This window comes from Acinetobacter pragensis (assembly GCF_001605895.1).
Classification (GTDB): Bacteria; Pseudomonadota; Gammaproteobacteria; order Pseudomonadales; family Moraxellaceae; genus Acinetobacter; species Acinetobacter pragensis.
On the sequence record NZ_LUAW01000014.1, the window covers coordinates 115,343 to 173,013 of the forward strand.

General features: G+C 42.0%; 56 protein-coding genes and 3 pseudogenes (2 of these 59 running past the window's edge). 30 read left to right on the forward strand and 29 right to left on the reverse strand.

What is annotated here, in order from left to right:
- The 3 genes from AZH43_RS05960 to AZH43_RS05970 form a co-directional block, all read left to right on the forward strand.
- Positions 1-604 carry the 3' portion of a benzaldehyde dehydrogenase gene (locus tag AZH43_RS05960; protein WP_067667703.1) on the forward strand. It extends 851 nt beyond the left edge of the window, so 604 of the gene's 1,455 nt are visible here — the last part of the coding sequence; the start codon falls outside the window, past its left edge; the stop codon is at positions 602-604.
- Positions 605-637: 33 nt separating this feature from the next.
- On the forward strand, positions 638-1,753 hold the full coding sequence (locus AZH43_RS05965) for an NAD(P)-dependent alcohol dehydrogenase (protein ID WP_067667575.1): 1,116 nt from the start codon (positions 638-640) through the stop codon (positions 1,751-1,753).
- An 83-nt stretch (positions 1,754-1,836) separates the two neighbouring features.
- Positions 1,837-2,232, forward strand: a complete 396-nt coding sequence (locus tag AZH43_RS05970; RefSeq protein ID WP_067667576.1) for a cupin domain-containing protein — start codon at positions 1,837-1,839, stop codon at positions 2,230-2,232.
- Between the two features lie 235 nt (positions 2,233-2,467).
- Here the strand turns inward: AZH43_RS05970 and AZH43_RS05975 are convergent, their stop codons facing one another.
- Positions 2,468-3,355 carry an AraC family transcriptional regulator gene (locus AZH43_RS05975; RefSeq protein WP_067667577.1) on the reverse strand — a complete coding sequence of 296 codons (888 nt, stop codon included), beginning with the start codon at positions 3,353-3,355 and terminating at the stop codon, positions 2,468-2,470.
- Positions 3,356-3,560: 205 nt separating this feature from the next.
- Between AZH43_RS05975 and AZH43_RS05980 the strand changes: the two genes are divergently transcribed.
- From AZH43_RS05980 to AZH43_RS06000, 5 genes are all read left to right on the forward strand, one after another.
- Positions 3,561-4,058 (forward strand): (R)-mandelonitrile lyase, encoded by a 498-nt coding sequence (locus AZH43_RS05980; protein WP_067667578.1) that lies wholly within the window; start codon positions 3,561-3,563, stop codon positions 4,056-4,058.
- Between the two features lie 45 nt (positions 4,059-4,103).
- Positions 4,104-4,955: an aldo/keto reductase gene (locus AZH43_RS05985; protein WP_067667705.1), complete on the forward strand. Its 852-nt coding sequence runs from the start codon at positions 4,104-4,106 to the stop codon at positions 4,953-4,955.
- 161 nt (positions 4,956-5,116) lie between these two features.
- On the forward strand, positions 5,117-5,749 hold the full coding sequence (locus AZH43_RS05990) for a carboxymuconolactone decarboxylase family protein (RefSeq protein WP_067667707.1): 633 nt from the start codon (positions 5,117-5,119) through the stop codon (positions 5,747-5,749).
- A gap of 114 nt (positions 5,750-5,863) precedes the next feature.
- Positions 5,864-6,697, forward strand: a complete 834-nt coding sequence (locus AZH43_RS05995; RefSeq protein WP_067667709.1) for an SDR family oxidoreductase — start codon at positions 5,864-5,866, stop codon at positions 6,695-6,697.
- 113 nt (positions 6,698-6,810) lie between these two features.
- Positions 6,811-7,866: an NAD(P)-dependent alcohol dehydrogenase gene (locus AZH43_RS06000; protein ID WP_067667580.1), complete on the forward strand. Its 1,056-nt coding sequence runs from the start codon at positions 6,811-6,813 to the stop codon at positions 7,864-7,866.
- A 753-nt stretch (positions 7,867-8,619) separates the two neighbouring features.
- Here AZH43_RS06000 and AZH43_RS06005 read toward each other — a convergent pair.
- The 8 genes and pseudogenes from AZH43_RS06005 to AZH43_RS06040 all read right to left on the reverse strand — a co-directional run bounded on the left by AZH43_RS06005 (position 8,620) and on the right by AZH43_RS06040 (position 18,331).
- The gene (locus AZH43_RS06005) at positions 8,620-10,374 is read right to left on the reverse strand and encodes a tannase/feruloyl esterase family alpha/beta hydrolase (protein WP_067667582.1); all 1,755 of its coding nucleotides are present in this window, start codon (positions 10,372-10,374) and stop codon (positions 8,620-8,622) included.
- Positions 10,375-10,406: 32 nt separating this feature from the next.
- Positions 10,407-10,799, reverse strand: a complete 393-nt coding sequence (locus tag AZH43_RS06010) for a PaaI family thioesterase (protein WP_067667584.1) — start codon at positions 10,797-10,799, stop codon at positions 10,407-10,409.
- A gap of 54 nt (positions 10,800-10,853) precedes the next feature.
- A pseudogene (locus AZH43_RS06015) lies at positions 10,854-11,390 on the reverse strand (DUF3237 domain-containing protein).
- 52 nt (positions 11,391-11,442) lie between these two features.
- The gene (locus AZH43_RS06020; RefSeq protein WP_067667585.1) at positions 11,443-12,696 is read right to left on the reverse strand and encodes an OprD family porin; all 1,254 of its coding nucleotides are present in this window, start codon (positions 12,694-12,696) and stop codon (positions 11,443-11,445) included.
- A gap of 87 nt (positions 12,697-12,783) precedes the next feature.
- Positions 12,784-13,923: an acyl-CoA dehydrogenase family protein gene (locus AZH43_RS06025; protein ID WP_067667587.1), complete on the reverse strand. Its 1,140-nt coding sequence runs from the start codon at positions 13,921-13,923 to the stop codon at positions 12,784-12,786.
- 74 nt (positions 13,924-13,997) lie between these two features.
- Positions 13,998-15,884, reverse strand: coding sequence for a feruloyl-CoA synthase (locus AZH43_RS06030; protein ID WP_171254429.1), 1,887 nt, complete (start codon positions 15,882-15,884; stop codon positions 13,998-14,000).
- Between the two features lie 76 nt (positions 15,885-15,960).
- Complete coding sequence (locus tag AZH43_RS06035; RefSeq protein WP_106386922.1) at positions 15,961-17,412, reverse strand: aldehyde dehydrogenase; 1,452 nt, start codon at positions 17,410-17,412, stop codon at positions 15,961-15,963.
- 85 nt (positions 17,413-17,497) lie between these two features.
- Positions 17,498-18,331 (reverse strand): p-hydroxycinnamoyl CoA hydratase/lyase, encoded by an 834-nt coding sequence (locus AZH43_RS06040; protein WP_005330665.1) that lies wholly within the window; start codon positions 18,329-18,331, stop codon positions 17,498-17,500.
- Positions 18,332-18,586: 255 nt separating this feature from the next.
- On the opposite strand from AZH43_RS06040, the gene mhpT reads away from it, so the two are divergent.
- The 3 genes from mhpT to AZH43_RS06055 all read left to right on the forward strand — a co-directional run bounded on the left by mhpT (position 18,587) and on the right by AZH43_RS06055 (position 21,166).
- Positions 18,587-19,813 carry a 3-(3-hydroxy-phenyl)propionate transporter MhpT gene (mhpT, locus tag AZH43_RS06045; RefSeq protein WP_067667593.1) on the forward strand — a complete coding sequence of 409 codons (1,227 nt, stop codon included), beginning with the start codon at positions 18,587-18,589 and terminating at the stop codon, positions 19,811-19,813.
- A gap of 67 nt (positions 19,814-19,880) precedes the next feature.
- The gene (locus AZH43_RS06050; protein WP_067667597.1) at positions 19,881-20,357 is read left to right on the forward strand and encodes a MarR family winged helix-turn-helix transcriptional regulator; all 477 of its coding nucleotides are present in this window, start codon (positions 19,881-19,883) and stop codon (positions 20,355-20,357) included.
- 113 nt (positions 20,358-20,470) lie between these two features.
- Entirely contained in the window at positions 20,471-21,166 is a 696-nt protein-coding gene (locus tag AZH43_RS06055; protein ID WP_171254430.1) for a GntR family transcriptional regulator, read from the forward strand.
- Positions 21,167-21,214: 48 nt separating this feature from the next.
- Here the strand turns inward: AZH43_RS06055 and AZH43_RS06060 are convergent, their stop codons facing one another.
- Complete coding sequence (locus AZH43_RS06060; protein ID WP_067667601.1) at positions 21,215-22,159, reverse strand: PDR/VanB family oxidoreductase; 945 nt, start codon at positions 22,157-22,159, stop codon at positions 21,215-21,217.
- Between the two features lie 10 nt (positions 22,160-22,169).
- The gene (locus AZH43_RS06065) at positions 22,170-23,246 is read right to left on the reverse strand and encodes an aromatic ring-hydroxylating dioxygenase subunit alpha (protein WP_067667606.1); all 1,077 of its coding nucleotides are present in this window, start codon (positions 23,244-23,246) and stop codon (positions 22,170-22,172) included.
- A 285-nt stretch (positions 23,247-23,531) separates the two neighbouring features.
- Here AZH43_RS06065 and AZH43_RS06070 point away from each other — a divergent pair.
- The 4 genes and pseudogenes from AZH43_RS06070 to AZH43_RS06085 all read left to right on the forward strand — a co-directional run bounded on the left by AZH43_RS06070 (position 23,532) and on the right by AZH43_RS06085 (position 28,271).
- Positions 23,532-24,849: pseudogene (locus tag AZH43_RS06070) on the forward strand (MFS transporter).
- A 602-nt stretch (positions 24,850-25,451) separates the two neighbouring features.
- Complete coding sequence (locus AZH43_RS06075) at positions 25,452-26,768, forward strand: MFS transporter (protein WP_067667608.1); 1,317 nt, start codon at positions 25,452-25,454, stop codon at positions 26,766-26,768.
- Positions 26,768-27,973 (forward strand): acetyl-CoA C-acyltransferase, encoded by a 1,206-nt coding sequence (locus tag AZH43_RS06080; protein ID WP_067667711.1) that lies wholly within the window; start codon positions 26,768-26,770, stop codon positions 27,971-27,973. The genes AZH43_RS06075 and AZH43_RS06080 overlap by 1 nt, the downstream gene beginning before the upstream one ends.
- Positions 27,974-27,989: 16 nt before the next feature.
- Positions 27,990-28,271 (forward strand): muconolactone Delta-isomerase family protein, encoded by a 282-nt coding sequence (locus AZH43_RS06085; protein WP_067667610.1) that lies wholly within the window; start codon positions 27,990-27,992, stop codon positions 28,269-28,271.
- 57 nt (positions 28,272-28,328) lie between these two features.
- Here AZH43_RS06085 and AZH43_RS06090 read toward each other — a convergent pair whose 3' ends face one another.
- The gene (locus AZH43_RS06090) at positions 28,329-29,222 is read right to left on the reverse strand and encodes a LysR family transcriptional regulator (protein ID WP_067667612.1); all 894 of its coding nucleotides are present in this window, start codon (positions 29,220-29,222) and stop codon (positions 28,329-28,331) included.
- Between the two features lie 114 nt (positions 29,223-29,336).
- Here AZH43_RS06090 and pcaD point away from each other — a divergent pair, with 114 nt between their 5' ends.
- The 3 genes from pcaD to AZH43_RS06105 are packed head-to-tail and all read left to right on the forward strand — an operon-like array spanning position 29,337 to position 31,482.
- Positions 29,337-30,086, forward strand: a complete 750-nt coding sequence (gene pcaD / locus AZH43_RS06095) for a 3-oxoadipate enol-lactonase (RefSeq protein ID WP_161485907.1) — start codon at positions 29,337-29,339, stop codon at positions 30,084-30,086.
- Between the two features lie 57 nt (positions 30,087-30,143).
- Positions 30,144-30,812, forward strand: a complete 669-nt coding sequence (locus AZH43_RS06100) for a 3-oxoacid CoA-transferase subunit A (protein ID WP_067667614.1) — start codon at positions 30,144-30,146, stop codon at positions 30,810-30,812.
- Between the two features lie 10 nt (positions 30,813-30,822).
- Entirely contained in the window at positions 30,823-31,482 is a 660-nt protein-coding gene (locus AZH43_RS06105) for a 3-oxoacid CoA-transferase subunit B (RefSeq protein WP_067667615.1), read from the forward strand.
- Positions 31,483-31,543: 61 nt separating this feature from the next.
- Here AZH43_RS06105 and AZH43_RS06110 read toward each other — a convergent pair whose 3' ends face one another.
- The 15 genes from AZH43_RS06110 to AZH43_RS06180 form a co-directional block, all read right to left on the reverse strand.
- Positions 31,544-31,840: a YciI family protein gene (locus AZH43_RS06110; RefSeq protein WP_067667616.1), complete on the reverse strand. Its 297-nt coding sequence runs from the start codon at positions 31,838-31,840 to the stop codon at positions 31,544-31,546.
- A 25-nt stretch (positions 31,841-31,865) separates the two neighbouring features.
- Positions 31,866-33,209: an OprD family outer membrane porin gene (locus AZH43_RS06115; RefSeq protein WP_067667618.1), complete on the reverse strand. Its 1,344-nt coding sequence runs from the start codon at positions 33,207-33,209 to the stop codon at positions 31,866-31,868.
- Between the two features lie 55 nt (positions 33,210-33,264).
- Positions 33,265-34,167: an MBL fold metallo-hydrolase gene (locus AZH43_RS06120; protein WP_067667620.1), complete on the reverse strand. Its 903-nt coding sequence runs from the start codon at positions 34,165-34,167 to the stop codon at positions 33,265-33,267.
- A gap of 30 nt (positions 34,168-34,197) precedes the next feature.
- Positions 34,198-35,391 carry an acetyl-CoA C-acetyltransferase gene (locus AZH43_RS06125; RefSeq protein ID WP_067667622.1) on the reverse strand — a complete coding sequence of 398 codons (1,194 nt, stop codon included), beginning with the start codon at positions 35,389-35,391 and terminating at the stop codon, positions 34,198-34,200.
- A gap of 11 nt (positions 35,392-35,402) precedes the next feature.
- A complete protein-coding gene (locus AZH43_RS06130) occupies positions 35,403-36,665 on the reverse strand; it encodes an acetyl-CoA hydrolase/transferase family protein (RefSeq protein ID WP_067667624.1) in 1,263 nt (420 codons plus the stop codon).
- 33 nt (positions 36,666-36,698) lie between these two features.
- Positions 36,699-36,977 carry a muconolactone Delta-isomerase gene (gene catC / locus AZH43_RS06135; RefSeq protein WP_067667626.1) on the reverse strand — a complete coding sequence of 93 codons (279 nt, stop codon included), beginning with the start codon at positions 36,975-36,977 and terminating at the stop codon, positions 36,699-36,701.
- A gap of 32 nt (positions 36,978-37,009) precedes the next feature.
- Positions 37,010-37,333 carry an EthD domain-containing protein gene (locus AZH43_RS06140; protein WP_067667628.1) on the reverse strand — a complete coding sequence of 108 codons (324 nt, stop codon included), beginning with the start codon at positions 37,331-37,333 and terminating at the stop codon, positions 37,010-37,012.
- Between the two features lie 2 nt (positions 37,334-37,335).
- The gene (locus tag AZH43_RS06145; RefSeq protein ID WP_067667630.1) at positions 37,336-38,601 is read right to left on the reverse strand and encodes an MFS transporter; all 1,266 of its coding nucleotides are present in this window, start codon (positions 38,599-38,601) and stop codon (positions 37,336-37,338) included.
- Positions 38,602-38,633: 32 nt separating this feature from the next.
- Positions 38,634-39,278, reverse strand: coding sequence for a 3-oxoacid CoA-transferase subunit B (locus AZH43_RS06150; RefSeq protein ID WP_067667632.1), 645 nt, complete (start codon positions 39,276-39,278; stop codon positions 38,634-38,636).
- Between the two features lie 5 nt (positions 39,279-39,283).
- Positions 39,284-39,958 (reverse strand): 3-oxoacid CoA-transferase subunit A, encoded by a 675-nt coding sequence (locus AZH43_RS06155; protein WP_067667634.1) that lies wholly within the window; start codon positions 39,956-39,958, stop codon positions 39,284-39,286.
- Between the two features lie 133 nt (positions 39,959-40,091).
- Positions 40,092-40,985, reverse strand: coding sequence for a LysR family transcriptional regulator (locus AZH43_RS06160; RefSeq protein ID WP_067667638.1), 894 nt, complete (start codon positions 40,983-40,985; stop codon positions 40,092-40,094).
- A 306-nt stretch (positions 40,986-41,291) separates the two neighbouring features.
- Positions 41,292-42,482: a CaiB/BaiF CoA transferase family protein gene (locus tag AZH43_RS06165; protein ID WP_067667639.1), complete on the reverse strand. Its 1,191-nt coding sequence runs from the start codon at positions 42,480-42,482 to the stop codon at positions 41,292-41,294.
- Positions 42,483-42,487: 5 nt separating this feature from the next.
- On the reverse strand, positions 42,488-43,327 hold the full coding sequence (locus AZH43_RS06170; protein WP_067667640.1) for a MaoC/PaaZ C-terminal domain-containing protein: 840 nt from the start codon (positions 43,325-43,327) through the stop codon (positions 42,488-42,490).
- Positions 43,328-43,344: 17 nt separating this feature from the next.
- Positions 43,345-44,166, reverse strand: a complete 822-nt coding sequence (locus tag AZH43_RS06175) for an HpcH/HpaI aldolase/citrate lyase family protein (RefSeq protein ID WP_067667642.1) — start codon at positions 44,164-44,166, stop codon at positions 43,345-43,347.
- A gap of 14 nt (positions 44,167-44,180) precedes the next feature.
- Entirely contained in the window at positions 44,181-45,341 is a 1,161-nt protein-coding gene (locus tag AZH43_RS06180) for an acyl-CoA dehydrogenase family protein (protein WP_106386923.1), read from the reverse strand.
- A gap of 106 nt (positions 45,342-45,447) precedes the next feature.
- Here AZH43_RS06180 and AZH43_RS06185 point away from each other — a divergent pair, with 106 nt between their 5' ends.
- From AZH43_RS06185 to madM, 11 genes and pseudogenes are all read left to right on the forward strand, one after another.
- Entirely contained in the window at positions 45,448-46,386 is a 939-nt protein-coding gene (locus AZH43_RS06185; protein ID WP_067667647.1) for a LysR family transcriptional regulator, read from the forward strand.
- Between the two features lie 97 nt (positions 46,387-46,483).
- Positions 46,484-46,710: pseudogene (locus tag AZH43_RS18070) on the forward strand (IS3 family transposase); the annotation flags it as partial.
- A 370-nt stretch (positions 46,711-47,080) separates the two neighbouring features.
- Positions 47,081-48,760 (forward strand): malonate decarboxylase subunit alpha, encoded by a 1,680-nt coding sequence (gene mdcA, locus AZH43_RS06190; protein ID WP_067667649.1) that lies wholly within the window; start codon positions 47,081-47,083, stop codon positions 48,758-48,760.
- Complete coding sequence (locus AZH43_RS06195; protein ID WP_067667652.1) at positions 48,760-49,638, forward strand: triphosphoribosyl-dephospho-CoA synthase; 879 nt, start codon at positions 48,760-48,762, stop codon at positions 49,636-49,638. Before mdcA ends, AZH43_RS06195 begins: the two co-directional genes overlap by 1 nt.
- Complete coding sequence (locus AZH43_RS06200; RefSeq protein ID WP_067667659.1) at positions 49,638-49,937, forward strand: malonate decarboxylase subunit delta; 300 nt, start codon at positions 49,638-49,640, stop codon at positions 49,935-49,937. Before AZH43_RS06195 ends, AZH43_RS06200 begins: the two co-directional genes overlap by 1 nt.
- Complete coding sequence (locus AZH43_RS06205; protein WP_067667661.1) at positions 49,930-50,781, forward strand: biotin-independent malonate decarboxylase subunit beta; 852 nt, start codon at positions 49,930-49,932, stop codon at positions 50,779-50,781. Before AZH43_RS06200 ends, AZH43_RS06205 begins: the two co-directional genes overlap by 8 nt.
- Positions 50,778-51,602, forward strand: a complete 825-nt coding sequence (mdcE, locus tag AZH43_RS06210) for a biotin-independent malonate decarboxylase subunit gamma (protein ID WP_067667663.1) — start codon at positions 50,778-50,780, stop codon at positions 51,600-51,602. The genes AZH43_RS06205 and mdcE overlap by 4 nt, the downstream gene beginning before the upstream one ends.
- A gap of 2 nt (positions 51,603-51,604) precedes the next feature.
- Positions 51,605-52,207 carry a malonate decarboxylase holo-ACP synthase gene (locus AZH43_RS06215; protein ID WP_081406783.1) on the forward strand — a complete coding sequence of 201 codons (603 nt, stop codon included), beginning with the start codon at positions 51,605-51,607 and terminating at the stop codon, positions 52,205-52,207.
- Between the two features lie 9 nt (positions 52,208-52,216).
- Entirely contained in the window at positions 52,217-53,149 is a 933-nt protein-coding gene (gene mdcH / locus AZH43_RS06220) for a malonate decarboxylase subunit epsilon (RefSeq protein WP_067667666.1), read from the forward strand.
- Between the two features lie 49 nt (positions 53,150-53,198).
- A complete protein-coding gene (gene madL, locus AZH43_RS06225; protein WP_067667668.1) occupies positions 53,199-53,603 on the forward strand; it encodes a malonate transporter subunit MadL in 405 nt (134 codons plus the stop codon).
- A gap of 40 nt (positions 53,604-53,643) precedes the next feature.
- On the forward strand, positions 53,644-54,405 hold the full coding sequence (gene madM, locus AZH43_RS06230) for a malonate transporter subunit MadM (RefSeq protein WP_067667670.1): 762 nt from the start codon (positions 53,644-53,646) through the stop codon (positions 54,403-54,405).
- A gap of 55 nt (positions 54,406-54,460) precedes the next feature.
- On the opposite strand, the gene AZH43_RS06235 is transcribed toward madM, so the two are convergent.
- Positions 54,461-55,384, reverse strand: coding sequence for a LysR family transcriptional regulator (locus AZH43_RS06235; protein ID WP_067667672.1), 924 nt, complete (start codon positions 55,382-55,384; stop codon positions 54,461-54,463).
- A gap of 508 nt (positions 55,385-55,892) precedes the next feature.
- Between AZH43_RS06235 and AZH43_RS06240 the strand changes: the two genes are divergently transcribed.
- Positions 55,893-57,116 (forward strand): CaiB/BaiF CoA transferase family protein, encoded by a 1,224-nt coding sequence (locus tag AZH43_RS06240; protein WP_067667674.1) that lies wholly within the window; start codon positions 55,893-55,895, stop codon positions 57,114-57,116.
- Positions 57,117-57,161: 45 nt separating this feature from the next.
- Here the strand turns inward: AZH43_RS06240 and AZH43_RS06245 are convergent, their stop codons facing one another.
- On the reverse strand, positions 57,162-57,671 hold the 3' portion of the coding sequence (locus AZH43_RS06245) for a nitroreductase (RefSeq protein ID WP_067667676.1). It continues 189 nt past the right edge of the window; only the last 510 of its 699 coding nucleotides appear in the window; its start codon lies beyond the right edge, outside the window — the gene reads right to left on this strand; it ends in the stop codon at positions 57,162-57,164.

Consider the following 57,671-nt stretch of genomic DNA (forward strand, 5'->3'; position numbering starts at 1 on the left):
TTGCATGACTTCAGGCAAAATTTTGATTCATCAGAAAATTTATGCGCAAGTCAAAAAGCGCGTGATTGAAAAAGTGAAAAACTTTGTGGTGGGAAATCAGTGTGATAGCCATGTGACCATTGGCCCACTAATTAATGAAAAACAAGCGCAGCATGTAGAACAGCTGGTGAAGGCTGCAGTTGCTGAAGGAGCCAAACTAGAGGCGGGCGGTCATGCCAATGGGGTATTTTTTGAGCCGACCGTTCTTTCAGACGTGACTTCAAATAATTCGATTTTCAGTGAAGAAATTTTTGGGCCTGTTGCCGTGCTCATTCCATTTAGCGCAGATGAACAAGCGATTGAACTTGCTAATGATGGAGACTATGGGCTTTCAGCAGGCGTAATCAGTTCAAATGTTGGGCGCGCTATGCAGCTTGGCGCACAGCTCAAAGTCGGTTTACTTCACATCAACGACCAAACTGTGAATGATGAGACGGTCAATCCATTTGGCGGTTTTGGTGCATCAGGAAATGGAACGCGCATTGGTGGCCCCGCCAATGCAGATGAGTTTACCCAGTGGCAATGGATGACTGTACAGGCGCAAGCGCCGCATTATCCTTTTTAATCAGTTGAATCATTTATTACAGGACGTAATCGCATGAACGAAATGAAAGACATTGTTGCCGCAGTGACGGCATGTAAAGGTGCAGATTTTGAGCTGAAGCCGCTGAAAATCCGCCAACCGAAAGGGGATGAGGTATTGGTTAAAGTTGTGGCTACAGGCATGTGCCATACTGACTTAATTGTTCGTGATCAGTATTATCCCGTGCCTTTGCCAGCGGTGCTGGGACATGAGGGTTCAGGCATTATTGAAGCCATTGGACCAAATGTCACAGACCTTCAAGTGGGTGACCATGTGGTTTTAAGCTATGGCTACTGCGGCAAATGTACACAGTGCCATACAGGCAATCCTGCATATTGCGCAGAGTTCTTTGGACGCAATTTCAGCGGTGCAGATTCAGAAGGAAAAAGTGCAATTTGTACGCATGATCATGCGGTGGTTCACGATCATTTTTTTGCACATTCATCTTTTGCAACCTATGCTTTAAGCCGTGAAAACAATACAGTTAAAGTGACCAAAGATGTGCCGATCGAGTTGCTCGGACCTTTAGGCTGCGGTATTCAAACGGGTGCAGGGGCATGTATTAATGCACTTAAGGTGACGCCTGCCAGCAGCTTTGTGACCTGGGGTGCGGGTGCCGTTGGTTTAAGCGCTTTGCTTGCATCGAAAGTATGCGGCGCTTCAATCATTATCGCTGTGGACATTGTCGAGTCGCGTTTAGAGTTGGCCAAACGGCTGGGCGCAACACATGTGATTAACAGTAAAACGCAAGACCCTGTGGCAGCTATTAAGGAAATTACAGGCGGCGGAATTAATTTTGCTCTTGAGTCTACTGGGCGCCCTGAAATTTTAAAGCAGGGGATAGATGCATTGGGGATCTTAGGCAAAATAGCAGTTGTTGGGGCTCCACCTTTAGGTACGACGGCTCAGTTTGATGTGAATGACCTATTGCTGGGAGGGAAAACCATTTTGGGTGTGGTGGAGGGCAGCGGTTCACCGAAAAAATTTATTCCAGAGCTAGTCACATTATATCAACAAGGCAAATTTCCATTTGATCAATTGGTGAAGTTCTATGCTTTTGATGAAATTAATCAGGCGGCAATAGACAGTCAGAAAGGGATCACACTGAAGCCTATTATTAAAATCGGCTAATTTTTGATGGCCTGATCATATTGATGCGATCAGGTCACTTCATTTTAAAAAATATATAGCTCATAAATTCAGGGAACAGAAGAATGGCGGATAAGCCTTTTGTGGTAAACACCAATACTATACCGTGGGAATTTATCCCAATTCCTTTTTTAAATGATGCGCTGCCTGTCAAAACCTGTTTGCAGGATTCAGATACAGGCATGATGGTTTGGAAGCTGCGTTATCCTGCGGGATTTAGAACTGTGGAACATTGGCATAATTGTGCGCACGGAATGTATGTATTAGAGGGACATTTAGTCACCAGTGAGGGAGAGTTTGGACCCGGGAATTTTGTTTGGTTCCCTGAAGGTTCGGTAATGTTCCATGGTGCGCGCAGTGATAATGACGTCTTAATGCTTTTTATAACGAATAAGCCTTTTGATATTCACTTTACCGCAGAAGAAGGAATGCCTGAATATGGGGCTGAAAGTGAATGCTAGGCGGTGATTTATAAAAGAGTTGAATATTAAGTGATTTTCAAACAAGAAGCTTAATATTCAATTCGCCATTATTTATTTTGAAATCAGTGCATGAGGATTCATACCTAAGAATTTAGCGGCACTGCCATCTCCAAAAAATTGCTTTTATTTTTTACTGGCAAGCGCTGTGAATCACTAAAATATCTACGGATGGGTTGATCCTAAACCACAGGGGCATGCTTTATTTATGGCTGCTTTAATTTTTTCTTAAATCTTCAGACGGCGGCATACCAAAAAAGCGTTTATATTCGCGGGAAAACTGCGACAAGCTCTCATAACCAACTTGAATACTTGCAGAGGAGACATCTAAATCTTCGGTTATTAATAAACGCCGTGCTTCAGATAAACGCATTCTTTTTTGATATTGCAAAGGGCTCATTGAGGTAATGTCTCGAAAATGCTGATGAAAACTGGAAGAACTCATGCCCATAGAGTTTGCCAAGTCATCAATGCTCAAGGGTTTGGAAAAGTTATGTTTGAGCCATTCAATGGCTTTAACAATTCGATGCCCATTTGTTCCTGTGGCGGCGATTCTTTTGAGTCGATCACCTTGCGGGCTCATCAATAAGCGATACAGAATTTCTTTAATAATCAAAGGAGATAAAATCTGAATATCTTCAGGTGTTTGGATTAATTCGAGTAAACGAACAAAAGCATTGGTCAACTCATGTGTCAGCTCACCAACAGCAAGTCCCTTTTTATCTTCAGTCCTGTGCTTAAAAGGCACATGCGCTTCCAGCATAAGCTGTGCTAAAGCATAAGGATCTAATTTCAATAAGATGCCCAAATAAGGTTTTTCTGGTGAGGCATCTATAATTTGTGAAATGACAGGTAAATCAATTGCGGTAAATAAGAAATGTTCCGCATCATAAGTATAAATTTCTTCGCCCAAGATCACTTGCTTCTTACCTTGCGCAATCAAACACAAACTCGCATCCAGCATATTGCTCGAGGCTTGGGTCGGGGTATCCCAGCGACTTAGGATTAATCCTGCAATAGGAGTTTCAAACCGATTTTCAACAGAGGTATATTGATCAACCAATTGAATTAATCGGGTATGTGCGTTTCGTTCTTTTGTAACCATTCGGCTTATCTCAAAACTTTACTCATTTTATTGTAGAAGCTTCAGCAGATTTGAATAGAGACAACAATAAAAATTTGGAGGATTAGGCAAATATACAAGAGGAATAGAACAGCAAAGTATGGCTTCGATTTTTATACTGATAAAACAAGAGAGACTATCGTCAATCTAACAACCTATTCAATTTACAGCCAGTTTGGACATCACTATGAACATGAAATTCGGCGTCCTCATGGCCACATTGCTGATTTCAATTGGAGCACAAGCGATGAGTCAAGAAAAAGCTTCGGCATCTCAAACCATTAAAAAAGCCAATGAGCATCAAATCTTTGGAGGTTCAGACCAGAGCTTTACTGGCGTTGTTCATGTGGAACTTTTGACAGACGATACAGAAGGCATTAATGCATCCAGTGCCTATGTCAGCTTTCAAGCCAATGCTCGGTCATTTTGGCATACCCATCCTAAAGGGCAATACCTTGTAGTGACGCAAGGTGAAGGGGTCGTACAAGAATGGGGGAAAGCTGCAGAAAAAGTTACCGCCGGCGATGTTATTTACTGTCCGCCAGGTGTGAAGCATTGGCATGGCGCCAGCGGTCATTCTGCTATGACTCATCTAGCCCTCACGGGTGCTGATGAAAATGGACGCAACGTGGATTGGCTCGAACCTGTCAGTGAGCAGGAGTATCAGCTTGCTGATCAAGATTAATGGCAGATATTGTTTTTAAAAGCAAACGTTGAATGCGGGGCAACCATGATATTTACGACCTTAAATAATGGCGTGAAAATGCCAATTTTAGGCTTTGGTGTATTCCAAATGTTGGATCAGCAGCAGTGTGAAGATGCGGTTTATCACGCTTTAATGACCGGCTATCGACATATTGATACCGCAGCGGCTTATGAGAATGAAGACGCCGTAGGACGTGCAATCCGACGCTGTGAAGTTCCGCGGGAAGAATTATTTATTACCAGTAAACTTTGGGTACAAGATGCAGGTTATGAAACAGCTCATACTGCTTTTCAGCGTTCACTGGAGCGCTTAGGTTTAGATTATCTTGATTTGTACTTAATTCATCAGCCTTATTCCGATGTTTATGGTTCTTGGCATGCGATGCAGGAACTTTATGACGCAGGAAAAATTAAAGCCATCGGTGTGAGTAACTTTTCGATTGACCGTATTGCCGATTTAATTGCGTTTAATCGAATTATCCCGGCGGTCAACCAAATTGAAACGCATCCTTTTACCCAGCAAATTGCAGCGCAGCGCTTCCTTAAAGCGCGTGGGATTCAACATGAGGCGTGGGCGCCGTTTGCAGAAGGTAAAAATGATATTTTCCAAAATGAAATCTTGAAAGAAATTGCAGATGTACATGGTAAAAGTGTTGCACAGGTGATTTTACGCTGGTTGATACAGCGAGAGATTGCGGTGATTCCAAAATCGGTGAATGCAAAACGCATTGAAGAAAATTTTGACGTGTTCTCTTTTGAATTAAGTGAGCAAGACATCCAGCGCATTCAAGCTTTGGATACAGGCGCGCATTTAATTGCGGATCATCGCAATCCTGAGCGGATAGAACAAATTGCCCGGATTCGGTTCAATACTTGATTCAAGTCAAAACAGGAGGCTCTGGAATGCGCGCTTTTTTATGGGCTTATAGATGGAAAGAGAACCTGATTTTGTTGTCGATTTTTCAGAGCTTGTCTATATCGAGCGCTGCAGAAATCAAACAGGTGCAACCGATATCAACTGAAAAGGAAGTACAGCGGATGAATCATGCCATTAAGCAAAAGCATCAAGCCATGATTCCTATTGCAGCGTTTTCGGCGGTCGGTAATCAACCGAAATTAGCCCAAGCACTGCGGCAGGGTTTAGATCAGGGCTTAACGATCAACCAAATTAAATCGCTTTTGGTGCAAAGCTATGCCTATGCAGGATTTCCACGCAGTTTGAATGCTTTGGCTACTTTTATGCAGGTACTCGAACAACGCAAAGCACAAGGCATTCACGACATTGACGGTGCTGCAAGTACACCATTGGCGCAGGATTATCAGGCTTTGGTGCAAGGCACACAGAACCAAAGTCAATTGGCAGGGCAGTCTGTGCAAGGTCCATTATTCGAATTTTCACCTGAAATTGATGAATATTTGAAAGCGCATCTCTTTGGCGATATTTTTTCTAAAGATGTACTGAATTGGGAGGAACGGGAAATAGCAACCGTCAGTATGCTGGCTGCGATGGATGGTGTGGAAAGTCAGCTTAGATCACATCTTATCCTTGCTCAAAAACAAGGAATTTCAATGAGGCAGCTGCAGGCGGTCGGCTTAATTTTGTCGGAACTGGTGAGTGTTGAAGCCGGTCAGAGGCTTGAGGCTGAATTGCCCCAACTATCCGCACAATAAATTTGAATTAATGAATTTCCCGCAGAGTGTCTATCTTGGTTCGCGGATTAATCATTCTAGATGAAGTTTCTGGAATGATTTTATTCCATGAATGAAAAAAGTGAGGAGCAAAATATGAAAAAAGTCATTGTTGTGATTGGCGCAGGCTCAATCGGACAAGCCATTGCACGGCGTGTGAGTGCAGGAAAGCATGTTCTGTTCGCGGATTTAAAACAAGAAAATGCCAATGCCGCGGCAAAAATATTAAGTGAAGCTGGCTTTGACGTGAGTGCCAGTCTTGTTGATGTGTCATCACGTGATTCGATTCACGCGCTTGTGCAGAGGGCTCGTGCATTAGGTGATATTGCAGGCGTGATTCATGCTGCAGGGGTATCGCCGTCACAAGCCACACCTGAGATTATTTTAAAAGTCGATTTATATGGCACCGCTGTTATTTTGGAAGAATTTGGTAATGTGATCAGTCCAGGCGGTTCTTGCATAGTGATTTCATCTCAATCTGGGCATCGCTTACCGGCTTTAACGCTTGAGCAAAACCATATTCTAGCAACCACGCCTGCCGATGAATTGCTTGCTCAGCCGATGCTGAAATCCGGTGCATTTCAGGATTCATTGCATGCTTATCAGCTTTCCAAGCGTGGCAATGTATTAAGAGTAATGGCCGAAGCCGTCCGTTGGAGTAAACGTGGGGCGAGGGTGAACAGTATCAGTCCAGGCATCATCATGACTCCATTAGCCAAAGATGAATTAATGGGTCCACGGGGAGAGAGCTATCGCAGTATGTTGGCGCGCTCCCCAGCCGGGCGTGCAGGCACGCCCGATGAAGTTGCCGCCGTTGCGGCATTGTTGATGGGACCAGAAGGGACATTTAGTACGGGCAGTGATTTCCTGATGGATGGTGGTGTGACCGCTTCATATTGGTATGGAGAGCTTGCGCCCGCAGCATCTTAAATTGAACAGTTTTTGCTTTATAGCAAATCACAAGACGTATTGAAGTGCGGTTTGAAATCAAGTGTCAGATGAAATTGTATTGATCAATATAAGCTAATCTTTTGGAGAAAGTTATGACGATACAGGTCTTAGGTTATGCAGCGCAGAATGAGTCAAGCACATTAGTTCCATTTAAGTTTGAACGCCGCGCTACTCGTGAAGATGATGTTGTTATTCAAGTCGAATATTGCGGGGTCTGTCATTCCGATTTGCATATGGCGCGAAATGATTGGGGCTTTACCCAATATCCTGTTGTGCCGGGCCATGAAATTGTAGGCCGAGTCACTTCAGTAGGGGGTAAAGTCAGCAAATACAAAGTCGGTGATTTAGTCGGTATCGGCTGTATGGTGGATTCTTGCCGCACATGTTCTGCCTGTCAAAAGGACTTGGAACAATACTGCGAAGGCGGGCATACTCTGACCTATGGCGGCATTGATAGAATTGACCAGAGAATGACCTATGGCGGATATTCACAAACGCTGGTTTGCAGTGAAGATTTTGTACTCAAAGTACCTGAAAATTTAGATACTAAAGCTGTTCCGCCAATTCTTTGCGCAGGCATTACCACGTGGTCACCGCTGCGTCATTGGAATGTCGGCAAAGGTAGCAAAGTGGCGGTTGTAGGCCTCGGAGGCTTAGGGCATATGGCCATTAAACTGGCAAATGCGCTGGGTGCAGAGGTTACTTTATTTACGCGCTCTGCCAATAAAGAACAGGATGCAAAATCATTGGGTGCACATTATGTGGTTTTATCGACGGATGAGCATCAAATGCAAGCCGCGGCAAACCAGTTTGACTTAATTGTAGATACTGTGCCTTATGATCATGATTTGAAACCTTATATTCCAACTTTGGCACTGAATGGAACAATTGTCTTAGTCGGTTATTTGGGTGATCTCAGCGCTAATTCAGTACCGATGATTATGGGACGTCGATCTATTGCCGGTTCAGTCATTGGCGGGATTAAAGAAACGCAGGAATTGCTCAACTTTTGTGGTGAACATAATATTGTGTCTGAAGTTGAAATGATTGATATGCAAAACATTAATGATGCTTATGAACGAATGCTGAAAAGTGATGTGAAATATCGTTTTGTTATTGATATGCAGTCTATGGATAAAGTTGTTTAAATATTCAAGATGTTCTTTCCTCTTTTATTGAACAGCCAGCATGATGAGATTGAGTTTATTAATGCCATCATGCTGTTTTATTAAGCCTGATATATTTGATTTATGGGCTGAATAATGCTGAATGCTGAATAATTGAAATTAAATAATTCTAATCTGATCTTCCTGTATCAAAATCACACCTAAGTAGCCTTTCTCGATTCTAATTAACATTTAAATTTGATGCGTAATCAACCGATCTTTAATGTGCTTTTCTTTTGGGAGTGTTGACTACCTGATGTAATCAAATCGCAGCTGAATAGGCTAAGCAACTTGATAGATGCCAATATTTGGAGAATCTTCAAAAAAGTGGCTGTAAAGAAGTCACAGTATCTTGAGTGAATAATTCACTGTTGAAATAGTGAAGAGGTTATTCTAAGGTTTCAAAACAATGTGACACTTGGACATCTTCTTCACGAATAAGAAACTGTTTAGACCCTGCACTTTAAATAAGTTTGTGCCCAGAAATGAAATGTGCTTCAATTTTAGCGTACTACATTGTTTATTGTGACGGATACCATACGCTTCCTAAATTGTTAGCATTTCGGGACTGATTAATTCAAGAAACAAGGTCTAAATACATATGAAAAGATTATTAAATTGGAAAATTAAATCTACAATAGTGTGTATTGGCAGAGTCCGACGAAGTACTCCTTGATTCAGAATAACCTACATTGTCAGCCTCTGAAACAAAGAGAATTAAAAAACTTTGTATTCTTATAATTTACAACTAAAATTATCGGCCAATTCCGAGTCACCTTGACCGTTATAACGCGCAATGTGCGGATATGGACAAAGTGGGCGTGTCCGGTTTGCCGACCAATCGGCAGGGAGTTCAGTATTTACTTGCCCACTGAGATTTGCTTCACCACGTGAACCCGCAACAATTCGGTCTGGAACTTGACCATATTCTACCCAATTGACCAAGACTGTTAGTGCATCAAATTGGTCGGTCGAGATACCACCACTAGAGTGGTTCATACCTGGGACCCGAAAAAAACGGACAAAACTTGGAGCATTGCCAGATGTATTATTTTGATATTTTTGTAGTAATTTATCGTACCAGTTTTGAGTATCATCTACAGAAAATACGCCATCAGCAGTACCTTGCACAACAATAATTTTGCCACCGCGTTGCTGTAACTGATCTAAATTTAATTCATCAGGTGGAAGCATGAACGACATGGCACTTTCTTGATACGTTTCATTCGTTGCCGATAATTTTGCATAATCCATGTCAAAATTAAAACTGAAGGCAAATTGTCGAGAGTTCAACATCATGCTTGGATCTGGTGGAATCTGAAAAATAATCCCAACAGCCACAGGGTCACGCGCTGTACCGACAGAGGAATCAAACTTCCAATTGGCCCAATTACTGCCCAGTAGTCCCGGGTCGAAAGGTTGTGTGGCATACAGTACTTCACCTGTTGCATTGACGGGGCCGCGATAAATATTTGCGAGTACATCTAGTTGTTCTGTGCTTAAGCAACTTCCATCACGCTCAACTGCACACACAAGCACATCACGATGAATATCAAAAGCAGTGCGACAAGCTTCTACATCTTGGACTAGGCCATCGTTAACACCATCTAAATCATCGCATTGATTTAAAATGGATTGTGCCAATAGTTTGCGTTCCGATAGCGTGAGTGCTGTACTCAAATCATTTTCATCCGTAGCCACGCGGCGCAATTGTTGCGCGGTATATAGTTGAGCTGCAGCAGCACGTGGTAGATGGAAACCCGGCGTACTGGCGAGTATGCCATCATACTGATCACTTAAACGTGTTGCTGCCATCATGGCATGCCGTCCACCGTTTGAGGTTCCACCTGCATAAGAACGGTCTGGCAATTTTCCATAAGCAGCTTGAATCAGATTTTTTGCCATGGGAGTGAGTTTGGTAATCGCACCGTAGCCATAGTCTATTCGAGCTTGCGGGTCTAATCCGAACAATGGATTTTGTGAAGCATTATGTCCAGCATCGGATGAAATGACAGCAAAGCCATCATGCAGTGCATTGCTGAGAGGACCGCCGCTGCCCACTTGACCCGTTGCTGTGGCAATATTGCCATCAGTTCCGCCATTACCTTGATAAAGAAAGCGACCATTCCAGTCCAGAGGTAAACGCATTTCAAAACCAATTTGATAGCTTTGCCCATCAACAGGGCTGATTCGCGGGTACATATAACCAGTAATGCGACAGTGTGCCGCAATGTCTTGACCTGCAACTTTTAAGCTGCCAGCTGTTTCTAAGTTTGCAGAAGTGATATGGGTGTGTGCATATTCAAATCCTTGTAAATCCCCGCATGCACCTTTTAAGTTGGTCCCAACGGCTGGAGAAAGTTGTGGAATTGTGGCTGTGGTTTGTGTCGTATTTGGGCTGTCATTATCGCTACAGGCCGAAAGGCCAACACATAAGGTCAATACACTTAACGGTATGAACCAATTTTTTTGTTTTAACTGCTTTTGCATGATTGAAGTTCCATATCAAACAATGTTGTAGGTTAGGGGCTAAGTACCATAAAATTTGCAGTACTTCTGGCAATAAGTTTCTGGTTTTGCCATGCTTCGCTTTCAATGTTGAGAATGACTTTACCTTGCTTGGTAAAGCGACATTTGGTGAGTACCGTACCTACCAAGCAAGGGCGTAAAAAATCCATCGTGAGATTAATCGTGGTGGCTGGTGTCTGCTGATTGGCCAAATAGGTAAATAACCCCATCACATCATCCAACATGGCGCAGACCATGCCACCTTCTACGGTACCTCTGGGGTTGGTAAAGCTGTCCAGCGCGACATAACTAATTTCTAGTTCAGTATGGTCTGCATTCCATTGAATATTATGACCTCCGAGATGATGGTGAATGGGAGGTAGGGGTTCTAAAGTTTTCAGCGTCATTTCGAAAGATCCTTGTTTCAAATGAAGAAAATAAAAATGAATGGGTTTGCCTGATCACTGAAGCGTATAAGCATCATAAATTACAGCTTTACCTAAACGCATAGCGCTCCCTACGGCTACCGTTTGGTTCAGCCAAGCATATTTTGGTGAGCTGGTTTCAAATTGCATGGTGATTTTGAAATAGTATTTGTTCGGATCGACCTATTGACCCTTTGCAAGTTGTTGCAAAACTTCGGCTGATCCATGTCGATAACCTTTGGTTTGAAGATAAATCAGTGCGCCATCTTCAGTTTCAAGTAGGTATCGAGTATCAATAATGGCGAGGCCTTTGCTATCGACAATTTGCCAATCTGCTCCGTTATTTAAAATACGGCCTTTGAGTTGTTTCCCTTGGAAGGTGCCACCTGTGATTGGAATAATGCGGCGTTTGCCACCATCACTGGTCATGCCAAGCTCCCAAACGGGTGCATTCAGATCGACGCTAAAAGTAGCCAGCGGTTTAAGATGAAGCGGTGGTGGTTGATTGTATGTTTCAGCTTGAGCGAAGCTGATAAAACTTAACCCAAACAACAGCACCAGAACTTTTTCCATTAATTTATCCTCAAAAATTGGAGGTTCTGATCAATGCAGAACCTCCATTTGCTTATTTAAACTTCCATGTGTAATCAATATTGATACGTGTTTCGTTGGATGGTTTGATGTTGGCGGTAGAGAGCATATTATTGTCATACATGGCATAGCGTGCGCGTAAGCCCAGATTTTTAAACATGCCTGTTTGCACCGTATAACCAATGTCAAAATCAGTTTCATGTTCTTTTAAATCGGTTCCACCCAAATTTGGCGCATAAATATTATCACCCGTGGTGTAACGGGTCATAAAGCGTAAACCTGGTACATAGTTTTTGAAGTCATATTCATAACGAAAGCTGTAAACACGCTCTTTGGGATTTAAAAATTCCGCTGGCCAAGTGTCGATCAGCAAGCCTGTTTCACCGCCTGTTAAGTAGGGAAATGCGGTGTCACCGCTATGATGAAAAGTCGCCAAAATAAACTTATGGTTTTGATGTTTATATTCAAAATAGGCATGAATCAGATCATTATCCACCAAACCTGCTTTGGCTTGACCTTCATCACGGCTGCGGTAGTAGCGCAATTGTGAACTTAAATTATTGTTCTCATTGAACTGATGATTGTAGGTAACCCCAAACATGGATTGGTCATATAAATCTTCAACATTCATATAAAAACTGGTGAGTTTAGTATTGGGGATGAGTTGGTAATGTCCTCCCAAATAATAAAGTCCATCTGTCTCTGCACTTTTAAAGCGCCCATTTACACCTGATATTTTAATGTTTTCGTAATTGCTTGAATCACGATGATTGACCTTGTCGATATAAGCCGATTGAAAATCAAGGTTTGGAATATCTTTCGATTCTAACGAAATCCCACGATAGGTTTGTGGCAATAAACGGGCAGGCGAGGCAACCAGTACAGGGTTCATTGGTCGAAGTGTTCCGACCTTTAACTCAGTTTTACTGATTTTAGATTTTCCTGTTACCCCAATTTCTCCATAACTTGATGCAGGTTCATTGGTCACAGTATCCCGCGGTAAGTTTCCCGTCCCAGCATAGTCTGCACTGGCATCCAGTTTAAACCCAGCCGTCGCTAATATATCTAGTCCAAAGCCAACAGTTCCTTCGGTATAACCTGAGTTGGCCTTTAAAATAAAACCTTGCGTCCAGTCTTTGGCGGCAGGATAAAAGGATTGTTCCTGATAATCGCGGTCAAAATAAAAGTTTCGGGTAGTTAAGTCGATACTGCTGTTGTCGATAAAATTACCGGCAAAAATTGGACTAGAGAGTAGAAGAGTGGAATACATCCATAGTTTAGTCTTCATTGCATTTCTTCCTGAAATATCATTGTTGTTTTTGCATTGAGGTAGCTGCATTGCACTGCCTGAGTTTGTTTCAGTTTTTTAATAGAGTTATCGTCCGAGTATTTCCCGCGCGACAATTTCTTTCATAATTTCATTGGTACCACCGTAAATTTTTTGCACACGTGCATCGACAAAAAAGCGCGAAATTGGGTATTCCTGCATGTAGCCATAACCGCCAAACAGTTGCAGTAATTGATCAATCACATCGCATTGGGTATCGGTAATAAAGCATTTTAAAGCAGCAACATGGCTGACACTCAAAGTATTTCGACTGTATTGTTCCGCACATTGATCAACAAAAGCCTGAGCCGCTTTGGCCTTAATTTGTGTGTTGGCCAATACAAAACGCGTGTTTTGCATATGACTTAAAGGTTGACCAAAGGCTTTACGTTGCTGGACATAATCACTTGTGATTTCAATCGAACCTAAAATCGAACCTAAAGCCATCATAGAAATACTTAAGCGTTCACGAGGTAACTCCTGCATCAGGTAGGCAAAACCTTGACCTTCTTCTCCCAATCGCTGGTTCTTAGGGACTTTGACCTGATCAAAAAATAACTCAGCAGTGTCTTGGGCATGGAGTCCAATTTTTTTTAAAGATCTGCCTTTTTCAACGCCATTTAAGCTAGCATCGACCAGTAACAAAGAGATACCTTTTGCTCGAGCTTCAGGATTAGTCTTTGCCACCAAGACAATCAGGTCAGCATGTATCCCATTGGAAATAAAGGTTTTTGAACCATCCACCAAATAATGGTCTTGATTCAGGATGGCTTGGGTGCGAATGGCTTGTAAGTCTGAGCCTGCATTGGCTTCGGTCATGGCAATGGCTGTCACGACTTCGCCTGTGACCATTTTTGGTAGCCAATATTGCTTTTGTTCTTCACTACCTAAGTTTTGAATATATGGAGAAACCAGTTCATTTTGTCCACCGATTGCAACAGCTAAGGAGGTAAAACCTGCTTGCGCAGTTTCCTGTACCAGCATCAGAGAATAATGTACAGGGGCGCCATAACCGCCATATTCTTCAGGTACATCGACACATAAAAAGCCGTTTTCACCTAACTGGTTCCATAATTGTCTTGGAATCAAACATTCTTCTTCCCACTGCTCATAATGCGGTGCGACATATTCTTTTAGAAAGCGGCGATAGTTATCGCGAAACAGTTCAAATTCAGTATCTTGTTGCATACTTAACCTTTTTTTGGCAAAAGTAAGGGTAAAGCCCAAAATAAATTGAGCTTTTTTACTGTTATTTCAGTGGCTTAGTTATTTAGGGTTGGAATTCGAATAATCAGTGAATTCTCAGTTTGTTTTTGATACAGCTCTTCAATTTTTTCGGCACGGCGCTTAATGATATTGCCTTGATTGAGATTGCCTTTATCCGTAACTTCACCGGCATCGAGCTGAGGTGGTTCAGTCATCAGATAGAGCATCGAGGCACGATTTGAACTGCCCGTTGCATCTTTATTAAAGGTCATCAGAAATTGGCGGAACCAAAGCTGTACTTTAGGATGTTTCAAGATTTGTTCGGCTGAGTTTTCTGTTAGCGAGAGTTCAGCGTATTCGGCACAGGCATCTAATTTAGGGAAAATCAAAAAGCCTATGGCATTTAGATTTGAACCAGTAATACAGACATCTTGAATCAGTCTGTTTCCTTGAATTAATACCTTATTGCGTAGGGTTCCGACATTTACAAACGTACCTGTATTGAGTTTAAAGTCTTCTGCAATACGGCCATCGTACATTAAGCCCTGAGTTGGATCATTGATATCGACCAAGCGAACCGCATCTCCAGTATGGAAAAAGCCTTCCTCATCAAAAACGATGCTTTGTTGGTCTGCATTTAAGCGCCAATAGCCTTTCATGACATGTTTGCCACGGACACAGAATTCAAGTTTGTCGCCATAAGGAACTAACTTGATTTCACAGCCTGGTGCAGGGTAACCAATAAAGCCTGCCATAACACGCGGGCCTGTGGTAAACGAACAAGAAGGTGCTGTTTCCGTCATGCCAAGCCCACTCATAATGCGAATTTTTTCGCCGCAATGTTGTTGTGCAATTCGGTCTAGTCGGTTCCAGCCTGCTTCTGATAAAGCTGCACCAGCAAAAAATAGAATTTTCACGTTGGCAAAAAAGCGATCACGCAGTTCAGCATCTTTTTCCAGCGCATCGGTGAGTTCTTCCCAACCTTTGGGTACGTTTAAATAAACTGTAGGTGAGATTTCTTTTAAATTTCGAATCGTCTCATCGAACTTACCCACGACAGGTTTACCATCATCAATATAGATAGATCCTCCATTATATAGGGCAATGCCGACATTGTGGCTGCCACCAAAGGTATGATGCCAAGACAACCAATCGAGCAAAACTGGCGGCGTTTCTTCAAACTCAGGAAATGTTTGCAATAACATTTGCTGATTGACGCTTAACATTAAATGCGTGGTTGGCACGGCTTTCGGTAGTTTAGTTGAGCCGGAAGTAAATAAAAATTTGGCAATTTGATGTTCATCTAAACTTTGATAATACTCTTGCACATTGGTGACGGGGGTATCTAGGAGTGATTGAAATGAAGTGCAGTTTTGCTCACCAAGAATCCCTTTATTGGTCACAACTTCAATCTCTGATTGAGCGCAACTTTGAATAGCTTTGGCAAAGGCTTGACCATCACTGGCATAGACCATACCGGGAGTGAGTACATCGAAAATATGTTTTAGTTTGCCAAAATCTTGGGAAATAAGAGAATAAGCAGGAGATATGGCCGAAAAGGGAACACCTGCTAACATTGATGCCATCGACAGCGTTAAATGCTCAAGATCATTGCCCGATAAAATAAGCAAAGGACGCTGTTCACTCAAATCTCGATTATGTAGGGCCTGAGCAATATGCCATGCGCGCTGTAAAGTGTCAGCATAATTTAGTTTTACCCACTTACCTTGAATATTCCGTTTTGCTGCGAAAATATGCTCTGGTCTAGTTTGGGCAAAATGAATCAGGCGATCAGTCAGTTTTTGTGGGTAATTTTTAAGTTGTTCTTTGGGATGAAGATACAAGACCTGATCTCGATAGACATAATCGATATCATGGCTCCCCAGTTTTACGAAGCGTTCACGATCTTGTGATTGAGTGGCATTCATTTGCATTGGTTTCACTCCATGGAAAGCGCATCACTGCGCTTTAACTTTTGCATCATGCATTTTTATTGAATATTAAGGTCGGATCCAATTGTTAAATTGGATAATGACGCGACTGTGTTTGTATGGTGATCCAACGCAATTCTGTAAATTCTGCAATCGAAGCCTTACTGCCGAAGCGCCCGTAGCCACTGGCTTTCGTTCCACCAAAAGGCATTTGCGCTTCATCGTGTACTGTTGCACCATTAATATGGCAAATACCCGAGTCAACTTGCTTCGCGACATCCAGTGCTTGAGCAATATTTTGACTAAACACAGCAGCAGATAAGCCAAACTCACTGTCATTGGCAAGTTTAATGCCTTCTTCAACACTGCTAAAACGTTGTACCGTGCAAACTGGGCCAAATGATTCTTCACGATACAGCAGCATCTCTGGTTGAATATTCAAAACTAAGGCCGGTTGCATGACAGTATCTTGTATATGAATGCCGAGCGGTAAATTTGCACCGTTGCTTTGCGCATCCTCTAGTAAATGTTGAATGCGATTTGCTGCGCGTTGGCTTTCCAATACGCCTAGTGCATTCCCCTTAAAGGTTGGATTTCCTGCATGAATAGTACGGGTCTTTTCAATCAGTTTTTCAATAAATTGATCGGCAATCCCATCTTGAACAAGTACGCGTTCGGTAGACATACAGATTTGCCCTTGGTTGAAGAAAGCACCAAATGAAACCGCATTTACAGCTTCATCAACATCAGCTTCATTGAGAACGATAACAGGGGCTTTACCGCCAAGTTCGAGTAGAACAGGTTTTAAGTATTTGGCAGCGGTTTCTGCAATAATTTTTCCCACTTTGGTGGATCCAGTAAAGTTAATTCGCTTTACTGCAGGGTGCGAGATTAAGCGCTCCACAATTTGAGGTGCATCTTCAGTAGCATGGGTAATGACATTTACCACACCATCACCAAGCCCTGCTTCATGCAACACTTGACCAATTAGACGCTGTGTTGCAGGACAAGCTTCGGACGCTTTGAGTACCACAGTATTACCGCAGGCCAGTGGCATTGCCAACGCACGGGTGGGTAAAATCACTGGTGCATTCCACGGGGCTATACCAACCACAACCCCACACGGAACACGAATTCCCATCGCCATATTTCCGGGCACATCGGATGGAATAAGGCTACCATCCATTTGTGTGGTCATGGCTGCTGCCTCACGTAACATGTTGGCAGCAAGGTGGACATTGAACCCATACCATGTCGCAGTTGAACCTGTTTCACGCATCCCAATTTGAATAAATTGATCCGTTTTAGCATCCATCAAATCCGCTGCTTTGAGTAAGCGTAAGCGGCGTTCAGTCGGTGAAAGTTTCGACCAAACAGGAAAAGCCCTTGCTGCAGACTCTATAGCCAAATCGACATCTGACATAGTTGCCGCAGCCGCAATACTGGCGACTTGACCATCAATAGGACTAATTCTTTCGAACGTTACCTGATTCGATGCATCGACAGATTGCCCGTGAATCAGCAATTGCACTTTATGAATGTTTGATGTGTCTACAGATTCATCTTGTTTTAACTGTACATTGTGCATGGGTTGTATCCTTACTTAACCATTTAAAAACCAGAAATTAGCCAGTACGCTTGTAGCTTTGTAAACCCGGTTTAATAGATTTTTCATCTAGAAATTGTTTCAGACCTTCTTGGCGTCCGCCTTCGGTATCGCGGTGGTTACATTGATCTAACTTGGCATATAAATAATCTTCATTTTGATCCCAAGTGAGTTCACGGCAGCGTTTAAAGCCATTTTTAGCAGTACGCAATACCACTGGGTTTTTCTCTAGCAAAATATTGGCAAGTTCTGTGACTTCGGCTTTAAGTTGAGCCAACGGTACACTTTTATTAACCAAGCCCATATTTTCCGCTTCTTTTCCACTAAAAGTCTTGCCCGTCATAATGTAATACAGCGAGGTACGGTGTCCAACGGTATCTGCCATTGCTTTACTTACCAAATTCCCCGGTGGAATTCCCCAGTTAATTTCAGATAGACCAAAGGTTGCTTCATCCGCTGCAATGGCCAGATCACACGCCACTAAAGGAGAGAAGCCGCCACCGAAACACCATCCATTAACCATGGCGATGGTTGGTTTTGAATACATCCGTAATAATTGCCATTGCCAACGGCAAGAATCACGACGGATGCGTTCTTGTACAATTTCGGGTTGACTATCTACTTCACGGAAATATTCTTTCAAATCCATGCCTGCTGTCCAAGAGTCCCCAGACCCTGTTAAAACCAACACACGAGCATCTTGATCAAGTTCTAAAGTTTCCAGGACATCAATCATTTCACGGTTCAATGTTGGACTCATGGCATTTTTCTTTTCTGGGCGGTTTAAAATAACCCATGCAATACCATTTTCAATTTGTACATCAACAGTTTCCCAACGGTTTTCATATGTCATGTGCTTTCTCCTTAAATGACAGTTTGGTTGTTCTTTATCTAACTTAATATCAGTTAAACTTACATTCAAGTGTTTTTTAAATTATTTTGCTTAATTTTTTTATACCATTGAAAAATATAATTAAAATTTTTTTTATAAAAAAAATATTAATTTTAGTATTGATTTTTAAATCAGTCTAACTGATATTTCATAAGTGTTCGATGAACAGCACAAAACAACAAGATGTCATGGAAATATCAAAAGAAGGATTTAGTTATGGATAAAGTGCATCATCCCTCGGGAAGGGCTAAACTCACTTTACTATTATGTTTTGCAATCGCAATTTTTGAAGGTTTCGATCTTCAATCTATGGGAGTTGCCGCCCCACGTATGCGTGCAGAATTTATGTTGGATAATGCCCAAATGGCTTGGGCTTTTAGTGCCGCGATTATCGGAACCTTACCAGGTGCGATCGTCGGTGGACGGCTTGCTGATATTGTTGGTCGCAAAAAAGTATTAATTTTCAGCATCTTGCTATTTGGAGTAATGTCGTTAGTGACTGCCTTTGCAGCAAACTATGAACTGCTTTTAGTGATTCGCTTTTTGACTGGACTCGGTATGGGTGGCGCCTTACCCATGATGATTACCTTGGCATCTGAGGCGGTATCATCTGACCGCAAAGGCACAGCAGTGAGTATTATGTACAGTGGTATTCCATGTGGTGGCTTACTCACTTCTGTAGTTGCGATGCTTTTAGCTGGCGATGCAGAGTGGCGTCATATCTTCTATGTGGGAGGGATTGCCCCAATTTTATTAATTCCATTGTTGATGAAATTCTTAACTGAATCAATGGATTATATAGACCGTAAAACCCAATCGGCAACGCCTTTTTTTGAAGTGCTATTTGCTAAAGAAAGAAGAATGTCGACTATTCAAATTTGGATTAGTTTCTTCTGTACGTTAGTGGTGTTGTATTTCTTGCTAAATTGGCTGCCTCTATTGATGGGTGCGCAAGGTCTGACCAAGCTGCAAGCCAATTATGTGCAAATGGGCTATAACATTGGTGGTATTTTTGGCTCAATTTTGATGGGCATGATGCTAGACAAAATCCGCATGAGTTTCGTGATTAAATTTATTTATCTCGGCATTTTGGTGTCTTTGTGCTGTCTGTCTTTTTCTCCAACCGTGGCGGTGCTGGCACTCTCTGCAGTGGGTTGTGGGTTATTTATTGTGGGTGGACAATCTGCATTATATGGACTTGCTGCCATTTATTATCCAACCGAAATGCGAGGCACAGGTGTTGGGGCAGCAGTTGCTGTTGGTCGTATAGGGTCTTTTGCTGGTCCATTGCTTGCCGGTTTTTTACTGTCATTGGGGCAAAGTGCTACGATTGTGATTGGTTCAAGTATTCCAGTAATTCTGATCGCAGCAATTTCTGCCTTGATGCTTGTCAGAAAGCCTAAACAGCCTGTACAGTTAATACAAAGTACGACAGCTCGTTAAATACAAAGAAGTATGAGAGGCGACTCTCATACTTCTTTTTTAGTTTTAGCTTTTATGATGAAAAATTATGATGCGTTCAAATACCGTTGATAAAAAAACAGAAGATGGCCCACGTTTAAGCTATACCATCGCACGTATAGATCGGGTAATTAGTAAATATTTAACAGAACATTTAACAGATTTAGACATCACTCTGCCTCAGTTCACGGCATTATCTGTTTTGGCCTCTAAAAATAATTTATCGAATGCCAAACTCGCAGAGCGTTCATTTATTAAGCCGCAATCGGCTAATAAAATTTTGCAAGATTTATTGCAGCAGCAATGGATTGATAAAACTCCAGATCCAACCCATGGTCGTCGTATTCTGCTTACAGTGACAGAAAGTGGTTTAGCTAAACTAGCCGAATGCAATGCCGTGGTAGAGGTGCTGGAAAGTAAAATGCTGCAAGGCGTCGATATGAACTTGGCTTATTTAATTCGCAATAATTTAGACATTATGGTCAATAACTTAAAACAATCTAAAGTTGAAGCAGCTTCAGAGTGAGTCAAGATGAGGCTCTAATATACTCATGTATAGATGTAGATGTTTTCTCTGTTAGAAATGTATTGTCACTTGATGATTGATCTTGCTAGCATGATTTTGAAATCTTTTAACAAGTGTGGCTAGGGATGTCTTCAGGGCAACAAGTATTAATTAAATTAAGAAAAATGATTATCGCGGGTGAGCTTGAAGGCGGCAGTCGCATTACTGAAATCCCAACAGCAGAGTTACTTGGGGTATCACGACAGCCCATTCGCATGGCCTTTCGTTTGCTGGAACAAGAAGGATTGTTGATCAAGAATCCAACCCGTGGTTATACGGTTCGTGAAATTTCAAACCAATTGGTCAATGATGCCTTAGAGGTTCGTGGAGTACTGGAAGGTTTAGCAGCCAAAACCTTAGCCGAGCAAGGTTTATCGGAAGTACAGCAACAAACTCTCAAAAACTGTATAGAACAAATAGAACAACTCTTTGCAGAACATACTGAATTTGGGGATGACGAATTAGAGCGTTATCATGAATTTAACGTGATTTTCCATGACACGATTATTCAAGGTGCTCAAAATATTGCACTTATTCAAGCCTTGGCAAAAAATAATCAACTGCCGATGGCTTCCGTTCAAGCCATTACCTATGACGAATCACGCGCTTTGTCTGAGTACCGCCGCTTACACTACGCGCATTTGCAGCATTGCTCTATTTATGAGGCTTTGCTTCAGCGCCAGTCCGGCCGTGCTGAAACTTTAATGCGAGAACATAGCAGTGTTGCATTATTAGGAGAGACAGTCAAAAACATATTGACCGAGGTGTAATGAAAAACTCCTGCTCAATGCATTTCAGCAGGAGTAAAACGAGTGTTCCTATAGCTCAATCACCAAATGTTTGGATTTAGCGCGAGAGCAGCAGGGGGTAAATTGGTTATTTAGAGCCCGTTCTTCATCCGTCATAAATACATCCCGATGATCTGGAATGCCTGAAACAACACGGGTGATACAGGTGCCACAAATGCCTTGTTCGCAGGATACAGGTACATCAAAACCATGTTCTAACAGGGCTTGAGTTACGGTCTGTTCTGGATGAATTTCAATTCGCTGTCCTGTGCCAGCAATTTCCAAAGTAAATGCTTCATCATTTTCCTGCTTGCTTTGTTGCGCCACAAAATGCTCCTGATGCAGTTGTTCGGCTTGCCAACCCGCTGTTTCAGCCGACTGCATTACAAATTGCATAAAGCCAGTTGGTCCACAGACATATAGATGTTTGTTTGGGGCGGGCAGTTGCATTACTTTTGCCATATCACATTCAGTATCAGCTTGGTTTTGGATATGAAAATGAATCTGTTCTGCAAAATGTTGGGTTAAATTGCCATAAAAAGCGAGCATTTCATGGCTACGTACAAAATAATGCAGTTCAAATGGAATGGCTTGTGCTTTTAAACGGTAGGCCATTGAAACAATAGGAGTAATCCCAATTCCACCCGCAAATAGCACTGCTTTTTTTGTCTGAGGGTGCAGTGTAAATAGGTTGCGTGGCAGACCGATACTTAATACATCACCTTCATTATAATCACTATGCATACATCTTGAGCCACCCAGTGACTGTTCATCGTGCAGTACGCCAATGACATAACGATTGTTTTCACTCGAACAGTTCGAGAGAGAATATTGCCGAGTAAGTCCATTTTTGAGATGAACATCAATATGCGACCCAGCCTCAAATGGCGGCAGGGCCGAACCTGATGTGGAAATAAGTTCAAAGGCGCGAATAGAGGGCGTAAGCTGATGAATCTTATCAATAATAACGTCCATGTTTTTATCCTTAAACCACATGAATATTTGGAAATTTAGCCACTTCAGATTTTACCGTAGCATGTCTTTCTTCAGTCAATAAACGCTCAATCACTTTGCGTGATTGCACACCGCCTGCGTCAATATTCAGCATCAGTAGCTTTCGCTGTGGATTGTTCAAAATATTTTGTTGTTGTTGCTCCAGCATTTCCAAGTCTTCCGTAAAGATTTTGCCTTGTCCTTTACGAATTTGATCGGTGAGTACTGTATTTTTAGGCTGGAAGTTACGTGCCATGCCCCAAAAATACCAATGCGAAGTCTCTGTTTCAGGCGTAATAAAATCCACCACGATCGAAGACACTTTCTTGTCCTTTGGTGCTTCATACCCTCCATGCCCTATATGTGCAACCCCAACTTCAATATGTACATTACTTGGGGCGAAGAAATGACAGCGCTGCCAACGGTCTACAGGTACATCATCTGCAAGCTTATTGCCACGAAGTGCCATTTGCCAAAAAGGGGGAGCTATCACATTATCCATATAGCGTTCAGTGATGACGTGATCACCCTCTACTTTTGTGATTGGCAGTGATTCATCAATCTCTTTTTGACCAATACTGCTAGAGTGCACATAGGTTTCATGGGTTAAATCCATGAGGTTATCAATCATCAGGCGATAATCACATTGAATATGAAATAAGCCTCCGCCATAGCTCCATTCAGGGTGATCAGCCCATTCTAAAACAGGCAGCAAAGTTTCATCTGCAAGATTTTTCTCACCTGGCCAGACCCAGATAAAGCCGAACTTTTCCATCACCGCATAAACTTTATTACAGGGGAAACCATAGACTCGCTGCGCAGGCATTGCAACGGTTTTTCCTTCACAGCCCATAACCAATCCGTGATAACCACAAACTAAATTGCCATCTTCAACATAGCCGAGTGAAAGTGGTACACCACGATGCGGACAGAAGTCTTCCACGGCGGCAACTTTATTTTCTTTGCCACGATAGAAAACAATTTTTTCGCCGCAAATCGTACGGCCTAATGGTTTATCTTGAAGTTCTTCAGGGCGGCATGCGACATACCAAGCATTTTTTATGAACATTGTGGTGACTCTGTGTTAATTATTGGATCCAATTTATGTTTATTAAAGGATTTTTTCAAATGTGACATGGGTGTTTTTTATGATTATTAACCTTGAAATAAGCATCTTAAACAGATTTTGTATTTTATAAGATTTAATCTATGGATCCATTTTGTTGTGAAAGATAGTGTATTAAGTAATTTAAAATGGATCCATAAGAGCAATTTGTATAAATTTAAAATGCTAACCGCCCTTTTTTTAAATATATGGTCGTGTGTATTTCCGTTCCTAATTGGGAGTTACCCAATGCAAAGAAATGTTTTAGGCGAAATTAACAATACTAAAATGAGCCATTATCAATGGTTCGTGATTCTGATTTGTCTATTTTTGAATGTGATTGATGGTTTTGATGTCATGGTGATGGTGTTCACAGTGCCTTCAGTATCGGCGGAATGAGCTTTGTCTGGTGCACAAATTGGAATACTACTCAGCACAGGTCTATTTGGCATGGCCGCCGGTTCCATTTTCTTGGCACCGTTAGCAGATAAAATTGGTCGCCGGTTCTTAATTCTGGTTTGTTTGATTATTGCGGGATTGAGTATATGCATGTGGGCTGTGCTATGGTTCATCACAGGTGTTGGCGTAGGAGGAATTCTGGTGAGTAGCACGTACTGGCAAGTGAATATCCAAATGCGCGTTGGAGAAGCCTAGCCGTAAGTTTAATGTCCACAGGATATGGTATTGGGGCAATTTTAGGTAATGTATTGACATTCTTCTTAATTGAACATCTAGGTTGGCGTTCAGTTTTTTAGCAGGCGGTATAACAACGCTGATCATGTTCATCTTTGCTTTGTGGTTATTACCTGAATCGCTTGATTATTTGTTGGCAAAAAAGCCTGTACGTGCGTTGGAAAATACGAATATGATTTTGCAATGTATGAAGTTGAAGCATTTACACGTGCTGCCAGAGTATGCGCAAGTTGAACAGCAAAAGGGCAGTGATGTAGCAAAACTGTTTCGTGGTCATCAAGGATTCCAAACCTTATGTTTATGGTTCGCCTTTTTCTTGGTGATGTTTGGTTTTTACTTTGTGATGAGTTGGACACCTAAAATTTTAATTGCGATAGGCATGTCGCCAGATCAAGGCGTCAGTACAGGAATTTTAATAAGTATTGGTGGTATTTTTGGTGTTGCGATTATTGGGCTTTTAGCTTCACGTATTAAAATTTTCTACGCGCTCAGCTTATTTTTAGGCTTAACAGCACTTTGTATATTCTTATTTGTTACCGTTTCATCACAAGTCAGCATTGCACTACTGGTGGGTTTATTATTGGGCACACTTATTAACGGCTTTGTTGCTGGACTTTTATTCAATCTTACCGACCATTTACGAGGCAGAGATTAGAAGTCGTGGTGTAGGTTATGCAATTGGGTTTGGGCGCATTGGAGCCATTTTATCCCCAACCATAGCAGGTCTATTTTTAGATCAAGGTATGAAGCCACAGCATTTTTATGTGTACTGCGGCATTGTATTTATCTTGGCAATTTTTTTGATTTTAGTCTTGGTCAAGCGGTGTATCGACATCAAAAAATTCAAAAATATTCACTCAATACATTCATCTAAATATCTGCTTAACAATTAAAAGCCGAGATAAAAATGACAAGGCATCTTTATGGATGGGGATCTGCTTGTACCCATTTTTTGCCAATAGGGCACATGCGCACTTCATTGCTGATAGTCTGGCCTAAATTATATTGCGAGACTTCTATTTTGACCGGGATTATAAAAAAGATCCGTATGTTTACACTGTGACAAGAGACTGGCCACAACAGTGCTTTTATACACTCGGTGGGAATTGTCGGTTGAATAATGCGTACTGTTTGCGTATTTATCACGCTGAACTCGAAGATATTTTTAACCAATAGTTTATTGGTTTTAATGGCAAACAGCTGATTGGGGCGCAAATTCTTTTTTGAGCGATATTTGCGCTTTTTTAATAGTAAATAATCGAGAAGTCTTTAATGGAGGTGATATTGATGTGTCACGTCTGCATTTAGTTGTAATGTATAAATTCTAAGTTGATATCAAAATAATATGGATTAGATATTTAATCAGTATTAGACAGAAACTCTAATTTTAACTGATTCTAGTGCATGAGAAGTATCAAAAAATTTAATTTGCGAATTCCATAGGATTTGGATTTAACAAAATTAAGGAGTAGTGAAATGCAAAAAACAATTAATGCAAAAGCGCGTAAAAAAGCAATTATGGCAGCAGGGATAGGAAACTTTGTTGAATGGTTTGACTTTGTACTGTATGCACAATTTGCGGCTATTATCGCAATACATTTTTTTCCTTCAGATAATCCAACAACAGGCTTATTGGCGACATTTGCAGTATTTGCATTGGGTTTTTTAGCTAGACCCATTGGTGGTGTGATATTTGGCCATTATGGTGATAAACACGGACGTAAAAAAGCTTTATCTGCTGCTGTATTGCTGATGAGTATTGCGACCTTTGCTATTGGATTAACCCCTACTTTCGATTCGGTTGGTCTGATGGCACCAATTCTTTTAGTTGTATGGCGTGTTTGTCAGGGGCTATCTGCCGGTGGTGAATATGCTGGTTCAAGTTCTTTTGTTATTGAATTTGCACCTAAGGGTAAAAAAGCACTTTATGGAAGCATTAATCCAATTGCTACAGCACTTGGGATCATCGGTGGCGCTTTAGTGGGACTAATTATGTCCCAATTGTTGGATCCTGAAATTATCAATTCATGGGGATGGCGCATTCCATTTATGATCGCTGGCCCATTAGGAGTGGTGGGACTATATTTACGAAATAAAGTAGAAGAAACGCCAGAGTTCCAAGCGATTCAAACTCAGGTTAAAGAAGAAAAACATGCGCCATTGGTTGAAGCATTTAAAGTATCAAAAATGAACATGCTGACATTATTTGGCTGGGCATCTCTGAATGGTCTCGGTTTTTATATGTTGACGGGTTACACGATTACTTTCATGACAAATGCTGCACAAATGGCAAGACCACAAGCACTATCCGTTTACATTATTGCACTGATTTTATTCTCATTTTCTTGTTATTTTGCAGGAAAATTGATCGATAGTGTGGGAATTCAAAAAGTTGCAATCATGTCTGCAATTGTGATGACGGTTTTAATTGTGCCAGCTTTCCAATTATTAAGTACAGGTGATTTAGCCACTGCCATTATAGGTCTAAGTATCTTTGGCATCGTTATGGGTTTTATTTGTACGATCACCCCATTGCTGATGGTCGTTTTATTCCCTGCGCATATTCGTTATAGCGCAAGTGCTTTGGCTTATAACTTGGCCTATGGTTTGTTGGGTGGAACAGCACCTTATATCGCAACTTATTTAATTGCAGAAACGGGCAATAATTTAGCACCTGCCTATTATGTGGCTTTGGTAACGATTGTTGGTTTATTAATTACGCTCACAGGTTTTCGATTCAATAAAGCGGTTCAATCTAAACATAAAGCGTCTAATCTAGTGCAGTCATCATGATGAACAGTTCAAAAGTTTTTATTTGCGAAGCAATTCGGACACCGATTGGTAAATTAGGCGGTATTTTTAAAAGCCTCAGCCCTCTAGATTTGGCCGTACCTTTAATACAGCACATTACTCAAAAAAACCCAAAAATTGCAGTTCATTTAGATGAATTGATTGTGGGGCAAGGTTATGGAACTGCAGAAGCGGCCAATATTGGTAAAGCTTTAGCCCTAGATTCAGGGTTGCCTGATCATGTTTGTGGCTATAGTGTAGATCGCCGCTGTGCATCAGGTTTACAAGCGATTATTGATGCCACGATGATGATTCAAACAGGTAAGGCGAATTTGATTATCGCAGGTGGGGCTGAATCTTTGAGTCAAGCGCCATTTTACAGTACTTCAATTCGCTGGGGGGGCTTTGGTGATTTACAACTAAAAGACTCGTTGAAATATGGAAGAGTTTTCGCTAATGGGCAAAAAAATCCAATTCAAGGGGGCATGTTGGAAACAGCTGAAAACCTGCGAAGAGAATATAACATCACTCGTGAAGCACAAGATAAATGGGCATATTTAAGTCATCAAAAGGCCTCAAAAGCCATTGCTGCAGGCAAGTTTAAAAATGAAATTCTACCACTAAAGGTAAAAGGTAAAATTATTGATACAGATGAACACCCGCGTGCAGATACGACATTGGAACAGCTTGCAGCATTAAAACCAGTTCTTTTCAAAAATGATCCTGAATCAACTGTAACAGCTGGAAATTCATCTGGGCAAAATGATGCGGCGGCATTCTGCCTAATTGCAAGTGAACAAATGGTTGCCGAACTCAATTTAAAGCCATTGGCTGAAATTGTGGATTGGTCGATTGCAGGTGTTCCAAGTGCAATGATGGGCATTGGTCCAGTGCCTGCTATTCAAAAAGTTTTAGATTCAACAGGCCTAAGTTTAGACGATATTGATCGCATTGAGATCAACGAGGCTTTTGCTGCACAGCTTTTAGCTTGTACGCAGGCTCTGAATTTTAGTCCGATTGAATTTGAAAAATTGAATGTACATGGTTCAGGGATTTCTTTAGGCCACCCGATCGGTGCGACGGGAGCCCGAATTATGACAACTTTGATCAATGAACTCCAATCATCCAAGCTGGATTATGGCCTGATTTCCATGTGTATTGGGGGCGGGCAAGGTATGGCTGTTGTTATTAAAAATATTCACCACTAAGGAAGAGAGGTATAACATGTTATACATGGTACAAATGGCTGTAAAAAAACCGCATGATATTGATTCAGATATTTGGACCGATATTATTACGAGAGAGCGTGAATACGGCCAAACCTATATGAAGAATGGACAATTTCCGCATATTTGGCGTGTTGTTGGTAAATTTGCCAATGTCAGTATTTTTGATGTGGAATCAAATGATGTCTTGCATCAAATCTTAGCTGGATTCCCATTATTTCCATATATGGATATTCAAGTGACGGCCTTGGCTGAACATCCGTCAGCATTAAAAAAATAAGCCGAATCCGTAAAAATAAGCCCTCCCTTAATGTTATTAAGGAAGGGCTTATATGTTTCAGGGTGTATGAGTCTGGATAGGAATCAAAGTGCTTAAAGCATTGTGTAATAATTTAGATTGATTGCCTTCGCGCCAGATAATTGCAAGTTCAATTTCATCATGGCTGTCTTCAAGTGGGATATAGCAAATCTCATCAGACTGAATGTTCTCCAATCCTTCAAGTGTGAGTGTAATTCCGCATCCGGCTGCTACTAGAATCAGAATTGAGTATGTATCATCTGCTTCTTTTGCAATTCGGGGATTAAATCCGGCATTTCGACAGTTTTGAATAAAAACTTCTCGAATAACTGAGCCTTTATAGGCGTGATTGGTAATGAATTTTTCGTTATGAAGTTCATGAAGGGAGATAGATTTTTGCTGAGCAAAAGGATGATGGATGGGTACAGCCGCAATTAATCGGTGACGGCTGATAACTGTATAAGCGATGCCCAGAGTATTAATTGGGAGTAAGACCAGCCCCGTATCTAAATCACCGTTAGCAACACTTTCCAATACTAAACTGGAGTTGGCTTTGCGGTGAATCTGGAAATCAATATTAGGATAAAGCTGTTTAGTGCGATTAAACAGTTTAGGTAAGACTACGCTTGGCAGAGCTCCTGAAAAAGAAATTTCTAGTGTCCCTAAACTTCCTTGATTAGATTTACAGACTGCAGAAGCTGCCTGATCTATGGCTAATTTTATTTTTTTAGCTTCGATAACAAAAGTTTCACCCTCAGGAGTAAGTCTTAAACCTTTGGGGATGCGTTCAAATAACAGACATTCCAATTCTTCTTCAAGTTGTTGTATCTGTTTTGAAAGAGGTGGTTGAGCGATAAATAAGCGCTTTGCAGCCCGCCCAATATTAAGCTCTTCAGCGACAACTAAAAACGAACGTATGAGTCTAAATTCCATTTTAAACACACTCTGACTATATGACGTCGATATAAAAATAGTATTTGAATATATAGCACAAAAACCACAATGATAAGTGGTGATATCTACCAAATTAAATACAGTGAGGAAAACATGATTTATTATAAAACATTTGGAAAACAAGGGAATAAAACATTAGTGCTAGGGAGTTCGTTAGGAACGTCATCTAATATGTGGAGCAATATCATTGATGATTTGGCTCAAAAGTTTTTTGTTGTGGCATTTGATACACGAGGTCATGGGCAATCGCAAAGTCTAGGTTTGGAGTCTTCATCTGTTGATCAATATGCACAAGATGTGATTGATATTTTGGATAATTTAAAGATTAAAACATTTAGTTATGCAGGTCTTTCATTGGGTGGTGCAATTGGGCAAATATTAGCGATTAAATTCCCTGAGCGTGTAGAGCGTTTAATTTTATGCTGTACAGCTGCAAAATTCGGTGAGCCAGCATTCTGGCATGATCGTGCTGATAAAGTCTTAAAACAAGGATTAAATGCCATTTTAGAGGCGACGAAAAGCCGTTGGTATACACCAGGAACAGCAGAATCGGATCCATTCGCACAAAGCCTATTAGATGAATTATTGACCTATGATCCTGTAGGTTATGCCAATACCTGTAAAGCTGTAGCCGATTTCGATGTGCGTACTCAATTAAGTGAAATTAAATGTCCAACTTTGGCGATTGCTGGAACAGATGATTTATCTACGCCTGTCTTTGTGATGCAGGAGTTAGTCAGCCAAATTCCTCGGGCTGAATTGGTTGCAATTCAAGGCGCGGCACACATTGGCAATGTTGAAAAACCTGAAGCTTTTAAAAAAGCTATTCTTAATTTTGCTTAATTGATTGAAGAAAGTCGGTTCAATTGGATCGACTTTGTTTGAGGCTGGGAAATATCAATGATTTCAAAAGTAGTAGCGAATGCTTATCAAGCTGTTTCTGTGATCCAGGATGGAGCGATCATTGCCATTGGTGGTTTCGGTGGAGCAGGTCAGCCCGAAGATTTAATCAATGCACTGATTGAGCATGGTGCTAAAGATTTAACTTTAATTAGTAATAATGCTGGTAATCATGAAGAGGGTATTGCTGCTTTATTAAAAGCGGGTCAAGTTCGAAAAATTATTTGCTCTTTCCCCCGGATGAGCCATTCCTATGTGTTTGATGAGCTTTATCAGGCTGGAAAACTTGAATTGGAGTTAGTGCCTCAAGGGAATTTGGCCGAAAGACTGCGTGCATCAGGAGTGGGCTTAGGTGCAATTTATACACCTACTGGATATGGCACACTCTTGGCGGAAGGGAAGGAGAGCAAGTGTATTGATGGACGAAATTATGTATTGGAATACCCGATACATATTGATGTGGCTTTGATTAAAGCTGAATTGGGAGATCGATGGGGAAATTTAACCTATCGTAAAGCTGCACGTAATTTTGGTCCAATAATGGCTATGGCAGCTAAGCATACTATTGTTTCAGTTGGACAAGTAGTTGAACTAGGAGCATTAGATCCTGAGCATATTATTACGCCGGGAATTTTTGTGAAATCAATAGTCTGCCGTCAGCCAGTTTAGGAGCAAGAGCATGAATTTTGAAATCAGAAATCGGATTGCAGCTCGTGTAGCACGTGATATTCCAGAGGGAGCTTATGTTAATTTGGGAATCGGTTTACCAACACTTGTTGCCAATCACTTTGATAAAGGTAAAGAAGTTTTTCTACATACGGAAAATGGAATTTTAGGTCGTTGGGTTGCAGCAGAGCAGGGTTATGAAGATTGGGATCTTATTAATGCAGGTAAAGAGCCGATAGCATTACTACCTGGAGCGGCCTTTTTTCATCATGCCGATTCTTTTGGAATGATGAGAGGCGGGCATTTAGACATTTGTGTACTCGGTGCCTATCAGGTTTCAGCTAAAGGAGATTTAGCTAACTGGCATACAGGTTCTCCAAGTGCTGTGCCCGCTGTTGGTGGTGCAATGGATTTAGCTGCCGGGGCAAAAAAAGTTTATATCATAATGGAGCTTTTAAATAAAACGGGTGAATCTAAACTTTTGGAACAGTGTACTTACCCAGTGACTGGTCTAGAGTGTGTTAGTCGTATTTACACAGATTATGCAACTTTTGAAATCAATACAGAAGGTGTGTATGTCATAGAGATCCTTAAAGAAATATCTTTTGAGGAACTGCAAAAATTAATACCAGTAAAACTTATTTTAAAATCTGAATTATTAAATGTTAATTAAATTGATATTTATACATAAAAATTTGAATATGTAAGCATGGCATTGCCATGCTTTTCTCTATTTATAAGCAAAAAGCTCCATCCAGATAAGCTTTTCTCCAGCGATCAATTTTAATCTTCTGAAATAGTCCACCGATATAAAAAGGATCTTGCTCAATAAATTTCTGTGCAGCTTCACGGGTATCAACATTAATAATGTAGATCCCTCCACCTAGATCACAGCCTTCATCATCTAATTTCGCGCCACATGCCAATAAAATTTCAAGTCTCTGATTTAAATAATTTAAATGCTCATCACGTAGCTGCTTTCTTAGTGGGGAGTGATTTACTTTATCCCAAGTTTCAATAACATAGGGCATGTTAATTTCCTTATATAATAATAAATTAGAATGAAAATGGATATTCGAGGATTAAACGGAATTCATCGATATTGCCATAACGGTAACCTTCAGTTGCCCGATGTGTTGCTTGACGAAGACGAATATCTAAATCTTTAGCAAAACCTTGCTGTACTCTGTAACGTAACTCGATGTCACGTTCCCAATGTTTGTTATCAATATCTTGATTATAAATATGACGTTTTGTATAAAAAGCATTGTCACTGCCAGTATTATCCATGTCCCAGCCATACAGATAGCGAGTCATCAATGACAAACCGATTGCGCCATAGGGACTAAAGTCAATTTCATATTTAATCTGGGCAGATTTTTCTTTTGCTTCTGTAAACGTGGCAAATTGCACACTGTTAGGAATAGATGCAATACCACCATTATTTTTAAAACCAATCCAGTCTAAAGGCTCATCACCGAGTACCTGCTGATAGGCTAAAGTAAAATTATGATTAGATAATTTGTAGCTACCAGTAACAGAAGCCAGACCAGTATTGATATTTCCGCCAGTAGCGTCACCAGTATCACGGTTCATATAGTTATTTGTTTGCAGACTGAAATTAGATTGGTCATTGATTGGATATTTATATTTGGCTGCTAAATAATATTGCATCCAGACATTATCTAATTCAGATATATATAACGACGTTTCAAGCTTATCCAGTTTATAATTTGCTCCTAAATAGGTTGCGTAATCGCCTTGAATGCCGTTGTTATAATCGGTATTGAAATAATTGAGACGATCGGTTGAGTCTACGGGACTCATTTGAGAGAAATAACCAAAGTCCAAATTGAGATGATCAAAGGAATTATCCTTAATGGATAAACCTGTTGACATTGATGGGAGTAGGCGAGAGTAATTGGTTCCAATAATAGGGTTATTCGGAAATTGATTCCCGAGTATTACTTCGGTTTGATGATACTTTGCGCGTAGTGCACCGCCGAATTCAGCAGTCGTCGATTTAGGTTTACCTTGCGCATCAACTTCTAGGTTGTTAGTTCCAGTGCGATAGCCATCGCTGTCCAGTTTTAATGCCACCAAAGAATAGGCATTTATTCCAAACTGTACAGGCGTATCTGTCCAGCCGCTTTCTATGTTGGCAATAAAACCTTGAGCCCATTCTTCGCGGTAGCCTTTACGTTCAGACACAGGTAACTGTGCGTTCTGTCCAGCAGAGTTGTACTCGCCTTTACGAAAATCACGGTTAAAATAGTAATTTTTTGCCAGCACATTAAATGTGGTATCTTCAATAAAATCTGCATGAGCTGAGTTAATTCCGGTTATGAATAGGCAAAGCTTACCCATAACCAGTAAATTTTTATTTACTGGTTTTTTCATTAAAAAGTCCTTTTAATTGATGTTAATTACTCATCTAAATCGTTAGATGTGAGTTTTAAACGCGGTTCCAAGTATCTGAAGGCTCAAAGATAAATCCATTATCTTGTTTGCGGATATAACCACAGTAAGGATCACCAAAATGTACGGGCAGTAGTAAAGCTTCTCTGCTAACAGCCCGTTCTAAACATTCCATTCGTGTTTTTATGGCAATATCAGGCCAGATACAATAACCAGAATTGATTTCTGGGCGAACGATTTGCAGTGGGCTATGGAAGACATCGCCGCAAAAAATAGCTTCTTCTCCTTGGGATCTGATACGGAAGGTGACTTGGCCTGGGCTATGGCCTGGCGCTGGTTCTACAACTAAACAATCGGCAATTTCAGAGTGAGGTTTAATAAACTGTACTAAACCTTCATTAAATATTGGCATTACACTGTCAAAGAAAGAATCCCCAAAGACATCAATCACACCAGGCTCTTTATTTTTACCTTCGTGGCAAAAATCAAAATCTTCTTTAGGGAAATAATATTGGGCATTTGGGAAGGTTGGAGTCCAACGATTGTCTTTCCAAACGGTATTCCAGCCAACATGATCGGAATGTAAATGGGTAATCACAACATGAGTGACTTTTTCAGGCGGTGCTCCAGCAGCAGTCATCCACTCCGTAATTAAGTTATTCAGCATATGCATGCGTGGAATTTCTGGACGGGGTTTAAAGTTGCCTACCCCAGTATCTATCACAATAATATTATTGCCAGCATGCACCACCCAAAACTGAATGCTTACAATGAGGCGATTCATTTCCGGAATCCAATGATGCGGGGCAAGCATTGCTTTATTTTCTTCCAGTAAACTCTGATCTGCTGTTGGAAATAAAAATTTAGGGTCGTGGCTTGGCGCAGCATATTCATGAATACGCGTAACTTTTACTTCACCAATCATTCTTGATTCAATCATGTCTTACTCCTTAACAAATTTAATAAATGTTTAGATGCGTTCGAATAGGGCGGCTAAGCCTTGTCCGCCTCCAATACACATAGTTTCCAGCCCATAACGTGCATTTCGGCGTTTCATTTCATGGAGCAGGGAAGTCATAATCCGCATGCCTGTAGCCCCAATAGGGTGGCCGAGGGAAATGCCTGATCCATTCACATTAATATTTGCCGTATCTTGGAGATTCAGTTCTTTAATTACAGCCAATGCCTGTGCTGCAAAGGCTTCATTAATTTCGATAAGATCAATGTTTTCTAGGTGGACACCCGTATTTTTCAGCAGCTTATTGACAGCGGGAACTGGGCCAATACCCATCCGGCTCGGATCGCAGCCTGCCGAACTCCAGCCAATAATTTTAGCCATTGGTTCTAAATTGTATTTTTCCAGATATTCACGGCTGACTACGAGACAGCCTGCGGCAGCATCATTCTGCTGGCTTGAATTTCCTGCGGTGGTTACACCATCTGGTAAAAGCGTTTTGAGCTTGCTCAGGCTTTCAATGCTGCTGTCCTTACGAATACCTTCATCAAAATTTATGGTTTTGATTTCTTTTTTAATTTTGATTTCAACTGGAATGACTTCATCTTGAAATTTGCCTGAATCCCAAGCCTGCTGTGCTTTTTGATGGCTCTGAACTGCAAAAGCGTCGCATTCTTCGCGGCTGATATGATAGTCCCGTGCCAAATTGTCTGCAGTTTCAGGCATGCCAGAAATAACGCCAAACCGTTCAACAGGCTGTGATCTTTCGCGGCCGCGTTCTAAGCGGTCAAAAAAGGTCACGTTGCCTGCACGGCTGCCCCAGCGCATATTGGTTGAATAGTATTCAATATTACTCATGCTCTCAACGCCGATGGTCATAATCGCTTCAGCATTGCCTGATTGAATCGCCATCGCTGCATTGATAATAGCCTGCAGGCCTGAGCCGCATCTGCGGTCAAGGGTATAACCTGAAACTTCAATCGGCAAATCGGCAGCTAGCGCTGCATAACGGGCAATACAAGGCGCTTCGCTAGATGAATACGATTGTGCGATGATAACTTCATCCAGCGTGTTTGTATCAATTCCTGTTTCTTCAATCAAGCTGTGTATTACCTTAACTGAAAGATCTACAGCAGTCAGTGATGCTAAAGCGCCTCCAAATTTGCCAATTGGCGTACGTAATGGACTGACAATATAAGCTTCTTTCATGTGATCATCCTTTAAATTAATTTTGCTTTATGCGCTTGTTCAGTTAATTCATTACGGTAATCAGGAGCCGCAATAGCAATCATTTTTCTTACGCGTTGAGAAATAGTAAGGCCTCGTAAGTCTGTAATGCCATGTTCGGTAATAATGACTGCCGTATCACTACGCGGTGTAGAAACGGGTCCCTGTAATTGACTAACAATTCGGCTAAAATTCTTTCCAGAAGCAGGAAGGGCTATAATGGATAGGCCGCCATTTGAATGATTGGCTGCACGAATAAAATCTAATGCGCCGCCAACAGCGCCCACATAAGTATGATTTGCAATTTCTGCATTGATTTGACCCGTTAGGTCTACTTCAATTGCGGAATTTATTGCAATAAAATTTTCAAGCTGTCCCAATGTTTGAGTATGATGCGTATATTCTGTAGGCCGAAGCTGGATTGCAGGATTCTCATGTACATAGCTGTGCAGTTCCGCGGATCCTGAAATTAATCCCGTCACTGTTAATCCGAGATCGATACTCTTTTTTTGATTGGTAATCACGCCTTGCTTCATTAGCTGCATAACGCCATTACTGATGATACCAGAATGAATACCTAGATTTTGATGCTGCCCCAAGGCCTTCAAAATAGCTTCAGGAATTGAGCCTATTCCTAGCTGTAATGTCGAGCCATTTTTAATTAAAGAGGCCGCATGTTGAGCAATCTTGAAGCTGGTTTGTGAAGATGGTGGCTCAGTAGGAAGCTCAATGTTGCGATCTGTATAAACCAGAACATCAAAATTTTCTTCAGTCAGATACTGGTCTGAATAAACCCAAGGCGCTTGTTTGTTGACTTCGGCAATGACCAGCCGGGCGTGTTGAATAGCCGATTTTAGATAGTCTTGTCCAAGGCTATAACTGTATTGACCTTGAGCATTAGGTTCAGAAACCTGAAGTAAAATTACATCGGCTTGAAGCTTGTGCTGTTCAATCAGCTGAGGAAATTGAGAATAGTGTACTGGCAAGATATCAAGCCGATGGCTCTGTGCAAGTGTTCGGTTATACCCTGCACCGCAATAGCTTGAAAACTTAATATGATCTGAATGTTCCGGTTGACATGTAGGAAACTGACTGATGCCTAAAAAGACACTGAACTTGCCAATTTTATGTCTGTTTTGAATTAAATTCTGAGTTAATGGCGTTGGCTCAGATTGAGCCTGCCCCCACATTACATGATCACCATGTTGAATATAATGGGATAAATCAAGTTGTGAGATATCGTATATTTTGTCCATAATGATCATCCTTGATCTTATCTGTTCAGTGTTTTAGTGAATTGAAGAGGGGTGCTGAGATAAGGCAGTCACCTGAATACTCATATAAGGAAACAGCGGCAGACTTATTAACAGGTTATGCAGTTCCTCGTTGCTTTCCACATCAAAAATACTAATGTTCGAGTATTTGCCGGTTACGCGCCATAAATGAGGCCATTTACCTAACTTTTGTAATTCAATGGCGCGTTCTTTCTCGGCCTTCTTAATTTCGTCCATTTTTTCTAGATCACTGCCTAATGGGATGTTGACTGTCATTTCTACGCAAAAAAGCATGTTTATCGTCCTTAATATTTGATAGATAAGAATTAAATTATGTCTTTAGTGACAAAAGGTTTTAAGCTGCCAATGAATGTTTTTCCATGTTCAAACCATTTTTTACGAACTTCTGAATCTGAATAGATTTGCAACTGAGCTTCATCTTTAAACCAGCATTCTCCAATAGCATCAACACCTTGAACATCAAAAAAAGGTACATGGATATCTGTTGGTTCTGATTCAATCAGACGGACTTCATATTTGTGCAAGCCTGGAATGCCATGTGACATTCGATAATGAACTAAGCATTCTTGATCAAATTGCTCTTTGCTCATGTTTTTTGGCTTTTGCAGTAAATACAGAATACGGATCATAATTAGGCTTCCTGATTGTGATATTTGTTGCTAAGTGGAGCTGACTGCTCCTTATGGACTTTAATTAATAGAATAGAAAGGGTAGCTAGTGCATAAGCAGTTAGGCAGAACAAGCCAATGGATGTAGCTAGGCCTAATTTGTCTGCTAGGGCACCGACGCCAACTACGGACAGCGCTCCCAGCGATTTACCAACATTATAAGAAAAGCCCATACCTGTGGTACGGATATGCGTCGGGAATAAATCACTTAAAAACGGTCCAAGCGCGGCAAACATGCCAATGGCTGAGAAACCGACAAAGAAACCAAGCGCCAGAGTAATATATTGGTTCATAGCAATCAGCATATACACCACAGTCACGATCCAGCTTAAAATAGACATCCCGATTAGAGTCTGTTTACGGCCAATTTTATCCGCAAGATACGAAGTAAACATGAAGCCAGCAAATGCGCCTACAGCCATGATTAAAATAGTCACAATTTTAGAGCTCGGACTTAATCCGCGTTCATTCATGAGTGTCGGAATCCAAATCAGAATGGCATAGCAGGCAGCTTGAAGGCCAACGACCAATAAGCTGGCAAATATTGTTGAGCGCAGATATTCTTTTTTGAAGATTGTCGAAAAAGACGCCTTTTCAACAACAGTTTTATTTTTAGTTACATCTTTAATAAACTGAGCAGACTCTTTAACATTGCGGCGGATAAATATGACAATTAATGCCGGAATAACGCCTGTCCATAAAATGACGCGCCAAGACCATTCTGGCGGAAGTATCGTGATGAATAATGTTGCTACGAGCACTGAGCCTGCCCAACCTAGTGCCATACCTGATTGTACAAATCCAACAGCTTTGTTCTTATGTTTAGCTTGCACAGCCTCAGCCATTAAAGCAGCGCCGACTGCCCATTCACCACCAAAGCCTAAACCCTGCAAGGTTCTTGCAACCAATAATTGTTCATAATTTTGTGCAAACCCTGCCAATAGGCCAAAAAATGTAAACCATAAAATGGTAAACATCAAAATTTTGACACGGCCATAACGGTCCGCCAAAATGCCAGCAATCCATCCGCCAATAGCAGTAACCACGAGTGCAACTGTACCGATTAAACCGACTTGAGTTTGAGTTAATGCCCACGTTGCCATAATGACAGGCAATAAAAAGCTAAAAATCTGCATGTCATATGAGTCTAATGCCCATCCTGCATAACATGCCCAAAATGTTTTTTTCTGGTTGGAATCCGATTCCTTATACCAATTTAACATTCCCATTTACATCTCCTTTGTAAAATCATTTTTTGCACTTATTTCAATTTTGAAAAATCCAAAATGACATCAGTAACACTTTGCACATAATCGGCATTGTGAGGTGAAACAATATCTATGACGTAGACAGAGCCATTTAAAAATTCAAAGGTTGCAATTTCTGTATACACTCGATTAACGCAAGCTAGACCTGTCAATGGATAAGTGCATTTCTCGATAATTTTGCTGTGACCTTGTTTTGTTAAATGTTCCATCATGACGTAAACATTTTGTGCGCCAGAGGCTAAGTCCATTGCGCCGCCAACAGCTGGAATGGCATCTGGATGTCCTGTATGCCAATTGGCTAGATCGCCATTTGCAGAAATTTGAAAAGCGCCCAAAATACAATAATCCAAGTGTCCACCGCGCATCATTCCAAAAGAATCTGCATGATGAAAAAATGCACCTCCTTTTTTTAAATCAATGGCTTCTTTACCGGCATTAATGAGATCCCAATCTTCTTCTCCATTAGCGGCTTGAATCCATTGCCCCAATACGCCATTTTCACTTTGAAGAATGACTTCTTTTTCTTCAAAATAGTCGGCGACTAAAGTTGGTAAGCCAATACCAAGATTGACATATGCACCCTCCGGTATATCTTGAGCAACACGTTGAGCAAGATTAGTCTTTTGTATGTTGTCCATAATGATTACGCTCCAATGCCATTTTTAAGTGTGAGGCGATCAACAAAAATTCCTGGAGTAATAATGATTTCAGGATCCAAATCACCAAGTTCGCAAATTTGGTCAACAGCAACTAAGGTGGTTTTTGCAGCCATCGCCATAATTGGCGCAAAGTTGCGGGCAGTTTTGTTGTAAATTAGGTTGCCCCAGCGGTCACCAGTTTTGGCATAAATCAGGCTGTAATCTACAGGCAAGGCTTTTTCAAACACATAGCCTTTGCCATCTATTTCTTTTGTTTCTTTATTTTCTGAAAGTAAGGTGCCATACGCGGTACGTGTATAAAAACCACCAATACCGCAACCAGCGGCTCTTAAACGTTCTGCAAGTGTGCCTTGGGGTACGACTTCTAGTTCAATTTCGTTATTACGGTACAATTCTTCAAAAACATAGGCGTCTTTTTGACGAGGAAAGGAGCAAATCAGTTTTTTAACGCGTTTGGCTTTAAGTAAAGCAGCAAGACCTTTATCTCCATTACCGGCATTATTACTTACAATAGTTAAATCTTTCGCGCCTTGATCAATTAAAGCCTGAATAAGCTCATTCGGCATGCCTGAGCCGCCAAAACCGCCGACAGCAATGACAGAGCCGTCTTTGATATCTTTGACAATGTCCTTTGCCGAATTGAAGATTTTATTAATCATCTTACTACCTTGTAAAATTCATGTTTCTTGTACTGATAGTAAGTTCACATAATCCTGTGTTATATACAATTTTAGAATTTGAAAGAGGTGTTAATTTTTAATTAACGCTATTAAGCAGATAAAAATTTGATTGTTAATGTATGTGAGACTTTAAGCAGTCAATAAAATCTTTTGAAAACTGACTAATTTCATTAAAGTTTATTGCACATATTTGAAAACCACGATGTGCCCATTTTTCATCTATTTCTCGATATTCGATATTTGGATGAATATGTTGTAAACGCTGAAAAGCAACTAAAGGAATAATTGCAATACCTGCACCAGCGGCTACCATTTGACAAATGGAGTCATAGCTTGAAACTTGTACCCGAATATTTATTTTTTTATCTAATTGCTGAGATAGCTTATGTAAAAAAATTTGGATTGCGCTGCCTTCATGTAAAGTCACGACTGAATATTGAATGGCATCCAATAAGGTCACATTTTTGTATTGAAGAATAGGGTGGGTTTTGGGTGCAATCAAAATAAGATGAGAAGAAATTAACGGCATCGTCTGCAAATTTTTAGTATCAATATTTCCTGAGATAATTCCAAGATCGGCACGCTTATCTACGACAATATTCACAATGTCTTCACTTAGCATTTCTTTAAGATTTACATCCACATGCGGATGAGTAATTAGATATTCAGATAAAGCCTGAGGAATGTATTCAGTAATTGCAGTCGTGTTGGCAACAATAGATAATTTCCCGGCTATCTGATCATTAAATTGAGAAAGCTCGCCTTTAAGGCATTCAATTTCATGATAAATCGATTTGGCATATCTTAAATAAATCAGCCCAATTTCAGTCAGTTCAACGCCTTGAGATGAGCGTTCTAAAATTTTCAGTCCTAATTGCTGTTCTAGATTTTTGATCCGGTTGCTGGCTGCAGGTGTTGAAATGAAGGTTTTTTCGGCTGCGCGAGTTAAATTTTGTGTCTCAGCGATATTCAGAATCAGCCGAAAATCATTTAAATCAAAGTTCACAGGTTTACTCCTGTTGAATTATTAAAAATAGTTGCTTACAGCACGACATGCTTGAATTGATATTAAGTGAAAAGTATTTCATTCTTTTCAAACATATGAAATGTTATTTTTATTCGACTAAAGTTAAAGTCAGTCTGGGTAGCTCGGGTTTTTAAATCACCCCCCTAGGGGGATGATTACCTAAAAAATGAAATGAAGAGCAATAGGGTAATACACATCACCATTCAAAGAATGCACCCTTGTGATGTCCGGGTTCCAAAAAAAGACCAACACCACGGCCTCCATGATGCTGGAAACTGGAAAATTCTAAATGATCGCTTTTTCAATAAATTCTTGGATGACAGTTTCGCTGTATCCTAATTCGCTAAGAATTAAATGGGTATGTTCACTCAGGTATGGTACAGAGCTGATTCGATAATCTTCATCATTTGTAAGTCCGACTGGCTTAAGTGTTGGCACTTTACCGACCGGTGTATTTACGACAGTCCAGCGTCGCCGTGCATCAAGCTGCGGATGATGCCAGACATCTTCCATTTTGTTGACATTTGCATTGGCAATTTTTGCTAGTTCTAAGCGCTGAATTACTTCTTTCTGAGTTAAATGACTAAAGACATCTAAAATGATGGATTTTAAATTTTCACGGTTTTTTGAGCGTAAAGTATTATTTATAAATTCAGGCAGTTCGGAAAGTGCAGGGTCATTCAATACAATTTTACAAAAATCTTGCCATTCACGTTCATTTTGTACTCCTAGGATGACTTGTTTATTGTCACCGGTGAGGAAAGGGCCATAGGGATAGATTGTGGCATGCGATGCACCCGTACGCTGAGGTGCGCTGTTCCCTCGAAAGGTATAATAGAGCGGAAAACCCATCCATTCAGTCATGCTTTCAAGCATAGAAATATCAATACGTTTTCCTTTTCCTGTTTTACCGCGCTCGATCAAGGCGGCTAAAATATTAGAGTAAGCATACATTCCAGCTGCTATATCTGAAATGGAACAGCCGGCTTTTGCAGATTCATATTCTGTGCCAGTGATGGATAAAAAGCCTGATTCACTTTGAATCAGCAAGTCATATGCTTTTTTGTCGTGATAAGGCCCGGGATGCTCGGCATCATCGCCATAGCCGGAAATATCACACACAATGATTTTCGGATTGAGGGCTGACAACGCTTCAAAAGAGAGGCCGAGCCGCGATGCGGAACCTGGTGCAAGATTCTGCACCAGTACATCCGCGTTTAAGACCAGCTGCTTTAAAATATCCTGTGCCTCTTGGGTTTTAATATCAAGCGTCAAACTTTCTTTCGACCGGTTGGCCCAAATGAAATGCGATGACATACCATCAATACGTTCATCATATTTGCGTGCGAAGTCACCTACATTCGGACGTTCAATTTTAATGACCCGTGCACCTAAATCTGCCAATTGCCTAGTGCAGAAGGGGGCGGAAATCGCATGTTCAAGTGTAATGACAGTGATATCATTTAAAGCCAGCATGGGATTTATTCCTTAAAAGAGATTTTCGCTTTCATGCAAATTTGGCCATTATTTTTCTCGATCCATAATTCGCCATTTTCCTGCTCAATGCGGCCATAAATTTGAAAATTATCAAAATCGAATACTGGATTAACTGCTCGAAATTCAAAGCAGGTAATTTTTTTATCTGGATGTTCTTGCTTGAAATGATGAATTAAAAGGGTGGCTAAAAGCGGGCCATGCACTACAAGGCCAGGATAGCCTTCCTCTTGGGTTGCATAGGGGCGGTCATAATGAATGCGGTGTCCATTAAATGTCACAGCCGAATATCTGAATAGAGTTACAGGATCAATAGGAAATGATTTTTTATAATCAAATGCTTTGGCTTCTACGGTTATGGCAGAGGGCTGCATTGTGCCTTGCACCTGATTCGTGGCATCACGATAGACAATGTCCTGTTCTTCAATGATTGCTAATTCATTGTCGGCATAGATTGAATGCTGAACTGTGACGAAATACATATCGCCGCTTTTACCGTGTTTCAGCTCAACCTTTAAAATTTCAGATTCACGGCGTATTGGTTTGTGAGCAGCAATAGGTTTGATGAACTGTAATCGGCTGCCCGCCCACATCCGTTTAGGAAAAGGAATGGGGGGTAAGAATCCGCCTTTTTTAGGATGACCATCTACAGCGAGGTCTTGTCCGTTGACCAATGGCAGAAAATAGAGCCAGTGATATAGATGAGGCAAATCAGCAGGGGACTTATTTTCTTCATTGAGTAAAGTCTGCATCATTGCTATAGGGCGATGATCTGAATAATCTTCTAGTATTTCTTTCTTTCCAATCCAATTGCTGTAGTTTTCCATGAAAATTCCTCAATTCTTTATGCGTTTAAACCAGCCTGTTTTAAAATTTTTTGTGCTCTTAAAATGACAGGTAAATCAATCATTTTCCCATCTAAACTGATGGCTTGACCTTGTGCTTGATGGACTGCCTTCAAAACACGTTGTGCCCACTCCATTTCTGCATCTGTTGGTGTGAAGGCCGTATTGACGATGTTGACTTGGTTGGGATGGATACAGAGTTTTCCAGCAAAGCCTAAATTTTTTGCTTGCAGCGTCTCCCGTTCAACTAAAGTTTCATCTTTAAAGTCAACCGTAACGCCATCTATTGGTGATTCGATTCCAGCAAGTTTGGATGCCAATACAAACTCATTTCGAAATGACAAAAGTTCTTCATAACCGCCTTGCATATTCATTTCTAATTGGAAATCAATTGATCCGAACATCAGGGCTTGGACTGATTTAGCCTGAGCAATTTGACGAATATTGGCAAAACCAAAGGGTGTCTCAATGAGTGCAAATATATTGATTACATGAATAGCTGTAATGGCATCAATGTCTGCAACTGATTCAGTTTTGGGTAAAATAATTGCTTGAACATTGCTGAATTTTGCCAATTGAATATCGTCTGTAAACCATTCGCTGTTTTTTGAATTGATACGGATCATCACATTTTTCTGCGGGTGATCCATCAACCAATTTTTGAGTCCATTACGAGCAGAAATTTTCATATCAACCGGAACCGCATCTTCTAAATCAATAATAATTGCATCCGCTTGCGTGTTGAGTGCTTTTTCAAAACGTTCAACACGATTTGCAGGAATAAAAAGATAAGATCGTGCAGATTTTTGTACGTTTTCCATTCTACAGTCCTTATTTAGAATGAGCGCGGTAAATCAAGCAAATGTTCAGCGACATAACTGAGAATTAAATTAGTTGAAATAGGCGCAACTTGATATAGACGAGTTTCACGGAATTTACGTTCAATATCATATTCATTTGCAAATCCAAAACCGCCATGGAACTGCAAGCAATGATTCGCCGCTTCCCAGCTTGATTTAGCAGCCAGATACTTTGCCATATTGGCTTCTGCACCGCAGGCTTGCCCTTGATCAAACAATTCGCACGCACGGAAACGCATTAAGTTTGCAGCTTCAATTTCTATGAAGGATTCTGCAAGTGGAAATTGAACACCTTGGTTTTGGCCAATCGGGCGACCAAAGACTTCGCGCTCTTTGACATATTTGGTTGCACGGTCCATAAACCAATAGCCATCGCCGATACATTCCGCAGCAATCAAGGTGCGCTCTGCATTTAAACCATCAAGAATGTATTTAAAACCTTTACCTTCTTCACCAATCAGGTTTTCTTCAGGGATTTCTAAATTTTCGAAAAATAGTTCATTGGTTTCATGATTCACCATATTTGGAATAGGCTGCACGGCCATGCCTGATTTCATGGCCTCTTTAATATTAACCATGAAAATGGACATGCCTTCAGATTTTTTTTTCACTTCAGCTAAAGGTGTGGTACGTGCAAGAAGAATCATCCAGTCACTATGCTGTACACGTGAAATCCAGACTTTTTGGCCATTAATTACATAGCGGTCACCCTTTTTAACTGCGGTGGTGCGAATTTTTGTAGTATCTGTGCCTGTTGTTGGCTCAGTGACTGCCATAGATTGCAGGCGCCATTCACCAGAAGCAATTTTAGGCAAATAAAATTCTTTCTGTGCTTGAGATCCATTACGAAGCAAGGTGCTCATGTTATACATTTGACCGTGACACGCGCCTGAGTTGCCACCGCTACGGTTAATTTCTTCCATAACTACAGAGGCTTCTGCTAAGCCTAATCCCGATCCACCAAACTCTTCTGGAATCATGGCGGCCAACCAACCTGCATTGGTTAAAGCATTTACAAATTCTTCGGGATAAGTTTTTCCTTCATCAATTTTACGATGATATTCATCTGGAAATTGTGCACATAAGGCGCGAACTGCTTCTCGAATTTCTAGATAGTTATTAAACGTACTTTTCACTTGCATGTCCTTATCTTGATCTCTTTATATTTTTGATCATATATTGTTATGTAAGATAATTTAAAATAGTATATTTTGATGGAATGTATGCTGTAAATTTATTGAAATGGACATAAAGCAATTACGTACTTTTATTACTATTTTAGAAGTTGAGAATATAACAAAGGCGGCGGCTATGCTGAATATTGTGCAGCCTGCGGTATCACGTCAAATTCAAATGCTTGAAGAGGAATTGGGCGTAAAATTATTCAACCGTTCACGTCATGGTATGGCTTTGACTGATGATGGAAAGCTGCTTGAACCTTATGCAAGAAGAATTTTGGAAGATATCGAAAGCGCCAAGCTAGAGTTAACGGCAAATAAAGGAGTGATTAGAGGGAAGGTTCACATAGGAGTGCTGTCGAGTATCAGTGAATTACTGTCTACGCTGATTATGAGCGTTATCAAAGAAAAATATCCTGAAGTGCAAGTTAAGATTTCTGTTGGGTATTCAGGACATTTAAAAGAATGGCTAGAAGCTGGAGATATTGATTTAGCCTTGATGTATGATTCTACGCCATCTAAATTAATTGATTTGATTCCTCTAGTAAGAGAGCCTTTGTTTTTGATAGGTGCAGCGCAGACTCTACTGCGATTAAATAAACCTATGGATTTAAAAGAGATTGAAAATTTCCCATTAATTTTACCTTGTCATCCTCACCGCTTGCGTACGCTTATAGAGCAGGCTAGCAAAAAAAATAAGTCGAATTTAAATATTTATGCCGAAACAAATGATTTAAATATCCAGAAGCAGCTAGTAATACAAGGGTTTGGTTACACAATTTTGCCGTTAGTTTCAGTTATTAATGAGCTTAATACTGGTTCAATGAAAGCTGTGCCTATTGTGGGCAATGACTTTGTACGTGTGATTACTTTAGCTATGCATTCTACAAGAAACATACCGAAGCATGTACGCATTATTACCGGCGAAATTATGGGATGCGTAAGGCGCTCAATTGATGAGAAAAAGTGGCCAAATGCTAAATGGATTTATGAGAGAGAATAAAATATATAATGACATTTCTTGGTACTCCTCCCTTAAATAATCGAAGTTACAAGTAGGGGGGAAGCAGTCATTAATGGAGGCCTTCCTTTATTTGCTTGATTTAGTACTGAATCTGCGTATTAAGCCAAGAAGAATGCTGAAAAGACATGTACTGGTGCAACTCAAAGAACCAATCAAGGAAAATCATGTGTGATCGTAGATTTTATGCATGATCAGCTGATTGATGGCTGTAAATCCCGATTATTCAATGTGATTGATGATTACCGACGAGAAGGCTTGGCAATCGAAATGAGATTTTCATTACTCACAATCAGGGTATTAAGAATATCTTTTAATACGAAATGATATTCGGGTCGTATATCAAAATTATGCGGACAATATTTTAATTTTTGATCTGATTTGGCTTTGTTGCACAAAGATTAAAGAATTAGAAGCACCCTTATGAATATTAAATCCAACCCGATTTGAAATTTTCCAGATTCATCAAATCACGGCTATACCCTAGATTTCAGGTGCTGTTTATTTAACTGCGAATTATAGTGCTGTATAAGCTTTGGGACAGGCTTGAGAAGCAAAGCTGTGCCAAAGAAAAAGTTAACTTAAAGTTAATGAACTTGTTTTGAGGTTGATTGATCCGAATCTAAGAAAGCGTTTTTATAGATTCAGAGCAAAATACAATATCAGGACAAGCTGCATGGAAGGATCAGTTAAAAACAAAGAACGCATATGGAATACACGCCGAAATGCCAAACAGGCCAAAGTCAATCAGGCGCGCAAATATACCGATGGTGCAGTGATTCCAACTCAGGACATTATTAAAGTACTTGAAACTTTAATCACTCCGGGTGACCGCGTTGTTTTAGAAGGCAATAATCAAAAACAGGCCGATTTTTTATCGCGTTCATTGGCGCAAGCAGATTCAACTGTTCTGCACGATCTGCATATGATTATGCCAAGTGTCGGGCGCCCAGAACATCTGGATCTTTTTGAAAAAGGCATTGCGCGAAAACTGGATTTTTCATTTGCAGGCACTCAAAGTTTACGTATTAGCCAATTGATTGAAGATGGCCTGCTTGAAGTCGGTGCAATTCATACTTATATCGAACTTTATTCACGCTTATTGGTCGATTTGATTCCAAATGTTGTGCTGTCAGCCGGGTTCATGGCGGACCGTCAAGGCAATATTTACACTGGCGCAAGCACAGAAGATTCTCCAGCCCTCATCGAGCCTGCAGCATTTAGCGACGGTATTGTCATTGTTCAGGTCAATGAGCTGGTCGATGACGTACAGGATTTGCCGCGTGTCGATATTCCTGCGTCATGGGTCGATTTTGTTGTCGTTGCAGACAAGCCGTTTTATATCGAACCTTTATTTACCCGTGATCCCAAACATATCAAACCTGTGCATGTGTTAATGGCCATGATGGCGATTCGCGGCATTTATGAACGTCACAATGTGCAATCCCTTAACCACGGTATTGGGTTTAACACCGCCGCCATTGAATTGATTTTGCCGACTTATGGCGAGTCTCTTGGCCTAAAAGGCAAGATTTGCCGAAACTGGACACTTAACCCTCATCCGACGCTGATTCCTGCAATTGAATCGGGCTGGGTTGAAAGCGTGCACTGCTTTGGCACTGAGCTGGGCATGGAAAAATATGTGGCTGCACGTCCGGATGTGTTTTTTACCGGCCGTGACGGCTCGCTGCGCTCCAACCGGATGATGTGCCAGCTTGCAGGTCAGTATGCCGTAGATTTATTCATTGGGGCGACTTTGCAGGTTGATGGAAGCGGGCATTCCTCTACGGTAACCAAAGGGCGGCTTGCAGGCTTTGGCGGCGCTCCCAATATGGGGCATGATCCGCGCGGCCGCCGCCATGCGACACCGGCATGGATGGATATGCGCTTGGCTGGCTCAAATGAGACCGATACGTATTTGGCGCGTGGGAAAAAATTAGTTGTACAAATGGTGGAAACCTTTCAGGAAGGTGGAAAACCTACGTTTGTCCATACATTGGATGCTGTTGATGTGGCAAAAAAAGCCGGTATGCCGCTTGCGCCAATCATGATCTATGGCGATGACGTTACTCACTTGCTGACAGAAGACGGCATTGCATACTTATATAAAGCCCGCAGCCTAGAAGAACGCCAAGAGATGATTGCTGCCGTGGCGGGGGTGACAGACATTGGTTTAAGCCATAATCCTCAGACCACAGCGCGTTTAAGGCGTGAAGGGCTGGTCGCCTTTCCTGAAGATTTAGGCATTCGCCGTACGGACGCTACACGTGAACTGCTGGCCGCAAAAAATATCGCAGATTTAGTCACTTGGTCGGATGGTCTGTATCAGCCGCCTGCAAAATTCAGGAGCTGGTAATGAATGCTTATGTCCAGCCGTTTCCCATTCAGCAATACGCAGGCTTTGCTGATCTCGCCGTCAAGGCATTGATTGCTGAGGTCAATTTAACCCCTAAACCTGCTTTGGTGGATCAGCGCGGCAGCGGCGCACATGATGACTTGACCCTCGAATTGATGGAGCAATCTGCCTACAGCTTGAGACCGATGTTTTTAGAAATGGCGCAAGCGGCATTCCATCACCATGCCTGTTTACAAACGCTGCGTGAAGCCGTTGGCGCTATAGGACGTGCCGGTGAAGCTGCCATGCTGGAAACCACGGACGGGGTAAACACCCATCGCGGAGCAATTTGGGCATTGGGTTTATTGGTGACTGCCGCGGCATTGGCTGTACGTGCGCATCAGCCATTAACGGCAAGTGAATTGTGCCGGCGTGCCGGTGAGCTTGCCCAATTGGAAGACCGTTTTATTCCGCCGCAACTGTTAAGCCATGGGCAGCAGGTCCAAAAAAGCATGGGAGTTAAAGGCGCTAAAGCGCAAGCTCAAGAGGCTTTTCCGGCAATTCTTGAGCATGGCCTGCCTCAACTGCGAAACAGCCGAAAAATTTATAGCAATGAATCCGCCGCGCAGGTAGATGCCTTATTAGCCATCATGAGCATATTGGATGATACTTGCGTACTTTACCGCGCAGGCCAGATCGGATTAACACGCATGCAAAAAGGCGCGCGCAGCGTGCTTAATTGCGGCGGCTATGCAACAGCCGTGGGCCGGCGTGCGTTGGCTTCTTTGGAAATGGACTTGATGCGGCTGCGCGCGTCGCCCGGCGGCGCCGCAGATTTACTTGCCGCGACATTATTTCTGGATTGGATAGAGCGTCATAATCATGAGGACAGGATGTAATGGAAATACTCAAATTTGAATTTTCGGCTGGGCAAGCGCCTGCCAAGAAAGCATTGGTCGGGTGCGTCGGCTCCGGAGATCTGGAAATTTTAATGCAGCCGAATGACGAAGGAATGCTGTCTATTGAAGTCACCACCTCTGTAGATGGGAGCGCGCAGCGCTGGAAAAATGTATTTGAACGGATGTTTGCAGAGCAGACACCGCCTGCAGTCCATATGGATATTCATGACTTTGGCGCGACACCCGGCGTAGTTCGCCTGCGCTTAGAGCAAGCTTTTGAGGAGGTGAACGGTGGCTGATTTGGAAACTTTACTCAGTAAGCGAAGCTTTATTGAACTCGGGGCGCGTGAGCGTGTCAGAACCTTGCTGGATGACGGGACATTCCGTGAATTACTGGATCCATTTGCCCGTGTCATGTCCCCGTGGCTGATTCAGCAAAATATTGTGCCGCAAGCGGACGATGGCGTAGTGGTTGCTAAGGGCACCTTGCAAAACCGCCCTGTGGTTGCCATTGCTATTGAAGGCGTCTTTCAGGGCGGAAGCCTAGGTGAAGTCGGCGGTGCAAAAATTGCGGGAGCACTGGAACTGGCAGTGGAAGACAATCAAAAAGGTATCCCGACGGCCGCCATTTTATTGCTGGAAACAGGCGGCGTGCGTCTGCAAGAAGCGAATTTAGGGCTGGCTGCAATTGCGGAAATTCAAGCCGCGATCGTTGCCTTGAGACAATATCAGCCGGTGGTTGCCGTGATTGCAGGAAGCGTTGGCTGTTTCGGCGGCATGTCGATTGCAGCGGCATTATGCAGTTATTTGATTATGACGCAAGAAGGGCGCCTTGGCTTAAATGGGCCGCAAGTGATTGAGCAAGAAGCTGGGCTGCAGGAATATGATTCAAAAGACCGCCCGTTTATTTGGAGCATTAGCGGGGGTGAGCAGCGTGTCGCGAGCGGCTTGGCCGATGCATTTGTCGATGATGACCGAGAGCAGATCCGGCAGCAAATTTTAACCTATTTAAGCCAAGGCCTGCCTGCACTGCACCGCAGTTCAAATTATGCATTTTATTTAGATAAACTTCAGCAGGTGGCGACAGAACAGCAGTCTGCGCCATTAGATGTACAGCATGCATATCAAGGAGAACCGGCATGAATATGGATGTTCGTTCCACCCCAATATCTGCCCGAGGCGCACAGTGGTTTAAGGCGCTGACTGCCGGTTTTCAGCAGCAAAAAGGCTATACAGCGTCGGTGCAGGTTGCGGACGGGATGCTGGATCATCACCCGGTCCGCATCATTGCTGTTGTTCCGAATGTACACAATCAGTTTCCGCGGGCGCGTTCCGGCGAAGTCGGTTTGCTGGAAGGCTGGACGCTGGCCCAAGCTGTGGATGATGCGATTCAAGCAGATGAGGCGTCAGCGCAAAAGCGGACCATTCTTGCAATTGTTGATGTGCCGAGTCAGGCCTATGGGCGCCGTGAGGAGCTGTTTGGGATTCATCAGGCACTGGCAGGCGCGGTTGACAGCTATGCGCGGGCACGATTGGCAAAGCATCCTGTTATCAGTGTGTTGGTCGGTAAGTCCATGTCTGGCGCATTTTTAGCGCATGGATATCAGGCCAATCGAATTTTTGCGCTAAATGATGCGGGTGTGATGGTGCATGCTATGGGGAAGGACTCTGCTGCGCGCGTCACGCTGCGTACTGTTGAAGAACTGGAAAAATTGGCGGCCAGTATTCCGCCCATGGCTTATGACATTCAAAGTTACGCGACCTTGGGCTTGCTCACTGAATGCTTGAATGTAGAAAATGCAGAACAGCCCACAGCAAATGATGTTCAGCGGATACAGCAGGCGGTTGCTCAGGCGGTTGAGGATGTTCAGCAGAATGCCTCGACGGGCTTAGCGCATCGGCTGCACGGTGAAAACCGGCAAATGTCGAAACGTGTGCGTGAACTATTGCGTGAGCAGTGGTAACGATGATGCAACCGCAGCCGCATGACTTGCTCTGGGGAATGACCGTTACCGATCTTCCTTTTGATGCACCCAATTGGGTAGCCCAAGTCATTCAGCGTGGAGATCCTGTGGTCGTGCGCCGTGCAATTGCCGATAACGGCATGATTCCTGTTGGTGTTCGGGGCACTCAGCGTCATCAGCGTTTTGCTTTAGAGATGCCTGAGCGGCTGATTAAAAAATGCATAACACCTGAACAGCTTCATCAGGTTGAACTTGGACAGTTTCCGCATTTGGCTGAGCAGATTAAGCAATTGCAGGAACATATGCAGATGCTTGCATGGGCGTGGGGCTATACCGGAAGCATGGGGTTTGAATTGGCAACGGGGTATCGAACTGTAACAGCGCAGAGCGACATTGATCTGCTGATCCGTACCCCGCGCTATTTGGAAAAAGCCGATGCTCAAGCTCTGTGGAGTCAGCTGCAACAGACAGCATTGCCGTTGGATGTACAGCTGCAAACGCCTTTGGGCGGTGTAGCATTAAAAGAATGGGTCAGAACCGCAGGGAAAGTCATGCTGAAACGTAATGACGGCGCGGTTTTAGTCGACAATCCATGGCAACAGTAGGACAAAGGAATGAGTTCAATTTGGGTGTTTCCAGGGCAAGGAGCTCAAAAGGCGAATATGCTGCATGACTTACCTCAGATTCCGCTGGTTCAGGAATATATTGAGCGGGCATCAGATGCTTTGGGGCTGAATGCGCTGCACTTAGATCAAGCGGAGCCCTTACAGAAGACTTATGCTGTTCAGCTTTGCCTTTATATTGCTGGAGTCATCAGCGGCGCCTTGCTGAGTGAACATCAGGTCAAGCCGGATTATGTGGCAGGCTTGTCAATTGGCGCATGGGCTGCTGCAGCCGTTGCGGAGGTTTTTAGTTTTGAAGACGGTTTAAAGCTGGTTGCACGTCGGGCGGCACTGATGCAGGACGCCTATCCGCATGGCTACGGAATGACTGCGCTCATTGGCGCAGATAAAGCCGCCGTGAGTGAATGGGTTGCAGACGTGCATGCGCGAGCCGGTGATGTATTTATTGCCAATATTAATGCCGCGAGCCAAATTGTGATTTCAGGATCATCTGCGGCAATGCTGCAAGTGAGCGAAATTGCGCGGCGAAATGGAGCGGCTGCAAAAAAACTGGATGTCAGTGTGCCCTCACACTGTGAACTCTTTGACGCTCAGGCATTAATTCTTGAAAAAGATGTCAGCAGGATAGCAGCGCAGCCCCCTAAAATCCGTTATTTAAGCGGAACTACAGCACGGCTGCTGAGGAACAAAGATCAGATTATGGATGATCTTACATTTAACATGAGCAGAATGATTGATTGGGAAGGCACCGTTCAGGCTGCATGGGAAAGAGGAGTGCGATTACAGATTGAAGCATGGCCAGCCACCGTATTGACGGGATTGGCAAAAAAAATATTTACAGATGGAACAGCCGTGTCATTTCAAGGAACACGCTTGGATACGCTGATCATTGAAATGCAAAAGGAACATGACCGGAGCTTTTAAAGAATAAAAGTACGGTCAAACAAGCGAAAACGGAAATAAGGAATTTGTCATGATTATTTATGGAACAGCAATACTCGCAATTTGCCATCTATTGGGCGATTACTTAGGCAACCTGCTGGGTTCGCTTTTAGGTGTGCAGGCCAATGTTGGCGGCGTTGCAATCTCAATGATTTTTTTAATTCTGACCAAAGAACTTTTGGCCAAAAAAGGTTATTTGCCTCAAATGACGCAGTTCGGCGTGCTGTATTGGTCGGGCATGTATATTCCGATTGTTGTTGCAATGTCTGCAGGCCAAAACGTTGTTGCGGCAATGTCTGGCGGAATGCTCGGGCTGATGGTGTCCATTGCATCGCTGGTTGGAACGGTACTGGTCATCCGTTATCTCAATCGAATCGGCGGCGATTACGAAACCTACGAATGGGCCACTGCTGAAAACCAAAAACAAGCGGCTTAAAGCCATCGGATACTGAAATAGAAATAAAAGGAATTATGACATGGATGCACTTATATTGGTGTTGAGCAAAAATGCTTTGGTCACTGCATTAGCCGTTACGGGGCTGATGATGTTTGTTTCTCACCTGCTGTCAAAGTATTTGACGCGAGGCAAGCTGCAGAGCTCTGCGATTGCGATTACGATGGGATTGGTTTTGGCCTATTTTGCCGGCGTATATACGCAAGGCACCAAAGGCGTTTCGGATATTGCAATTTTTTCTGGTTTTGCGCTGTTGGGCGGTGCCATGATCCGTGATTTGGCGATTGCCTCAACTGCGTTTGAAGTGGATGTTAAAGAAGTCAAAAAGGCTGGAAAAATCGGGATGATTGCCCTTGGCTTAGGGTGTCTTGTTCCTTTTGTGATTGGCGCCGGCATTGCATGGCTGCTGGGCTATAAAGATCCGGTATCGATGACCACAATCGGGGCTGGGGCGATGACTTATATTGTGGGCCCTGTTACTGGTACAGCCATTGGTGCGAGTTCTGAAGTGATTGCGCTTTCCATTGCAATTGGCTTGATTAAATCGGTGTTTTTTATGGTGGGCACGCCCTTGCTGGCAAAATTCATGTATTTAAAAAGCCCTCGTTCTGCCATGGTATTTGGCGGTCTGGCAGGGACAACCAGCGGTACTGCTGCAGGTCTTGCCGGAACGGATGTCCGCTTGGTGCCTTACGGCGCGCTTGTCGCCACATTCTATACCGGTTTAGGCTGCCTGCTTGGCCCGTCTCTTTTCTTTTTAACCGTCAATGCCTTATTTGGCTAAATGAAAACAGACTATAGAAGAACTAAGGCAATTGATTGTATTCACAATGAATTGCCTAGAGGTTCGATTTTTTATTTTGAGTAAACATGCGACATTCTGCGATTAAGGCAAGCAAATTAGGATCCCGCTCTTTGCTTTTTAAAAAGACCAATCCGATATCCTGTTTAATTTTATATGGCTGCTGCAAGGGAATGAGCTTGACTGAATTTTCGTAAATAGTGGAAATACGGCCCGGCAGCAACGCAAGCCCAACGCCTGAACTGACCATGCTGATCAGGGTGAATATATCACTGACCTGTAAAAAAACTTTTGGATCAATACCCGCTTTTTCAAAAATAATATCGCTGTCATTTCGGGTGGCAAAACCTTTCGCCAAGGTCAAAAAGGTTTCATTTTTTAATAAACTTAAGTCGATTTCTGAAGCGTCAGCATAGTGTGAATTTTTATTGACGGCTAAAAATATTTCATCTTCAAACATCGGCAAGTGCTCAAAAGCCGGATCTTGAGTGGTTTCATTCAGCGCTACAATAATGGCATCCAGCTCCGTTGCTTTGAGCTTTTTGACCAGATCAAGGTTCGAGCTTAATAAAAGCTGAATATCAAGTTCACCGCGCCTTAACTTCAGCCCGCTGATGACGTTAGGAAGGGTATTCACCGTTAAGGAATATAAAGAGCCCAGATTCAGAACCTTGGCCGCAAAACCAGAAGCTTCGCGGGTTTTGGTGATAGCGGTGGAAATTTCCTGTACTATTTTTTGAGCATGTTCCTGCAGCACATAGGCGCTTTTTAACGGAATTAAATTACGGCCTTCATTTTTAAATAAGGGGCAGCGTAAAGCGCTTTCTAAAGAGTGCAGCGCTTTATGAATGCTGACATTGCTCAGTTCCATTTCAGCGGCGGTTTTAGATAAATTCCCGCAGCGCATAAACGCTAAAAATATCTGAATTTTCTTTAGAGTTAACTCTTCATCAATTTTCATATTGCAAATCCGTTTTTTCAATATTATAGGTGAAAATTCATTTATATTTCAGTTAAGAAAGAATCTAGAAAGAACCGTTTAACGGTATCTGCCTATTGTAGCTGGCAGCTGCCGTCAATATGATTGTATCAAGGCTGCACGTGTTTCATTTACAAATTATAGCTCTGGTCTAGGTCCTGAAAATAGCTTGTCTGTACACATATTCAAGAAAAGAGCGAGTGAAGACAGCAGCTGAGAAGTCCGTATCTTAAAGCCATTGAGAGGCAGCTATTTTAAATGGGAGATCAAAAAAATGCGGCTGCTCAGATGAAAAATGATTCGGGTAATTGCAGCGAAATATTCATGAGAAGTTTGAGTCTAGATAAATTAAGATTCAGGACTGCAACTTTATGGGTTATGCCAGTCAAATTTCTAAAAAGCATCTTATAATTCTAATACAGGACGTAGCGGACTAAGTACCCAAAGAATGGGATGTTCATAAAGCAAATACGAAAAAATGAGGGAAGTTATGGGTGCTTTAACAGGATTTAGAGTCCTTGATTTAAGTCGAATTCTAGCCGGGCCGTGGTGCAGTCAAATATTGGCGGATTTAGGCGCTGAAGTCATAAAAGTAGAGAAGCCCTTTCAAGGCGATGATACTCGCATTTGGGGGCCTCCATTTTTAAAAAATGATGACGGTGATGAGACGGGCGAATCAGCTTATTATTTATCAGCGAATCGAGGGAAATACTCTGTTGCGATTGATATGGCGACTGAGGAAGGTCAGCAGCTGATTAAAAAAATGGTGATGGAAAGCGATGTGCTCATTGAAAATTATAAAGCAGGGTCGTTAAAAAAATACGGACTGGATTATGAAACGCTGAGCCAGCTGAATCCTAAACTAGTGTATTGCTCTATCACTGGCTTTGGGCAAAAAGGGCCAAGAGCGCCTGAACCCGGGTATGATTTTATCATACAGGGAATGGGCGGTATGATGAGCGTTACAGGGGAACGTGATGATTTGCCGGGTGGCGGGCCGCAAAAAGCCGGACTTGCTTTTGCAGACTTAACAACTGGCCTGTATGCAGCGATTGCCATTCAGGCGGCCTTGCTTTCGCGTGTGACGACAGGTGAAGGGCAGCATATTGATATGGCCTTGCTGGATACTCAAGTCGCTTCACTTTCTGTACTGGCGATGAATTATTTAACTTCGAATAAAGTGCCTGAACGGTTAGGCAACGCTCACGCCAATATTGTTCCCTATCAAGTTTTTAAGGCCCAAACAGGCGAGTTCATTATTGCCTGCGGCAATGATCAGCAGTTTAAAATGTTATGCCAAAGTATTGGACTGCCTGAACTGTCAGAAAATCCAAAGTTTGCAAAAAATAAAGGGCGGGTAACGCATCGCGAAGAAATTACAGCTTTATTGCAACATCATTTCATGACTCAGCCGGCTCAAACTTGGGTTAAGCGCATACATGCCGTAAATGTTCCGGTCGGGATGATTAATAATTTGCAGCAGACCCTGCAAGAAGAACAAGTCATTTTCCGCGAAATGGTGGTCCGCATGGAACACCCGCTGCGTTCAAATTATGTCTCGATTGGTTCTCCGATTAAGCTGTCTAAGACCCCCGTGCAATATACAAAGACCCCGCCTTATTTGGGAGAAGATACGGACACTATTTTAAACAGATTCGTGACAGCAGAGGAACTGGAACGCTTGAAAGGCAAAAAAGTGATTCAGCAGGGATAAATTAAAAGGGCACAGATCAACTGGGCCCTTTTTTTATTTTATGTATTATTCGTAGAAAACAGCAAAGTCTTCCACCGGTACGCGCGGAGTCTGCAGCTGGTTTACCGGCTGTGCTGGGTCTGCATAACCAAGCGCAATGGCGCAGACCAGCTCTTGATCGCTGGGGATATTTAAAACATCAAAGATAATATGATGAAAAGGATTCCATGCTGCTTGCGGGCAGGTATCTAACCCGCGGCCTCTGGCGGCAATCATCACATTTTGTATCATCATTGAAATATCCATTTTTGACCCTGTTTCTAATGTTTGATTCAGTGTGAAAAATAGGCCGACCGGCGCATCAAATAATTGGTAATTCCGCAGGTGCTGATGCTGCATTTTTTTATGTTCGCCTTTCTGTATGCCAAGCAAGCCGTATAATCCCCAGCCATTTTCACGCCGGCGCTCAATGAAGGGTGACGTCCATTGTTCTGGATAATATTTAAAGGTTTCTTGATGGCCGGCTGCGCATTCAGGCTGCGCAAAGATTTGGCTTTGTGCAGCGCAAACCTTTTG

Bases quoted from the DNA above. Each gene is read 5' to 3' on its own strand.
- AZH43_RS05965 (WP_067667575.1), top strand. From the start codon at position 638: ATGAACGAAATGAAAGACATTGTTGCCGCAGTGACGGCATGTAAAGGT.
- AZH43_RS05970 (WP_067667576.1), top strand. From the start codon at position 1,837: ATGGCGGATAAGCCTTTTGTGGTAAACACCAATACTATACCGTGGGAA.
- AZH43_RS05975 (WP_067667577.1), bottom strand. From the start codon at position 3,355: ATGGTTACAAAAGAACGAAACGCACATACCCGATTAATTCAATTGGTT.
- AZH43_RS05980 (WP_067667578.1), top strand. From the start codon at position 3,561: ATGAACATGAAATTCGGCGTCCTCATGGCCACATTGCTGATTTCAATT.
- AZH43_RS05985 (WP_067667705.1), top strand. From the start codon at position 4,104: ATGATATTTACGACCTTAAATAATGGCGTGAAAATGCCAATTTTAGGC.
- AZH43_RS05990 (WP_067667707.1), top strand. From the start codon at position 5,117: ATGAATCATGCCATTAAGCAAAAGCATCAAGCCATGATTCCTATTGCA.
- AZH43_RS05995 (WP_067667709.1), top strand. From the start codon at position 5,864: ATGAAAAAAGTCATTGTTGTGATTGGCGCAGGCTCAATCGGACAAGCC.
- AZH43_RS06000 (WP_067667580.1), top strand. From the start codon at position 6,811: ATGACGATACAGGTCTTAGGTTATGCAGCGCAGAATGAGTCAAGCACA.
- AZH43_RS06005 (WP_067667582.1), bottom strand. From the start codon at position 10,374: ATGCAAAAGCAGTTAAAACAAAAAAATTGGTTCATACCGTTAAGTGTA.
- AZH43_RS06010 (WP_067667584.1), bottom strand. From the start codon at position 10,799: ATGACGCTGAAAACTTTAGAACCCCTACCTCCCATTCACCATCATCTC.
- AZH43_RS06020 (WP_067667585.1), bottom strand. From the start codon at position 12,696: ATGAAGACTAAACTATGGATGTATTCCACTCTTCTACTCTCTAGTCCA.
- AZH43_RS06025 (WP_067667587.1), bottom strand. From the start codon at position 13,923: ATGCAACAAGATACTGAATTTGAACTGTTTCGCGATAACTATCGCCGC.
- AZH43_RS06040 (WP_005330665.1), bottom strand. From the start codon at position 18,331: ATGACATATGAAAACCGTTGGGAAACTGTTGATGTACAAATTGAAAAT.
- mhpT (WP_067667593.1), top strand. From the start codon at position 18,587: ATGGATAAAGTGCATCATCCCTCGGGAAGGGCTAAACTCACTTTACTA.
- AZH43_RS06050 (WP_067667597.1), top strand. From the start codon at position 19,881: ATGATGCGTTCAAATACCGTTGATAAAAAAACAGAAGATGGCCCACGT.
- AZH43_RS06060 (WP_067667601.1), bottom strand. From the start codon at position 22,159: ATGGACGTTATTATTGATAAGATTCATCAGCTTACGCCCTCTATTCGC.
- AZH43_RS06065 (WP_067667606.1), bottom strand. From the start codon at position 23,246: ATGTTCATAAAAAATGCTTGGTATGTCGCATGCCGCCCTGAAGAACTT.
- AZH43_RS06075 (WP_067667608.1), top strand. From the start codon at position 25,452: ATGCAAAAAACAATTAATGCAAAAGCGCGTAAAAAAGCAATTATGGCA.
- AZH43_RS06080 (WP_067667711.1), top strand. From the start codon at position 26,768: ATGAACAGTTCAAAAGTTTTTATTTGCGAAGCAATTCGGACACCGATT.
- AZH43_RS06085 (WP_067667610.1), top strand. From the start codon at position 27,990: ATGTTATACATGGTACAAATGGCTGTAAAAAAACCGCATGATATTGAT.
- AZH43_RS06090 (WP_067667612.1), bottom strand. From the start codon at position 29,222: ATGGAATTTAGACTCATACGTTCGTTTTTAGTTGTCGCTGAAGAGCTT.
- pcaD (WP_161485907.1), top strand. From the start codon at position 29,337: ATGATTTATTATAAAACATTTGGAAAACAAGGGAATAAAACATTAGTG.
- AZH43_RS06100 (WP_067667614.1), top strand. From the start codon at position 30,144: ATGATTTCAAAAGTAGTAGCGAATGCTTATCAAGCTGTTTCTGTGATC.
- AZH43_RS06105 (WP_067667615.1), top strand. From the start codon at position 30,823: ATGAATTTTGAAATCAGAAATCGGATTGCAGCTCGTGTAGCACGTGAT.
- AZH43_RS06110 (WP_067667616.1), bottom strand. From the start codon at position 31,840: ATGCCCTATGTTATTGAAACTTGGGATAAAGTAAATCACTCCCCACTA.
- AZH43_RS06115 (WP_067667618.1), bottom strand. From the start codon at position 33,209: ATGAAAAAACCAGTAAATAAAAATTTACTGGTTATGGGTAAGCTTTGC.
- AZH43_RS06120 (WP_067667620.1), bottom strand. From the start codon at position 34,167: ATGATTGAATCAAGAATGATTGGTGAAGTAAAAGTTACGCGTATTCAT.
- AZH43_RS06125 (WP_067667622.1), bottom strand. From the start codon at position 35,391: ATGAAAGAAGCTTATATTGTCAGTCCATTACGTACGCCAATTGGCAAA.
- AZH43_RS06130 (WP_067667624.1), bottom strand. From the start codon at position 36,665: ATGGACAAAATATACGATATCTCACAACTTGATTTATCCCATTATATT.
- catC (WP_067667626.1), bottom strand. From the start codon at position 36,977: ATGCTTTTTTGCGTAGAAATGACAGTCAACATCCCATTAGGCAGTGAT.
- AZH43_RS06140 (WP_067667628.1), bottom strand. From the start codon at position 37,333: ATGATCCGTATTCTGTATTTACTGCAAAAGCCAAAAAACATGAGCAAA.
- AZH43_RS06145 (WP_067667630.1), bottom strand. From the start codon at position 38,601: ATGGGAATGTTAAATTGGTATAAGGAATCGGATTCCAACCAGAAAAAA.
- AZH43_RS06150 (WP_067667632.1), bottom strand. From the start codon at position 39,278: ATGGACAACATACAAAAGACTAATCTTGCTCAACGTGTTGCTCAAGAT.
- AZH43_RS06155 (WP_067667634.1), bottom strand. From the start codon at position 39,958: ATGATTAATAAAATCTTCAATTCGGCAAAGGACATTGTCAAAGATATC.
- AZH43_RS06165 (WP_067667639.1), bottom strand. From the start codon at position 42,482: ATGCTGGCTTTAAATGATATCACTGTCATTACACTTGAACATGCGATT.
- AZH43_RS06170 (WP_067667640.1), bottom strand. From the start codon at position 43,327: ATGGAAAACTACAGCAATTGGATTGGAAAGAAAGAAATACTAGAAGAT.
- AZH43_RS06175 (WP_067667642.1), bottom strand. From the start codon at position 44,166: ATGGAAAACGTACAAAAATCTGCACGATCTTATCTTTTTATTCCTGCA.
- AZH43_RS06185 (WP_067667647.1), top strand. From the start codon at position 45,448: ATGGACATAAAGCAATTACGTACTTTTATTACTATTTTAGAAGTTGAG.
- mdcA (WP_067667649.1), top strand. From the start codon at position 47,081: ATGGAAGGATCAGTTAAAAACAAAGAACGCATATGGAATACACGCCGA.
- AZH43_RS06195 (WP_067667652.1), top strand. From the start codon at position 48,760: ATGAATGCTTATGTCCAGCCGTTTCCCATTCAGCAATACGCAGGCTTT.
- AZH43_RS06200 (WP_067667659.1), top strand. From the start codon at position 49,638: ATGGAAATACTCAAATTTGAATTTTCGGCTGGGCAAGCGCCTGCCAAG.
- mdcE (WP_067667663.1), top strand. From the start codon at position 50,778: ATGAATATGGATGTTCGTTCCACCCCAATATCTGCCCGAGGCGCACAG.
- AZH43_RS06215 (WP_081406783.1), top strand. From the start codon at position 51,605: ATGATGCAACCGCAGCCGCATGACTTGCTCTGGGGAATGACCGTTACC.
- mdcH (WP_067667666.1), top strand. From the start codon at position 52,217: ATGAGTTCAATTTGGGTGTTTCCAGGGCAAGGAGCTCAAAAGGCGAAT.
- madL (WP_067667668.1), top strand. From the start codon at position 53,199: ATGATTATTTATGGAACAGCAATACTCGCAATTTGCCATCTATTGGGC.
- madM (WP_067667670.1), top strand. From the start codon at position 53,644: ATGGATGCACTTATATTGGTGTTGAGCAAAAATGCTTTGGTCACTGCA.
- AZH43_RS06235 (WP_067667672.1), bottom strand. From the start codon at position 55,384: ATGAAAATTGATGAAGAGTTAACTCTAAAGAAAATTCAGATATTTTTA.
- AZH43_RS06240 (WP_067667674.1), top strand. From the start codon at position 55,893: ATGGGTGCTTTAACAGGATTTAGAGTCCTTGATTTAAGTCGAATTCTA.